The sequence below is a fragment of the Vreelandella stevensii S18214 genome, assembly GCF_000275725.1.
In the GTDB taxonomy this organism is placed as follows: domain Bacteria; phylum Pseudomonadota; class Gammaproteobacteria; order Pseudomonadales; family Halomonadaceae; genus Vreelandella; species Vreelandella stevensii.
Genome location: NZ_AJTS01000036.1, coordinates 170,953 through 216,308, shown reverse-complemented (window position 1 = coordinate 216,308; position 45,356 = coordinate 170,953). Strand labels below are relative to the sequence as shown.

40 protein-coding genes and 1 tRNA gene are annotated in these 45,356 nt (G+C 61.0%); 10 read left to right on the top strand and 31 right to left on the bottom strand.

The features are described 5' to 3' along the window. Positions 1-41: 41 nt before the first annotated feature. On the bottom strand, positions 42-1,130 hold the full coding sequence (gene bioB / locus HSS18214_RS0108905) for a biotin synthase BioB (protein ID WP_016914946.1): 1,089 nt from the start codon (positions 1,128-1,130) through the stop codon (positions 42-44). Between the two features lie 168 nt (positions 1,131-1,298). Here bioB and HSS18214_RS0108900 point away from each other — a divergent pair, with 168 nt between their 5' ends. After that, a complete protein-coding gene (locus HSS18214_RS0108900; protein WP_016914945.1) occupies positions 1,299-2,075 on the top strand; it encodes a tRNA-uridine aminocarboxypropyltransferase in 777 nt (258 codons plus the stop codon). On the opposite strand, the gene HSS18214_RS0108895 is transcribed toward HSS18214_RS0108900, so the two are convergent. The 8 genes from HSS18214_RS0108895 to def form a co-directional block, all read right to left on the bottom strand. Next, complete coding sequence (locus HSS18214_RS0108895; RefSeq protein ID WP_016914944.1) at positions 2,076-2,987, bottom strand: DMT family transporter; 912 nt, start codon at positions 2,985-2,987, stop codon at positions 2,076-2,078. Beyond that, a complete protein-coding gene (locus tag HSS18214_RS0108890) occupies positions 2,984-4,228 on the bottom strand; it encodes a TraB/GumN family protein (protein WP_016914943.1) in 1,245 nt (414 codons plus the stop codon). The genes HSS18214_RS0108895 and HSS18214_RS0108890 overlap by 4 nt, the downstream gene beginning before the upstream one ends. A gap of 74 nt (positions 4,229-4,302) precedes the next feature. Beyond that, positions 4,303-5,751, bottom strand: a complete 1,449-nt coding sequence (locus tag HSS18214_RS0108885) for a TrkH family potassium uptake protein (protein ID WP_016914942.1) — start codon at positions 5,749-5,751, stop codon at positions 4,303-4,305. A gap of 30 nt (positions 5,752-5,781) precedes the next feature. After that, positions 5,782-7,155: a Trk system potassium transporter TrkA gene (gene trkA / locus HSS18214_RS0108880; RefSeq protein WP_016914941.1), complete on the bottom strand. Its 1,374-nt coding sequence runs from the start codon at positions 7,153-7,155 to the stop codon at positions 5,782-5,784. 111 nt (positions 7,156-7,266) lie between these two features. Further along, positions 7,267-7,473: a dodecin gene (locus HSS18214_RS0108875; RefSeq protein WP_016914940.1), complete on the bottom strand. Its 207-nt coding sequence runs from the start codon at positions 7,471-7,473 to the stop codon at positions 7,267-7,269. A gap of 59 nt (positions 7,474-7,532) precedes the next feature. Further along, positions 7,533-8,864, bottom strand: a complete 1,332-nt coding sequence (rsmB, locus tag HSS18214_RS0108870; protein WP_016914939.1) for a 16S rRNA (cytosine(967)-C(5))-methyltransferase RsmB — start codon at positions 8,862-8,864, stop codon at positions 7,533-7,535. After that, entirely contained in the window at positions 8,861-9,841 is a 981-nt protein-coding gene (gene fmt / locus HSS18214_RS0108865; RefSeq protein ID WP_016914938.1) for a methionyl-tRNA formyltransferase, read from the bottom strand. Before fmt ends, rsmB begins: the two co-directional genes overlap by 4 nt. Before the next feature lie 136 nt (positions 9,842-9,977). Beyond that, positions 9,978-10,490: a peptide deformylase gene (def, locus tag HSS18214_RS0108860; protein ID WP_016914937.1), complete on the bottom strand. Its 513-nt coding sequence runs from the start codon at positions 10,488-10,490 to the stop codon at positions 9,978-9,980. Between the two features lie 168 nt (positions 10,491-10,658). Here def and HSS18214_RS0108855 point away from each other — a divergent pair, with 168 nt between their 5' ends. The 5 genes from HSS18214_RS0108855 to aroE all read left to right on the top strand — a co-directional run bounded on the left by HSS18214_RS0108855 (position 10,659) and on the right by aroE (position 15,474). Next, positions 10,659-11,702: a LysM peptidoglycan-binding domain-containing protein gene (locus HSS18214_RS0108855; protein WP_016914936.1), complete on the top strand. Its 1,044-nt coding sequence runs from the start codon at positions 10,659-10,661 to the stop codon at positions 11,700-11,702. A 112-nt stretch (positions 11,703-11,814) separates the two neighbouring features. Further along, positions 11,815-12,981: a DNA-processing protein DprA gene (gene dprA / locus HSS18214_RS0108850; protein WP_016914935.1), complete on the top strand. Its 1,167-nt coding sequence runs from the start codon at positions 11,815-11,817 to the stop codon at positions 12,979-12,981. Between the two features lie 47 nt (positions 12,982-13,028). After that, positions 13,029-13,586 carry an L-threonylcarbamoyladenylate synthase type 1 TsaC gene (gene tsaC / locus HSS18214_RS0108845; RefSeq protein ID WP_016914934.1) on the top strand — a complete coding sequence of 186 codons (558 nt, stop codon included), beginning with the start codon at positions 13,029-13,031 and terminating at the stop codon, positions 13,584-13,586. Positions 13,587-13,678: 92 nt separating this feature from the next. Next, positions 13,679-14,656 (top strand): oxygen-dependent coproporphyrinogen oxidase, encoded by a 978-nt coding sequence (gene hemF, locus HSS18214_RS0108840; RefSeq protein WP_016914933.1) that lies wholly within the window; start codon positions 13,679-13,681, stop codon positions 14,654-14,656. Further along, a complete protein-coding gene (gene aroE, locus HSS18214_RS0108835; protein WP_016914932.1) occupies positions 14,653-15,474 on the top strand; it encodes a shikimate dehydrogenase in 822 nt (273 codons plus the stop codon). Before hemF ends, aroE begins: the two co-directional genes overlap by 4 nt. Here the strand turns inward: aroE and HSS18214_RS0108830 are convergent. Further along, positions 15,471-15,728: a hypothetical protein gene (locus HSS18214_RS0108830; RefSeq protein WP_016914931.1), complete on the bottom strand. Its 258-nt coding sequence runs from the start codon at positions 15,726-15,728 to the stop codon at positions 15,471-15,473. The genes aroE and HSS18214_RS0108830 overlap by 4 nt on opposite strands. Before the next feature lie 26 nt (positions 15,729-15,754). Then, positions 15,755-16,558 carry a M48 family metallopeptidase gene (locus HSS18214_RS0108825; RefSeq protein ID WP_016914930.1) on the bottom strand — a complete coding sequence of 268 codons (804 nt, stop codon included), beginning with the start codon at positions 16,556-16,558 and terminating at the stop codon, positions 15,755-15,757. 97 nt (positions 16,559-16,655) lie between these two features. Between HSS18214_RS0108825 and HSS18214_RS0108820 the strand changes: the two genes are divergently transcribed. Next, a complete protein-coding gene (locus HSS18214_RS0108820) occupies positions 16,656-17,543 on the top strand; it encodes an ATP-binding protein (RefSeq protein ID WP_016914929.1) in 888 nt (295 codons plus the stop codon). On the opposite strand, the gene HSS18214_RS0108815 is transcribed toward HSS18214_RS0108820, so the two are convergent. From HSS18214_RS0108815 to trmJ, 15 genes are all read right to left on the bottom strand, one after another. Beyond that, positions 17,534-18,148, bottom strand: a complete 615-nt coding sequence (locus tag HSS18214_RS0108815) for a hypothetical protein (protein WP_016914928.1) — start codon at positions 18,146-18,148, stop codon at positions 17,534-17,536. The two genes, HSS18214_RS0108820 and HSS18214_RS0108815, sit on opposite strands and share 10 nt — an antisense overlap. Positions 18,149-18,338: 190 nt before the next feature. Next, the gene (gene der / locus HSS18214_RS0108810) at positions 18,339-19,742 is read right to left on the bottom strand and encodes a ribosome biogenesis GTPase Der (RefSeq protein ID WP_016914927.1); all 1,404 of its coding nucleotides are present in this window, start codon (positions 19,740-19,742) and stop codon (positions 18,339-18,341) included. Next, entirely contained in the window at positions 19,739-20,920 is a 1,182-nt protein-coding gene (gene bamB / locus HSS18214_RS0108805) for an outer membrane protein assembly factor BamB (RefSeq protein ID WP_016914926.1), read from the bottom strand. The genes der and bamB overlap by 4 nt, the downstream gene beginning before the upstream one ends. Continuing rightward, positions 20,920-21,579, bottom strand: a complete 660-nt coding sequence (locus HSS18214_RS0108800) for a YfgM family protein (protein ID WP_016914925.1) — start codon at positions 21,577-21,579, stop codon at positions 20,920-20,922. Before HSS18214_RS0108800 ends, bamB begins: the two co-directional genes overlap by 1 nt. Before the next feature lie 84 nt (positions 21,580-21,663). After that, on the bottom strand, positions 21,664-22,980 hold the full coding sequence (gene hisS / locus HSS18214_RS0108795) for a histidine--tRNA ligase (RefSeq protein ID WP_016914924.1): 1,317 nt from the start codon (positions 22,978-22,980) through the stop codon (positions 21,664-21,666). Between the two features lie 68 nt (positions 22,981-23,048). Beyond that, the gene (ispG, locus tag HSS18214_RS0108790; RefSeq protein WP_016914923.1) at positions 23,049-24,164 is read right to left on the bottom strand and encodes a flavodoxin-dependent (E)-4-hydroxy-3-methylbut-2-enyl-diphosphate synthase; all 1,116 of its coding nucleotides are present in this window, start codon (positions 24,162-24,164) and stop codon (positions 23,049-23,051) included. A gap of 8 nt (positions 24,165-24,172) precedes the next feature. Further along, positions 24,173-25,090, bottom strand: coding sequence for a RodZ domain-containing protein (locus HSS18214_RS0108785; RefSeq protein ID WP_016914922.1), 918 nt, complete (start codon positions 25,088-25,090; stop codon positions 24,173-24,175). Positions 25,091-25,130: 40 nt separating this feature from the next. Then, a complete protein-coding gene (pilW, locus tag HSS18214_RS0108780) occupies positions 25,131-25,862 on the bottom strand; it encodes a type IV pilus biogenesis/stability protein PilW (protein ID WP_016914921.1) in 732 nt (243 codons plus the stop codon). Between the two features lie 101 nt (positions 25,863-25,963). Further along, entirely contained in the window at positions 25,964-27,142 is a 1,179-nt protein-coding gene (gene rlmN, locus HSS18214_RS0108775; protein ID WP_026001827.1) for a dual-specificity RNA methyltransferase RlmN, read from the bottom strand. Between the two features lie 81 nt (positions 27,143-27,223). After that, positions 27,224-27,649 carry a nucleoside-diphosphate kinase gene (gene ndk / locus HSS18214_RS0108770; RefSeq protein ID WP_016914919.1) on the bottom strand — a complete coding sequence of 142 codons (426 nt, stop codon included), beginning with the start codon at positions 27,647-27,649 and terminating at the stop codon, positions 27,224-27,226. Between the two features lie 168 nt (positions 27,650-27,817). Continuing rightward, a complete protein-coding gene (locus HSS18214_RS0108765; protein WP_016914918.1) occupies positions 27,818-28,144 on the bottom strand; it encodes a HesB/IscA family protein in 327 nt (108 codons plus the stop codon). A 28-nt stretch (positions 28,145-28,172) separates the two neighbouring features. Beyond that, the gene (locus HSS18214_RS0108760) at positions 28,173-29,363 is read right to left on the bottom strand and encodes an aminotransferase class V-fold PLP-dependent enzyme (RefSeq protein ID WP_016914917.1); all 1,191 of its coding nucleotides are present in this window, start codon (positions 29,361-29,363) and stop codon (positions 28,173-28,175) included. Then, on the bottom strand, positions 29,360-29,863 hold the full coding sequence (gene iscR, locus HSS18214_RS18010; protein ID WP_016914916.1) for a Fe-S cluster assembly transcriptional regulator IscR: 504 nt from the start codon (positions 29,861-29,863) through the stop codon (positions 29,360-29,362). Before iscR ends, HSS18214_RS0108760 begins: the two co-directional genes overlap by 4 nt. A gap of 76 nt (positions 29,864-29,939) precedes the next feature. Then, positions 29,940-30,800, bottom strand: a complete 861-nt coding sequence (gene cysE, locus HSS18214_RS0108750; protein WP_016914915.1) for a serine O-acetyltransferase — start codon at positions 30,798-30,800, stop codon at positions 29,940-29,942. A gap of 118 nt (positions 30,801-30,918) precedes the next feature. Beyond that, entirely contained in the window at positions 30,919-31,674 is a 756-nt protein-coding gene (gene trmJ, locus HSS18214_RS0108745; protein ID WP_016914914.1) for a tRNA (cytosine(32)/uridine(32)-2'-O)-methyltransferase TrmJ, read from the bottom strand. A 140-nt stretch (positions 31,675-31,814) separates the two neighbouring features. Between trmJ and HSS18214_RS0108740 the strand changes: the two genes are divergently transcribed. Continuing rightward, positions 31,815-32,609, top strand: a complete 795-nt coding sequence (locus tag HSS18214_RS0108740) for an inositol monophosphatase family protein (RefSeq protein WP_026001826.1) — start codon at positions 31,815-31,817, stop codon at positions 32,607-32,609. A gap of 83 nt (positions 32,610-32,692) precedes the next feature. On the opposite strand, the gene secF is transcribed toward HSS18214_RS0108740, so the two are convergent. From secF to queA, 5 genes are all read right to left on the bottom strand, one after another. Next, on the bottom strand, positions 32,693-33,619 hold the full coding sequence (gene secF, locus HSS18214_RS0108735) for a protein translocase subunit SecF (protein WP_016914912.1): 927 nt from the start codon (positions 33,617-33,619) through the stop codon (positions 32,693-32,695). A gap of 48 nt (positions 33,620-33,667) precedes the next feature. Continuing rightward, the gene (gene secD, locus HSS18214_RS0108730) at positions 33,668-35,521 is read right to left on the bottom strand and encodes a protein translocase subunit SecD (RefSeq protein WP_016914911.1); all 1,854 of its coding nucleotides are present in this window, start codon (positions 35,519-35,521) and stop codon (positions 33,668-33,670) included. A gap of 134 nt (positions 35,522-35,655) precedes the next feature. Next, positions 35,656-35,982: a preprotein translocase subunit YajC gene (gene yajC / locus HSS18214_RS0108725; protein WP_016914910.1), complete on the bottom strand. Its 327-nt coding sequence runs from the start codon at positions 35,980-35,982 to the stop codon at positions 35,656-35,658. Between the two features lie 74 nt (positions 35,983-36,056). Beyond that, positions 36,057-37,184 (bottom strand): tRNA guanosine(34) transglycosylase Tgt, encoded by a 1,128-nt coding sequence (gene tgt / locus HSS18214_RS0108720; RefSeq protein WP_016914909.1) that lies wholly within the window; start codon positions 37,182-37,184, stop codon positions 36,057-36,059. Between the two features lie 53 nt (positions 37,185-37,237). Then, positions 37,238-38,269, bottom strand: a complete 1,032-nt coding sequence (gene queA, locus HSS18214_RS0108715; protein ID WP_016914908.1) for a tRNA preQ1(34) S-adenosylmethionine ribosyltransferase-isomerase QueA — start codon at positions 38,267-38,269, stop codon at positions 37,238-37,240. A gap of 112 nt (positions 38,270-38,381) precedes the next feature. Between queA and HSS18214_RS0108710 the strand changes: the two genes are divergently transcribed. Beyond that, positions 38,382-38,468, top strand: a tRNA-Leu gene (locus HSS18214_RS0108710). Positions 38,469-38,749: 281 nt separating this feature from the next. Beyond that, entirely contained in the window at positions 38,750-45,211 is a 6,462-nt protein-coding gene (locus HSS18214_RS0108705; RefSeq protein WP_016914907.1) for a hypothetical protein, read from the top strand. Positions 45,212-45,356: the final 145 nt, after the last annotated feature.

Sequence of the window (45,356 nt, the reverse complement as noted above, 5' to 3'; positions counted from 1 at the left end):
CCCGCTGGTCGCGGGCGCTTGCCAAACGCTGCTGCCACGCCTCAGACACTGGCATCCACCGCCAGTGCCGCAGCGCGTTCGGCCTGGGCATTGCGCTGAGCCTGCTGGGCCAGCCGCTCGCTATGCTGCGTGTCGTCTTCGCAGGTGTCGCGGCGCTCGGGGTGCAGGCCCAGCTTGGCAAACAGCGCGCGGTCGCGCTCTGCTTGGGGGTTGCCGGTGGTCAACAGCTTGTCGCCGTAGAAGATCGAGTTGGCACCGGCCAGAAAGGCAAGCGCCTGGGTGGATTCGCTCATCTGCTCGCGGCCTGCCGAGAGGCGCACATGGCTCTGGGGCATCATGATGCGCGCCACGGCAATGGCGCGGATGAACGTCAGCGGGTCCAGGTCCTCCGCGTTTTCCAGCGGGGTGCCCGGCACCTTTACCAGCATGTTGATCGGCACCGACTCAGGATGCGGGGAGAGCCTGGCCAGCTGTTGCAGCAGCGCGCTGCGATCCTGGGCGCCTTCGCCCATGCCGAGAATACCGCCAGAACACACCTTCATACCGGCATCGCGCACGGTGGCCAGGGTTTCCAGGCGGTCGCTGTAGGTGCGCGTGGTGATGATCTCGCCGTAGTAGTCGGGGGAGGTGTCGAGGTTGTGGTTGTAGTAGTCCAGCCCCGCAGCGGCCAGCCGGGTGGCCTGTTCACCATCGACCATGCCCAGCGTCATGCAGGTTTCGAGCCCCAGCGCTTTCACTTGGCGCACCATCTCTTCCACCGCCAGCAGATCCTTGTCCCGGGGGCTGCGCCAGGCCGCTCCCATGCAGAAGCGGCTGGCGCCCGCCTCTTTGGCGGCCTTGGCTTGGGCCACCACTTTCTCTATTTCCAGCAGCTTCTCTTTTTCCAACTGAGTGTTGTAGTGACCCGACTGGGGGCAGTACTTGCAGTCTTCCGGGCAGGCCCCGGTCTTGATCGACAGCAGGGTAGACACCTGCACCGCGTTGGCATCGAAGTGTGCCCGATGCACCTGCTGGGCCTGAAACAGCAGGTCGTTGAAGGGCAACGCAAATAGCGCGTCGATTTCCTCGAGGGTCCAGTCATGGCGCGGAGCGGCGTCAGCCGAGTGAGAAGCCGTCGTGTGAGTGGTCACGGGTAAACCTTTTTTAATTTGAAAGTTGACAGGACTCTAGCGGTGAGATGTCAAGGGTGTCAACTTTTAATGATTGGTTGGTTTACTGGAGGGCGGGGGAAGGGAACATTCGTCACGGTGCACGGCCTGCTTTATACTCTGCGCCCTTTGATCACCACTGGAGCGCAGATGCCTGACGCGACCTCGCTGCCCCCTGAGCATGACGCCTTGACCGACCGCGACCCGGCCACGGGGCACCCGCGGCCGCCGCGGCGCGAATTCAAAGCGCGCGGCAGCTTCGTCAAGCGCTGCGAAGGATGCAATCTGCCCGAGTTGAACTGCCTGTGCCCTTATCAGATCAAGGCAGAGAGTGACGCTCAGGTGTGGCTGCTGACCCACTCCATCGAGCACTTCAAGCCGACCAATACCGGCCGCCTGATTGGCGATGTGCTGACCAACACTCGGGTATTTACCTGGTATCGCACGGCGCCGGACGAGAAGCTGGCCGCACTGCTGCAAGACCCGCGCTATGCGCCGTTCGTGATTTTTCCTGACGACCAGCCGGATTACGCGGAGCGGGTGGTGGGGCTGGAGGCCGTCCAAGCGGTCAAGCAGCAGTCGCGTATTCCAGTCTTCATCATTCTGGACGGCACCTGGCGACAGGCCCGGCGCATGTTCCGCAAGAGCCCTTACCTGGACACGCTGCCGGTATTGCCGCTGCGCACCGAGCGCGAAACCCGCTACCGGCTGCGCAAGCCCGCCTCGAAAGCCCACCTGTGCACCGCCGAGGTGGCCATCGAGCTGCTGCGTCAGAGCGGTGATGAAAATGCCGCCAGCGTGCTGGACGACTACTTCGATGTGTTCAACGACAGCTACGCCGAGAGCCGTTACTACCGCAAGATCGAGGAGCCGACGGCGGCCATGACTCGGCTGTTGGCCCGAAAGGCGCGGGATACTCCGCGCTGATCAGGGCCTGGCGCCGGGTAGCCAGCGCAACAGCACCTTGCGCACCCAGTACCAGCGGTTGATCAGCAGGGCCGTGAAAATCAGCGCGCAGCCGGTGAGCTGAAGTGCCGACATGGTTTCGTTGAACCACCAGGCGGCCAGCAGCGCCGTCCAGACCGCCTCCAGCATCAGAATGACCGCTGCATGACTCGGTGTGGTCATGCCCTGCGCCTTGATCTGAAGAAAGAACCGCAGTGAGCTGGCCAGCAGCACGCTGGCCAGGAACCAGCCCAGAATTGGGGCATCGAGGGAGAGGGTCTGCTCTTCCACGACCCATGAAACAGCGGTCAACACGATGCCCACGGAAAGCAGCTGCAGCGTCGTCAACGACAGTGCAGGCACATTGCGCACCACCCGCGTATTGACGTTGATCAGCAGCGCGAAGCACAAGGCCGCGCAAAGCATCAGCAGCTGGCTGGCCTCTACCCGAAAACCGGCATTCAGCGATAACAGCGCAAAGCCTGTCAGCGCGACGGGCAGGGCTACCCAGGTGCTGGTGGCGGGACGGTCGCCAAACAGCAGGCGAGCCACCACCGGCACCAGCAGAATGCCCAAGCTGTTGATGAAGGCGCTTTCGCCCAGATGCTGGGAGTGATGCAACCCCAGCACCCAGAAGGCGATGGCCGCACTGAACAGTACGCCTACCAGCAGGCCGCGGCGAATACGCCGGGCCGGCAGATGGCGCAGCGTCGGCCAGGCGAAGCCCAGCAGAATGACCCCCGCGAGCAGAAAGCGGGTGCCGATGAACAGCAGCGGAGGCATGCCTGCCAGCGCTTCCTTGGAAAATATCCACCCGCCTGCTGCCAAGGTGGTCACCAGCAGCAGCAGGGCATCGGCCTGCCAGGGGGCTTGCCGAATGGTGCTATGGCTCACGCGGCGCCGCCAAACAGCGCTCCGGCAATTCTGAAGCCCGCCACCCAGGTGCCAATGGCCGAGCCTGCCGTGGCGAGAATGAACACCAGCAGCGTGCGTGACACGCGGTTTTTCCACCAGCCTTTCAGTTGCGTCACGTCATGGCGCAGGGTGGAGAAATCGCGCACCTTGGGTTTGCGCATGTACAGCTCGACCCCGGCGGCCACGAAACCGGCGCCAATGGTGGGGTTGAGCGACGTTAGCGGCGCAGCAAAGAAGGTCGCGATCACGGTGAGCGGATGCGCCAGGGCAATCAGGGTCGCCCCCCCGGATAGCAGGCCATTGATCAAGAACCACTCCATCACCAGCTGCCAGCCCAGCTCGGTATTACGCGAAAAACCGACCACAAAGCCGGTGAGCACCAGTGCGGTGACCAGCCAGGGCATGGCTTTCCATAGCTTGGAGGGCGGCGGAGTAGCTTCCAGCGATTCCCGCTCCTGGGTCGGGTTTTCCGGTAGCGGTGTTTCCAGGTGCTCGCCGGTGCCTTTCAGGTGGCCTGCGCCGAGCACGACCAGCACGTTCGAGTAGCGCCCGGGAGGTGCCTCTTCGGCCAGGCGTAGCGCCATATAGCGGTCGCGTTCGCGGATCAGCGGGGTGTAGAGCGTTTCTGATTCCGCTGCGAATTCGCTGAAGGTGGCTTCCAGCATATCGCCCTCCTTGAGCTTTTCGATCTCCTCCTTGGAGACATCCTGACGGGAGAGCACGCTGCCAATCAGCCCGGAAAACAGCGAGAAGCGCTGCCACCAGGGCACGTTGCTGTAGATGCGCTTGAGCGTGATGCCCACATCGCGGTCCACCAGCAGCAGCGGCAGTTGGCGAGCACGGCACTCATCCACCGCCGCGCGCATTTCGGCCCCCGGCTGGATGCCTGACTGCTCGGCGATACGCTGCTGGAAGGCCCCCAGCGCCAGGCTGGCGGCGACCATGCCGGCCTTACCCTGCTTGAACACTTGAAACAGGTCCTGCTCGCCCATGGCATCGGGGTTGTCCATGCTGTGATGGCGGGCGTCACACAGCTCGATGGCCACCGCATCGAAATGGCCGGTAGCAATCAATTGGCGCACGTCGTCGGCGCTTTCGGCCGAGACATGGGCCGTGCCCAGCAGGGTGTAGCAGGTGTCGGCCACGGTCACGGTTTTCAGCGGGCCGCTAGTGGAGGGCAGGGGCGGCGTCGGTGGCCGCGTAGTGTCATCGTGGGTCATTCAACAGTCTCGATATATAAGTATAAAAAGGTGAAAACGTACACAAGCCGTCAGTACCGGGGCTCAGTGGTGTATCAACGCCGCCAGAAGGCCGGAGTAAAGAGCACCAGGACGGTGAAAATTTCCAGGCGCCCCATCAACATGGCCAGTACCAGAATCCATTTGGCCAGGCTGGGTAAGTCGCCATAGTGGCTGCTGGCTTCGCCCAGCGCGGGGCCCAGGTTGTTGAGCGCCGAGCCCACCGTCGACCAGGCGGTCACTTGATCCACGCCGGTGGCCATCACGCCCACCAGCATCAGGAAGAACAGCATGACATAGGCCGAAAAAAAGCCCCATACCGCCTGCGCGATGCTGTCGGGAACGCTGACCTTGCCGACCTTCACCGCAATGACCGCGTTGGGGTGAATCAGGCGCATGACTTCGCGCATGCCCTGCTTGAGAATCAGGATGATGCGGATCACTTTCATGCCGCCAGCGGTGGAGCCCGAGCAGCCCCCTACGAAGGCGGCAATGAACAGCAGAAACGGAATTGCCCCGGGCCAGCCGGAGAAGTCGGCCACGGCGAACCCCGCCGTGGTAGCCACGGAGACGACCTCGAACAATGCATGCCGCAGGCCGGTGATGTCGTGGTAGGTGTTGGTCAGCCACAGGGTAATGACGGTAATCACGGTCAGCCCCGCCAGGAACAGCAGCAGAAACCGGGCTTCCGGGTCCTGAAAATAGTGGGTCAGGCGCTTCTCGCGCCAGGCCACGAAGTGGAGGCTGAAGCTCACCGCCGAAATCAGCATGAAACTGATGCAGATCAGCTCGATGGCGGCGCTATCGAAATAGCCGATGCTCAGGTCATGGGTCGAAAATCCGCCGATGGCCACGGTGGAAAAGCTGTGGCCCAGCGCATCGAACCAATCCATGCCCGCGATCATGTAAGCCACGAAGCAGGCAAAGGTCAAGGTGGCGTAGATATACCACAGCGCCTTGGCGGTTTCGGTGATGCGCGGCGTCAGCTTGGAGTCTTTCAGCGGCCCCGGAATTTCCGTGCGGTACAGGGCCATGCCCCCGACCCCCAGGGTCGGCAGGATGGCCACCGCCAGTACCACGATGCCCATGCCGCCCAGCCACTGCAGCTGCTGGCGGTAGTAGCGGATCGACTCGGGCAGGAAATCGATGCCGGTAATGACCGTGGCCCCGGTGGTGGTCAGGCCCGAAAAGGATTCGAAGACGGCATCGGTAATACTCAGGGAGCCCTCGCCGAACAGCATCAGCGGCAGCGAGCCAAACAGTGCCAGCACGGTCCAGAACATGGCCGCGATGATGAAACCGTCCCGAATGCGCAGCTCCTTGCGCGCCCGGCGATTCGGCAGGTAGATCAGCAGGCCGGTGATGACGGAAATCGCGATGCCGCTCATGAACGCGTGCCAAACGCCGTCGCGAAACCACAGCGACATCAGCATGGGAGGCAGCATGGTGAGGCTGAACAGCATCAACAGCAGCCCCAGGATACGTAGAATAATCCGCAGGCTCATGGCAGGGAGGGTCTCATTGCTGGCTGGTTCCTAGAAAAACGTCAATCCCACCTGGAAAAGCCGCTCGACGTCGCGGATACGCCGTTTGTCGATCACGAACAGAATCAGGTGATCACCGCTCTCCACACGCACGTCGCCGTGGGCAATCATCACCTCTTTGCCGCGCACCACGGCACCGATGGTGGTGCCTTCGGGAAGCTCGATCTCATCGATGGTGCGGCCCACCACCTTGGAAGACTGCTTGTCGCCGTGGGCAATGGCCTCGATGGCTTCCGCCGCGCCCCGGCGCAGGGAGTGCACGTTGACGATATCGCCCCGGCGCACGTGGGTCAGCAGGCTGCCGATGGTGGCCTGCTGCGGTGAAATGGCGATATCGATATCGCCACCCTGGACCAGGTCCACGTAGGCGGCGTTGTTGATCAGCGTGAGCACCTTCTTGGCCCCCAGCCGCTTGGCCAGCAGCGACGACATGATGTTCACCTCGTCGTCGTTGGTCAGGGCGCAGAAGATGTCGCAATCCTCGATGTTCTCTTCTTCCAGCAGGCGCTTGCTGGTGGCGCTGCCGTGCAGCACCACGGTGCGGTCCAGCCGCTCCGAGAGCGTGGTGCAGCGCTCCAGGCTGTGCTCGATGATCTTGACCTGATGGCTATGCTCCAGATGCTCCGCCAGGCGTTCGCCGATGTTGCCACCCCCGGCAATCACCACCCGGCGGAAGTCGCGCTCCACCTTGCGCAGCTCGCTCATCACCGCGCGGATATCCCGCCGTGCCGCCAGGAAGAACACTTCGTCGTCGGCTTCGATGACCGTGTCGCCCTGGGGGATGATCGGTCGATTGCGCCGGTAGATGGCGGCGACGCGAGTTTCCACGTTGGGCATGTGCTTGCCCAGGAAAGCGAGATTCTGGCCCACCAGCGGGCCGCCATAGAAGGCTTTCACCGCCACCAGCTGCACCAGCCCTCCGGCAAACTCCAGCACCTGCAGGGCGCCGGGATGCTCGATCAAACGGCGCACGTGGTCGGTCACCACCTGTTCCGGGCTGATCAAGACGTCGATGGGAATGGCTTCGTGGGCAAACAGGCCCTTGCGGGTGAGGTAAGCCGTGGAGCGTACCCGCGCGATCTTGGTGGGGGTGCGAAACAGCGTGTGGGCCACCTGACAGGCGATCATGTTGATCTCGTCGGTGTTGGTCACCGCGATCAGCATGTCGGCGTCTTCGCAGCCTGCCTGGCGCAGCACGATGGGATAGGAGCCCGCACCGGTGACCGTGCGGATATCCAGCTTGGTGTGCAGCTCGCGTAGCCTGGCGCCGTCGGTGTCGACGACGGTGATGTCGTTTTCCTCGCGGGCAAGATGCTCCGCCAGGGTGCCGCCGACCTGGCCGGCGCCGAGAATGATGATTTTCATCGCTAAGCATCGGTTCCGTTATGAGCGCCAGCGTTTTATCAGCACGCGGTGTGCGCTGCAACAAAGACGGCGGCCAGTGTAAACCAGCCGCCGTCGAAAAGCAGGTGACGATTACTCCAGCGTGAAGCCGACCTTGATCGTGACCTGCCAGTGGGCAACACGCCCATCTTCGATGTGACCGCGCGTATCGGTCACTTCCAGCCAACGCATGTTGTGCACGCTTTCGGACGCTTTGGCCAACGCGTTCTGCACGGCTTCCTCAATACCTTTTTCGGAAGAGCCGGTAAGTTCGATGTGCTTGTAGGTGTGATGACTCATGTGTTCTCCATCCTTGTCATGAATTCACTGCCTAATGCCCCTGAGGCCAGGCGCTTGCCTTAGGCAGTCTGCTTCTCCAGTCTGGCATAAAAAAAGCCATCGTGACTGTTTTGTGCGGGAAACAGTTGCCTGCCCGGCCCACTGGGCTCGCCCCAGGCCACATCGTTCGGCGTGGTGGCCCGGGCGTCGGGGGTGCGGGCCAGAAAGGCCTCGATCTGGCCGCTGTTCTCTTCCGGCAGCACCGAGCAGGTGGCATAGAGCAGCGTGCCGCCGGGGCGGAGCAGCGGCCACAGGTTGTCGAGCAGGCGCTGCTGCAGGCTGGCCAACTGACGAATGTCCTCCTTGCGGCGCAGGGCCTTGATGTCCGGATGGCGGCGAATCACGCCCGTGCCGGAGCAGGGGGCATCCAGCAAAATGGCATCGAACGGCGTCCCGCTCCACCAGTCGCGGGTGGTCGCATCGGCATGCTTCAGCTCTGCAGCGAGCCCCAGCCGAGCAAGGGTGTCATCGACACGCGCCAGGCGCTGATTGTCGCTGTCCAGCGCCGTCAGGGCGATATCGAACTGCTCCAGCAAATGAGCCGTCTTGCCGCCCGGGGCGCAGCAGGCATCCAGCACATGGGCGCCGGGCCTGGGTGCCAGGGCCGGGCCCAGCAGAGCGGCCGACAGCTGGGCGGCTTCGTCCTGCACGCTGACGTGCCCCTGGGCAAAGCCGGGCAGTACGGTCACGTCGCAGGGGGTGTGCAGCGTAATGCCGTCCGGGGCGTGCAGGCACAGCTCGCCGCCCAACCCCTGCTCGGTGAGTCGCGTGAGGTAGGCTTCACGGTCGTTGTGACGCTGGTTGACGCGCAGCGTCATCGGGCCGGGCTCGTTGTTGGCTTGGGCGATGGCCCGCCACTGATCGGGCCAGGCGCTGCGCAGCTTGCCCAGCAGCCATTGGGGGTGCTCCAGGGCGACGCTTTCATCACGGTCCACCTCGGCCTGCAGCGCGTCGGCTTCGCGCTGCAGGCGTCGCAGGCAGCCATTGAGCACTCGTGTCGCCCACTCCTTGTCCAGCAGGCGGGCGGCGCCGGCGGTTTCGCCCACGGCGGCGTGGGCCGGGGTGCGCATGTAGAGCAGCTGATAAATACCGATCAGGAGCAGGGCCTGAACGTCGGCGTCGCGCTTCTTGAACGGCTGCTTCAGCAGGCGTTGGGCCAGCGCCTGAAGGCGCGGCAAGCGGCGGCAGGTGCCATAGCACAGCTCCTTGAGCAGCGCGCGGTCCCTGGCCACTACGCTGTGCTCGTCCAGCCCCGCCAGGGAGCCCTTGTCGGTGAGGATCGGCACCAGGCTTCTGGCCGCCGCCGCACGCACGTCCAGTCCGCTCCCCGTGGGTGTGCGCGGTAGGTTCATTGGGCGGCTCCTTCCAGCGACTGGCCGAGGCGGTTGCCCACGGTCAGCGGCGTTTGGCGAGCGTTCAACAAGTCACGGACGGCCATGGCCTTGCCGCCGGGCAGTTGCGCGCGGCTGACGCACAAGACCTCCTGGCCCTGGGCACCGCAGGCAATGCGCAGGTGCTCTTCACCGTGCGCCAGCAGCGTGCCTGGTGGGCAGGCGGGCTGCTCGCCGGGCTCGACGCTGGCCATCAGCAGGCGCAGGCGGTCGCTGCCCAGCGCGCACCAGGCCACGGGCCAGGGGTTGAAGGCGCGAATCTTGCGCGCCAGCTGCTCGGCAGGCTGAGAGAAGTCCAGTTCGGCTTCGGCCTTGCTGAGCTTGGCGGCGTAGGTGACGCCTTCGTCGGGCTGGGCGGTGGCTTGAAGGCTGCCGTTGTCGAGGTTGTCCAGCACGTGGATCAGCGCATTGGCCCCTTGAATGGCCAGGCGGTCGTGCAGGTCGCCGCCCGTGGTGCGGGGCGTGATCGGGGTGCGCACTTCGTGCAGCATGGCGCCGGTATCCAGGCCCGCATCCATCTGCATGATGGTGACGCCCGAGGCGCTATCGCCCGCTTCGATGGCGCGCTGGATGGGCGCCGCGCCGCGCCAGCGGGGAAGCAGCGAGGCGTGTACGTTGATGCAGCCTAGGCGCGGCGTATCCAGCACTGCCTGGGGGAGCAGCAGCCCGTAGGCCACCACGACCATCACATCGGCGTTCAGGGCCGCCAGCTCGGCCTGGGCTTCGGCGTCTTTCAGGCTGACGGGTTGATACACCGGCAGTGCCTGGGCTTGAGCCAGCTGTTTGACCGGGCTGGGAGTGAGTTTACGTCCCCGACCGGCAGGGCGGTCGGGCTGGGTGTAGACCGCCACCACTTCGTGTTCGCTGTCGAGAAGGGCAGCAAGGCTGGAGGCGGCGAAGTCTGGCGTGCCAGCAAAAACAACGCGTAACGGTGACATGGTGGAGAGCCCTTGAGTGAAAAGAGAAAGTGCTGCCGATGAAACGCAGGAGGGCCGAGAGGCAGCGTTGTCGTCACAGGTAAGCTTGTGGGGCAACGTTGTCAGCTCGGCCCAGGGCCAGATGACGCAACCGGGGTCAGGCGTCGTTCATCTGCTTGTAGCGTTTCTGCATTTTTTTCATGACTCGGTCGCGCTTGAGCGGGGACAGATAATCCACGAACAGCACGCCTTCCAGGTGATCGTACTCATGCTGAATGCAGTGGGCCAGCAAGCCGTCGGCTTCCAGCTCGTAGGGCTCGCCGTGGCGGTCCAGCGCCGTCAGCTTGACCTTCAGGTAGCGCGGTACTTCGGCGTAATACTCGGGAATCGACAGGCAGCCTTCCGACAGCGGCTCGCGCTCTTCGCCGATAGGCTCATAGCGGGGGTTGATCATCACCAGCGGCTGGGAGTTGTCGTCGCTGACGTCCATGACCACCACCCGGCGGTGCACGTCGATTTGCGTGGCGGCCAGGCCGATGCCTCGGGCGTCGTACATGGTCTCCAGCATGTCATCCACGAGCTGGCGGACCTCGTCGTCCACGGTTTCCACCGCGACCGCCTTGGTGCGCAGGCGCTCGTCAGGAAATACGAGAATAGGAAGTTTGGCCATGGCGTTACCGTCACCGTTTATGCAGAGTCTTGAAGATGAGCAGGCGCCGCGCTGGGTTGGCGGGCCTAAGTGCTTTATATTGACCACTATATCACGCCATAAGCGTTCCTGGGCACGCGCTCGCAGCCGCTTCAAACAATCATCAGGGGATAACGAGGGGAGAACGGGATGGTGGCTAGAAAGCCGTTGTATCACAGCGTGTTTGGGGTGCTGCTGGCGGTGCTGGCGCTAAGCCCTACGGCGCACGCTTGGGAGCGGCTGCGCAGCGATGCGCCCGAGCGCTACGAAGTGGTTGCCGGGGACACGCTATGGGATATCTCCGCACGCTACCTGCGCTCCCCCTGGCAGTGGCCCGCGCTGTGGCAAGCCAACCCGCAGATTCGCAACCCGCACCTCATCTACCCGGGCGACATACTGATACTGGGCGATTGCCAGGGCCAGCCGTGCCTGACGCTGGAGCGTGGTCAGAGTGTGGTGCGGCTATCGCCGCAAATGCGCAGCGTTCCCGAGCGAGAAGCGATCACGTCCATTCCCATGGACGTGGTGCGCTCTTTTTTGCGCGATCACCGGGTGGTCGAGCCGGGTGAGGACATTCAGGAGTTGGCCTATGTGGTGGGTGGCGACAACCAGCGGCTGATCAGCGGTGCCGGGGATACGCTCTATGTGCGTGGCGAGCTGCCTGCCCGCCAGCGGCTGGGCATCTATCGCCCCGGCGAGCCTTATCTGGCGGCGGACGGCACCCTGCTGGGCGACGAGTTGATCAGTATCGGCGAAGCGCAGCGCATCAGCAGTGAAGGCGATATTTCACGTGTCGAAGTGCTGAGTGCCAACCAGGAAGTGCGCAACAACGACATCCTGCTGCCGCTGGAAGATATTCCGATCAGCGAGGCCTTTACTCCCAGGGCGCCGCTGAGCCAGATGGCTGGGCGGATCGTGGCCGTGCCAGGCGGCGTTCGCTTCATTGGCCGACTGCAGGTCGTGGCGCTGGATCTAGGCACCCAGGATGGCTTGCAGCCCGGCCATGTCCTGCGTGTCGATCAGCAGGGCGAAGTGGTCAACGACCCGCGCACCCAGGAGCTGATTCAGTTGCCCGCCACCGAGGCGGGCCTCGTGATGATCTTCAAACCCTACAGTCACATGAGCTATGCGCTGGTCATGCAGGCTTCCAATGTGTTGGCCGTGGGTGACGTGGTGAGATCTCCTCAGCGCTAGTTTTCGTACTCAGCCTGGTTTTCGTACATAACCTGGTTTTTGTACATGGCTTGGTTTTTGTACATAGCCCGGTAAGCCGCAGGGGTACTCGAACGATGAAAAGGAGGTGGCGATGGACGCCAGGGAGTGGCTGGTAATCAATGCATTGCCCGGCATGGGCGCAACCCGTATTGCACAGCTGGTGGCCCGCTCGCCCCAGTGGCCCCAGGGCTGGCTGGCGGCGCTGCCCAGTGCGGCGGCCAATGCCCTCAGATTATGGCTGGCGCAGCCTCAGCGCAGCCCGCTTCAGCAGGTGGTGGAAGAGACCGAGGCGTGGCTGGGCAAGGCGCCCCATCGTCATCTGCTGCACCGCGACCACCCGGCCTGGCCTTCCTTGCTGAACCAATTGCCGGACCCGCCCGTGGTGCTGTGGGCACAAGGGGATTTGCAGGCGCTGGAGGGCCCGGGCCTGGCCATGGTGGGTACCCGGAAACCGACCGCCGAAGGCAGTGGCCATGCCCAGGCGTTTGCCCGTGAGCTGGCCAGCCGTGGCTGGTGCATCGTCAGCGGTATGGCGCTGGGCGTCGATGGCGTTGCCCAGCGCGCCGCGCTGGCCGCCGGAGGGCATTCGGTCGCCGTGCTGGGGTGTGGGGTGGACGTCATTTATCCGGCGCGCCACCGCGAGCTGCACGAGCAGCTGAGCACCCAGCCCGGCGGGCTGCTGCTTTCCGAACACCCGCCGGGCACCGTGGCGCGTCCGGCCTTTTTTCCACGCCGCAACCGCATCGTCACGGGGCTTTCGTTGGGAACCCTGGTGGTCGAAGCCACCGAGAAAAGCGGCTCGCTGGTGAGTGCCCGGCTGGCGCTGGAGCAGGGGCGAGAGCTGTTTGCCCTGCCGGGGTCGCTGCATAACGTTCAAGCCCGTGGTTGCCTGCAGCTGTTGCGCAATGGCGCGACGCTGGTGCGCCACGTGGAGGACATTCTGGCCGAGCTTCAGCATTGGGCACCGCATTATTGGCCGATGCTCACGCCCTCGGAGGCAGCCCCTGCCGAGAAGGCCACGCCTGCGGCCCCCACGCCGATGTCGCCAACGTCCTCTGCCCAGACAGACTCTGCCCAGACAGAGCCGCCAGACCGCCTGCTGCACGCGCTGGGGCCTTCCCCCACGCCCATCGACTGGCTGGTGCAGAGCACGGGGTTGTCGGTCAGTGAGTGCCAGCAGCGGCTGTTGATGCTGGAGCTGGAGGGGCAAGTGGCCCAGCGTGCGGGTGGCTGGGTTCGGCTGACGGCAGCATGCTAAGATGGCGCTTTCTCGATCTGATGGTTCGATAGCCAGTAGGAGCGTCCATGAATACGGCGGTTGACGTGAAGGCAGCGGTGCAGGCGCTACGGGAAGGGGGAGTGATTGCCTGCCCTACCGAAGCCGTTTGGGGGTTGAGCTGTGACCCGGACAATGACGAGGCGCTGGCGCACCTGATGCGCATGAAAGAGCGTGACCCGGCCAAGGGCGTCATTCTGGTGGCGGCCAGTATTCAACAGTTCCAGCCCTGGCTGAGCCAGCTACCCTTGGCGCTGCATGCGCCGCTGGCCTCCAGCTGGCCTGGTCCCAATACGTGGCTGGTGCCCGATAATGGCCGTAGCCATGGCCTCGTGCGCGGCGCTCACCAAAGTGTGGCCCTGCGCGTCACCGACCACCCGCTGATGAAAGCGCTCTGTGAAGCCTTTGGCGGGCCGCTGGTGTCCACCTCGGCCAATCGAGCCGGCGACCCACCCGCCATGAGCGCCGACGAGGTCGCCACCATTTTTGGCGAGGAAGTCGCGGCCATCGTGGCCGGAGAGCTGGGAGGCAATGCCAAGCCCAGCACCATCAGAGACCTGCTGACCGGCCAGGTGATGCGTGCCTGAGTCACTAGCGCGCCACTAGTGCCTCGGCATCAGCGTCTCGACATCAACGGTTGATGACTTACCACTCACGATTCATCTCACCAGGAGCTCCCGTGGCCCACGAACACCTCGACGACGTCAAACACTACCTTCTGGATCTGCAGGATAGGCTGTGCGCCGGTTTGAGCGCCGCCGATGGTCAGGCCACGTTCAGGGAGGATAGCTGGCAGCGTGAAGAGGGCGGCGGCGGTCGCTCACGGGTCATGACCGATGGGCGGGTGTTCGAAAAGGGCGGCGTCAATTTCTCGCATGTCTTTGGTGCTCAGTTGCCCCCGTCGGCCACCGCCGCCCGCCCGGAGCTGGCGGGGCGCAGTTTCCATGCGGTGGGGGTTTCCTGGGTCATGCATCCTGAAAACCCGCATATCCCCACCAGCCACGGCAATGTGCGCTTCTTCATTGCCGAGAAGGAGGGCGAACCGCCGGTCTGGTGGTTTGGCGGCGGTTTCGACCTCACGCCCTACTACCCTGTATTCGAGGATGTGGTGCACTGGCATCGCGTGGCGCGTGACGCCTGCGCCCCATTTGGGGAAGGGGTGTACGAGCGTTACAAGGCGTGGTGCGATGACTATTTCTACCTCAAGCATCGGGAGGAGACCCGAGGCGTGGGCGGGCTGTTTTTCGACGACCTCAACGAAGGCAGCTTCGAGGAGTGCTTTGCCTTTCAGCGCGCCGTGGGGGACAGCTTCCTGGCGGCGTACCTGCCCATCGTCGAGCGTCGTCAGGCCGATGCCTGGGGTGAGCAGGAGCGCGATTTTCAGCTCTATCGTCGGGGCCGCTACGTGGAGTTCAACCTGGTATGGGACCGAGGCACCCTGTTTGGCCTGCAAAGCGGTGGGCGCACGGAGTCGATTCTGATGTCCATGCCGCCCCTGGCGCGCTGGGAGTATGACTTCACGCCCGCCCAGGGCAGCCGCGAAGCGCAACTGCACGATTACCTGGTGCCGCGTGACTGGCTGGGTGAAGCGGGCCAGTCCCCGCAGCCTTACGCCCAGCCTCAATCGCAACGCCAGCCCCGTGGAGAGACCTCATGAGCGACCATTACTGTGTGTTCGGCAACCCCATCGAGCACTCCAAATCTCCGATGATTCACGCTGAGTTTGCCCGCCAGACCGAGCAGGCCATGGAGTACGTCGCGCAGCTGGCCCCCACCGACGGCTTCGCCCGTGCCTGGCAGGCCTTCGTGGCGGCGGGCGGGCGCGGTGCCAATGTGACCGTGCCTTTCAAAGGCGATGCCTTTGCGCTGTGCGACACGCTCAGCCACCGGGCCAAGCGCGCGCAGGCCGTCAATACGCTGATCGTCGGCGGCAATGGCCGCACCTATGGCGATACCACGGATGGGGTCGGGCTGGTACGTGACCTTGCCTATCAGGGAGTGACGCTGAAGGGTAAGCGCCTGCTGGTGCTGGGCGCTGGCGGTGCCGTGCGGGGCGTGCTGGAGCCGCTGCTGGCGGAAGGGCCCGCCTGCCTGCAGGTGGCCAACCGGACGGCTGAGAAAGCCACCCAGCTGGCCGCTGCCTTCGCCGACCTGGGGCCGATCAGCGGCAGCGGTTACGCGGCCATCGAGGGGCCGTTCGATCTGGTCATCAACGGTACCAGTGCCAGCCTCTCTGGCGCGCTGCCGCCGCTGCCAGAGGCGCTGTTCAGCGAGGGCGGCTGGGCCTACGACATGATGTACGGGGCCGAGCCCACGGTCTTTCTGCGCTGGGCCGAGGCGCGGGGTGCCAGGCCGCTGGACGGCCTGGGGATGCTGGTCGAGCAGGCCGCCGAGTCGTTCTTTCTGTGGCGCAACGTGCGCCCCGAGACGTCTCAGGTGCGCACGCGGCTTCGACACTCATTGACGGGCGGCTAGCGGGGTTTGGTGTAGAACCCCACCATACACATCACCAGCCCCACCACGGAGAGCAGCATGCCGCCGTTCACCAGCAAGGGAGAGCGCTCCAGCCAGGAGACGAACGGCTGGGGCGTCTCGCGGCAGGCGCTTTCCAGGTAGTTCCAGTAGCCCCCTTCGAGATGGCAGGCGCGCACGTCGCCCAGCTCCCAGAAATAGACGCTCAGCAGCACCAGAATCGGCAGTACCAGCAGCAGTAAACCCAGTCGGATCATCTAAACCTCAATGTCAGGAGCGTATATCAGGGGCGTGGGCAGTTGGGCGTGCGACCGCTTTGGCGAGCTTCTTCGAAGCTGGCCATGGCGGGCTCCATGTTGGCCTGCAGGCCCTGGATGCGCTGCCCCTGGCTTGGGTGCGTCGACATCCAGGCGGGGGGCGCGCCCCCGCTGGACGCGGCCTGCATGTTTTCCCACAGAGTGACGCTTTCGCGGGGATCGAAGCCTGCCTGTGCCATCAGCTGCAGGCCGATGACATCGGCTTCGCTTTCATGGCGGCGAGAGAAGGGCAGCGAAATGCCGTACTCGGCGCCCATGCCCAGCACGCCCATCAACTGCTGGCCCGCCGGGGTTTGCATGCCGGAGGCGCTGGAAATGACCGACAGGCCAAGCGAAGTGGCGCTTTGGGTCGAGGCGCGCTCGTTGGCATGGCGTGCCAGCACGTGGCCGATCTCGTGGCCGATAACCGATGCCAGCTGATCCTGGTTGGTGGCCACGTTCAGCATGCCGGTATTGACGCCCATGTAGCCCCCTGGGAGGGCGAAGGCGTTGGGCTGCTCGGACTCGAACACGCGAATTTGCCAATCCAGATTGCGCTGTTCGCCGGGCAGAATGTCGACGATGGCGTTGGTGATGCACTGGACGTAGCGGTGGCTCGCCTGGTTGGCCGTGGGTACGTCGCGCTGGTACTGCGCGAACGCCTGCTGCCCCATCTGATTGAGCTGGTCGTCCGAGAGCAGCAGTAGCTGCGAACGGCCGGTGGGGGACGTGGAGCAGGCAGCCAGAGAGGCGCACAAAGCGGTGACGGCAAAGGGACGAAGCCAGCGCATAGACGGTTTCCTAATAGACGAGAAGGGATCCTTGCACACAAGATAACCACTGACAGCGGTAAATCAACTCCTATCATAACCTACTCTGAGGGCCACCATGGATGCGCAATTAAGCCAGCGCCTGACGCAGCTACTCGATCACATCGACCACTGGTTGCCGCCAGTGCCCACCCCGGTGGATTGGCAGACCCATGTGGCGGCCATTTGGCAGCGCCACCCGCTGGGCGGCCAGCTGGTGCCGGTGCCGCCGCGAGATGGCATGACGCTGGACGACCTGCTGGGTATCGAACGGCAGAAGCTGGCATTGGTCGATAACACCCGCGCCTTTCTGCAGGGGCTGCCCGCCAACCATGCCTTGCTGTGGGGCTCCCGCGGCAGCGGCAAGTCGTCGGTGGTGCGTGCGCTGCTCAACTCTCTGGCCAGTGAAGGGTTACGCCTGATCCAGGTCGACCGCCATGACCTGGCGAGCCTGCCACGGCTGGTCGAGCAGTTGCGCCATCAGCCCCACCGCTTCGTGGTGTACTGCGATGACCTGTCGTTCGAGGGCAACGATGATGCCTACAAGGCGCTGAAAAGCGTGCTGGACGGTGCCTTGACCGGCCCTCCCGAGAACGTGCTGCTGTATGCCACCTCCAACCGTCGGCACTTGCTGCCGGAGTCGATGGAAGACAATCAGGGAAGCCGCTTGGTAGGTGAAGAGCTGCACCATGGCGATGCCGTGGAGGAGAAGATCTCGTTGTCAGACCGTTTCGGGCTGTGGCTGGGCTTTTATCCGTTCAGCCAGGCAACCTACCTGGAGGTGTGTGAGCACTGGGTCAATCGCACGGGCAGCGGTAACGACTGGGACGATGGCGCGCGGGCGGAAGCCGTACGTTTTGCCACCCTGCGCGGTGGGCGCAGTGGCCGAACGGCGTGGCAGTTTGCGGCCCAGTACGTGGGCCGCAAGCGGCTGCAAGAGGAGCGTCAGCGCGTCGATCAGCGCTGAGGAATCAGCTGCCCATCGGCGCCGACGTTCAAGCGGATGGTCGGCGTCAGCAGGCCGGAGGGCAGCGTCATGCCCAGGCCGCGCAGATCCCCGGGGGTGATGGCCAGCTCGCTACCGGGGGGCAGTTCCCCCTGGCTTGCCAACTGGCTGACCAGCTCGATCATGGGCGTCATGCGCTGGGTGTCGGTGGCCAGAATATCGAACGCCACCGGCAGGCGCAGGTTGGCGTCGTCGCCTGGGGTGAGGGTCACGTCCTGTTGATACTGCCCCTGCACGGGGTCGACGCCCGGCATGTCCAGCGTCCAGCGAAACCCGGACATTTCCACGGCGGGCATGCCTGCCGGTAGCCCCAGGCCCATGGCCAGGGTGGCCTGCACTGGCAGGCTGCCAGCGCCCAGGCTCGAAGCCAGTAAGCGAGTCAGGTCGCTGGTATCCAGGCCGGCATTCACGCTGTATGGCCCGATGCGTACCTCTTCGACTCCCAGAGAAGTAACGGCCAGCCGGAAGGCAAACAGGCCGGTTTGTGGCAGCGCAAGGCAGCCGGTCAGTAGAGCAGCGAGCAGCAGCAGAATCAGGCTGCGGCCACGGCGAAGGGCATGGTGCATGTGTTTCCCCCAGAGAAAGGGCAAAAGGTCAGTGTAGCGGATGCTCGAAAGCGCCGCTATTTGAGGGCCACCGCCCATGGCTGTCAAGCGGATTTGTTGGCACCGAGCGTTGTGCTGGTCGTAAAACCCGAAAAGCCATCGCCCGCCATATAGGCGGGCGATGCAGGCGGGGCCAGTTTTCGAGCAGCACCTAGCGGCGGCTCTTGCGGGCTTCCCTGGTGCGGTTCAGCTCGCGTTTCTTGGCTTTTTCCTTGTCGCTGGCACCTGCCATCTTGTCGAAAGGGTTGCTGCCTGAGCGGAACTCGAAGCGCATGGGCGTGCCGCGTACCTTCAGTACCTTGCGGAAGGTGTTGATCAGGTAGCGGCGGTAGGCCTCGGGCAGCGATTCGGTCTGGTTACCGTGGACCACGATGATGGGTGGGTTGCTGCCGCCCTGGTGGGCCATGCGCAGCTTGATCCGCCGACCATTGACCATGGGGGGCGGGTGCTGACTGACCGCATCTTGCAATAGCGTGGTCAGGCGGTTGGTGGACCAGTGGGCATTGGCTGCCTTGAAGGCCCGCTCGATGGAGGGGTAGAGGTCGCCAACGGCGGTGCCGTGCAGCGCCGAGATGAAATGCAGCTCGGCGTAGTCGGCGAAGCCCAGGCGGCGCTTGATGTCCGCTCGCATCTTCTCCTTGGCTTCGCTTTCCAGCCCGTCCCACTTGTTCACTGCCAGCACCAGGGCGCGGCCCGTGGTCAGGACGTAGTCCAGCAGGTGCAGATCCTGTTCGACTAGACCGCTGCGGGCATCCAGCACCATCACCGCCACATGGCTCTCCTTGATGGCGTCCAGCGTCTTGATGATGGAGAACTTCTCGGCAATTTCACGCACGTTCTTGCGTCGACGTATCCCGGCCGTGTCGATCAACACATAGGGGTGGCCGTTACGCTCGAAGGGGATCTCGATGGCATCGCGAGTGGTGCCTGCCTCATCGAACACTACAACGCGGTCTTCACCCAGCAGCCGGTTGACCAGCGTGGACTTGCCCACGTTCGGGCGGCCAATCACACCGATACGAATGCCTTTCGTGCCGGTGTCGGCAGGAATGGTCGGGTCGCGCTCGGGGTAGGGTTCCAGCACGGTATCGATGAGCAGCGACACGTTGCGCCCGTGGGCGGCGGCGATGGGCCACGGGTCGCCCAGGCCCAGCTTCCAGAAGTCGGCCATGGCAGAGTGCTCTTCGAGCCCATCGGTCTTGTTGACCACCAGCCAGGTTTTCTTCTGATTGACACGCAGGTGATTGGCGATGGCCTCGTCGGCCACGTTGAGCCCCGCTCGGGCATCCACCAGAAACAGCACGATGTCTGCTTCGTCGATGGCGGCCAGTGACTGCTCTGCCATGGCGGCGTCGATGCCTTCCTCGTCGCCGCTGATGCCGCCCGTGTCGATCACGGTATAGGCCTTGCTACCCAGCATCCCGTTGCCGTATTTACGGTCGCGGGTCAGGCCGGGAAAATCCGCCACCAGCGCGTCGCGCGAGCGGGTAAGGCGGTTGAACAGGGTCGATTTACCCACATTGGGGCGACCCACTAAAGCAATGACGGGTGTCATGGAGAAACTTCCAGGGTTTCCAGGCGACCATTGTTGGCCTGGACATGAATGGTGCTGCCTTCAGTGACCGGGCGCACGCTGATACCGGAGCTGTGGATGCGAGTCCGGCCTACCAGGTTGCCTTCACGGGCATCCAGCAGGTGCAGATAACCTTCGAAGTCACCCACCACAAGACGGCCATCCGCAAAAGCGGGTGCCGTCAGCCAGCGATCTTCCAGATCCGTATTACGCCATACTTCCTGACCGCTATTGGCATCCAGAGCAATGACGTGGCTATTGTCGCTCACCACCAGCAGCAGGTTGCCGACCAGAATAGGGGTGTGGCGGCTGGAAATGTTGGCTTCCCACAGCGTGCCGCCTTGAGTGGCTTCCAGCGCCACCACCCGGCCGTTGTAGCTAGTGACGAACAGGCGGCCATCCGGGCTCAGTACCGGCTGGCCAGAGAGGTCCACCAGACGTTCGACATCGCTACGACCACGTGGCGTGGCGATTTGCATTTCCCAGAGCGGCTGGCCGCTGCGGTTATCCAGGGTGGCCAGGCGACCATTGGCCAGACCGACGAAGGTAACCGGATCGATGACCATGGGCGTGCCCGTGCCGCGCAGGGTCAGCGCAGGCTGAGAGCTGGTGTAGACCCAGCGCTCTTCGCCGCTGGCGCGATCGAGGGCCGTTATCTGGCCGTCGATGCTCTGTACCAGCAGCAGTTGCTGGTTGGCCTGGGGGGCGGCCAGCACTTCGCTGGACACGCGCGAACGCCAGCTCACGCTGCCGTCACGCTGGCTCAGGGCAATCACTTCGCCGTTGCGAGTGCCCAGGTAAACCTGACCGGCCACGGCGTAGAGCGCACTGGAGATGGGGGTGTCCAGTTCTATTTGCCACTCACGCTCTCCGCTGTCGGCATCGAAGGCCGCGACCAGGCCATTGGCATCGGCGGCAAACACGGTATCGCCTTCACGCGCCGGGGCAATCGGGTAGCGGGCACGACCAAAACCGTCGCCGACATTGCGCCGCCACTGGCTATCCAGCGACGAGGTTTCATCGAAGCTACGCAGCTCCTTGGGCGTGTAGGCAGGCTCTCCCTTGCTGGCGCAGCCGGCCAACAGCGCCAGTGCAACGGCGCCCAACGTGGCACGCATCAGCGAGGTGGAAAAAAGCGGTTTTAACAGGCTGTGGGTCATCACTGATTCGCCTCCTCGGCGCCGATATCGTCGAGCTTGAACTGCACGCCATAAAGCGGCTGGTTCTGCGTTTGGGCAATTTCCAGCGCGGCTTGCCACGCCTCGCGCGCTTGCTCGGGCTGGTTCAGAGCCAGATAGGCATCGCCGCGTACGTTGGCCTGTTGGGCGGCCAGGGTGTCGGTGATCGGTTGGTCCAGCAGTGCCAGGGCCGCTTCCGGGTTGCCTTCAGCGATTTCGATACGTGCCAGACGCAGCCAGGCCAGGCTCTGGACGTAGCGGCGTGATGAGCTGTCGGCGACCCTTTCGAGGGCTGCTTTGGCCGCGGTCAGATCGCCTTCCTGCACGGCCAGGCGGGCCTCCAGCAGCTGGGCAAGTTCGGCATACAGGGTGCGGCCATGCTGGTCGGTCAGCTCGCCGATCAGCTCTCTCGCCGCCGCGCGCTGCTCCTCTTCCAGCGAGTTGGCGGCCGTGATGGTCACCAGCTGCTGATAGCGGGCAGAGGCCGCTTCCGACTGGCCTTCCTGGTAGTTCTGCCAGGCATTCCAGCCGAACACACCGGCGGCAGCCAGCACCGCTCCAGCAATCAGCGAGGTGCCGTTCTCTTTCCACCAGCGCTTGACGACGTCCAGCTGTTCTTCTTCGCTTCTCAGATCCGCCACGGGCGGCCTCCTATTCAATCACCCAGCCGCCGTAGCGGCTGACAGGTATTCATCTACCCACCCGAGACGCTGGGTGGGCAGCATTTAGTGGGTCGCGTTGCCTGGCGTAGCGGCCAGCAGGTCGCTCAGCGTGCTGGCCAAACCCTCCTGGGCTACCTGCTGCTGCTCACGGTCGTCGCGCAGGAACTTCACAGTCGCCGTTTGCTGCGCCAGCTCGTCTTCACCCAGCAGGATGGCGATGGGCGCGGCGCTTTTGTCGGCCTTTTTCATGCGGCTCTTGAAGCTGCCGCCACCGCAGTGCAGCTGCAGGCGCAGGTCGGGCAGCGCGCTGCGCAGCTGCTCTGCCAGGGTGAGAGCTGCCACGGTGGCGCTGTCATCCATCGGCACCAGGTAGACGTCGCAGCCGCCCAGCGCTTCTTCCGGCACCAGGTCGAGGGTTTCCAGCAGCAGAATCAGCCGCTCGATCCCCATGGCAAAGCCCACGGCAGGTGTGGGCTTGCCGCCCAGCTGTTCGACCAGCCCATCGTAGCGGCCACCGGCACAGACGGTGCCCTGGCTGCCCAGCGCCGTGGTGGTCCACTCGAACACCGTACGGCAGTAGTAGTCCAGGCCCCGCACCAGGCGCGGGTTGACCACGTAGGGAATGTTGGCCGCGTCGAGCATGGCCTTGAGCTGCTCGAAGTGCTCCCGGGAGGCGTCGTCCAGGTGATCCATCAGCTGTGGCGCGGCGTTCAGCATCTCGGCCATGTCGGGATTCTTGGAATCCAGAATGCGCAGCGGATTGCTGGTCAGGCGACGCTTGGAGTCTTCATCCAGTAGCGCATGGTGCTGCTCGAAGTACGCCACCAACTTGTCGCGGTAGGCTGCGCGGGCGTCGCTGGAGCCCAGAGAGTTCAGTTCCAGAGTGACATGTTCGAGAAGGCCCAGCTCTTGCCATAGGCGGGCAGAGAGCAGAATTACTTCGGCATCGATGTCCGGGCCGTCGAAGCCATAGGTTTCCACGCCCACCTGATGGAACTGACGGTAGCGCCCTTTCTGGGGCCGCTCATGGCGGAACATCGGGCCCTGGTACCAAAGCCGCTGGGTCTGGTTGTGCAGCAGGCCATGCTCCATGGCGGCGCGTACACAGCTGGCGGTGCCTTCCGGACGCAGGGTCAGGCTGTCGCCGTTGCGGTCGTCGAAGGTGTACATCTCTTTTTCGACGATATCGGTGACTTCCCCGATGGAACGGGCAAACAGGGCGGTCTGCTCCACAATGGGCGTACGGATTTCATCAAAGCCGTAGCGCTGCATCAAGTGGCGTACCTTGGCCTCAAAAAATTGCCAGCGAGGGCTGTCGCTGGGCAATAGGTCGTTCATTCCACGGATGGCTTGAATCTTTTTAGCGGCGGACTTGCTCAATGAAAACTCCTTGTCTGGGCGGCAGCGCGAGGCGCAAGGCGTGCCGCCTGTTGCAGGCAACGCAGGTGTCAAACGCTGCGTGCAATCATGTTCTCTTGCTGCTGCTCTTTCTGGCGTACCTTGTCGCGGATCAGCTTTTCCAGGTCATCCACCAGATGGTCGTTACGCAGCTTGCTGGCAGGTTTGCCGTCGATGTAGACCAGGTTGGCGGGCGAACCACCGGTCAGCCCGATATCGGTCTCCTTGGCTTCGCCGGGACCGTTGACCACGCAGCCAATCACCGAGACATCCAGCGGGGTCATGATGTCTTCCAGGCGCTCTTCCAACTGGTTCATGGTGCTGATGACATCGAAATTCTGCCGTGAGCAGCTGGGGCAGGCGATGAAGTTGATGCCCTTGGCACGCAGCTTCAGGCTCTTGAGCATGTCGAAGCCGACCTTGATCTCTTCCACCGGGTCGGCGGCCAGCGAGACGCGAATGGTATCGCCGATACCATCCATCAACAGCATGCCGAGACCAATCGATGACTTGACCGTGCCCGAGCGCAGGCCACCCGCTTCGGTAATGCCCAGGTGCAGCGGCTGCTCGATACGGGTGGCCAGGTCGCGGTAGGCAGCCACGGCCATGAACACGTCCGAGGCTTTGACGCTGACCTTGAACTCCTGGAAGTCGAGCCGATCCAGGTAGTCGATATGGCGCATGGCCGACTCGACCAGCGCAGCGGGCGTAGGCTCGCCGTACTTCTTTTGCAGGTCCTTTTCCAGCGAGCCGGCATTGACGCCAATGCGAATCGGAATGCCGTGTTCGCGGGCCGCGCTGACCACCGCACGGACGCGGTCTTCGCGGCCAATATTGCCGGGGTTGATGCGCAGGCAGTCCACGCCCAGCTCGGCGACTCGCAGGGCAATCTTGTAGTCGAAGTGGATGTCGGCCACCAGCGGTACGTCGACCCGCTGCTTGATCTTGCCGAAGGCTTCGGCGGCGTCCATGTCGGGAACCGACACGCGGACGATGTCGGCACCGGCTTTTTCCAACTGCTGGATCTGGCCCACCGTGGCATCCACATCCAGGGTGTTGGTGTTGGTCATGCTCTGAACGGCAATCGGGGCGTCGCCGCCCACGGCAACGCTACCAACCTGTATCTGGCGCGAGGGGCGACGTTTGATCGGAGAAGGGGCGTGCATAGGACGGGTCACTCTCCCAGGGTAAAGCGGGCAACATTGTTGGCACCCGCACGTTGCGCCAGGTTGACGGTATCGCCTTGATAACGCAGCTCGACACCGGTGGCATTACCGATCGTCAAACGAAAAGGCGGGGTACCCTCGACGCTGGCCGTGGTGCCAGGCGCTTGCAGGCCAACGAAAACGCGCTGGTTGTTGGCATCGAAAATTTCGGTCCAGGACTGCTCGTTGAACGTCAACTCCAGCAGGTTGGGGTTGGCGACGGGCTCCGGCGCGGTGTCTTCTGCCGCTGCTTCCGGCGCTTGTACCTCGGCGACATCGGTCGCGGGCTTGGCTGGGGCATCGGTGGCGTCGGTGTCGGCGACTTCGTCATCCATGCTGACCTGGGGTTCGTCGATCATGGGCGGAATCACCACCGGCGTAGGTTCGACCACCGGTTCGGCGGGTGGGGGCGTTGTAGTGTCGGCGGCATCCTCTTCCAGCGTGGAAGACGTACCCATGCTCGGGGGTTCGCTGCCACCACGGCTCTGCCACCAGGCGACGGTAACGCCAATCAGGCCCACGATCACCAACAGGGTGACCAGCTTGAATAGCCAGGCGCCCACCTTTGACGGTGGGCGGGTGACGGCAACGGGCGTGACCTTGCGTTCGGACTCACTGCCCCCGTGGCGCGCTTGATACGCCTCCAGTACCAGCCGTTCATCAAGCCCCAGATATTTTGCATAGGAGCGTAGGTAGCCGCGGCGGTAGGCCGTGACGGGAATTTCTTCGTAGTTGTCTTTTTCCAGGCCTTCGACCACAGCGGTGCGCAGGTTGAGTACACGGGCAGCATCACTGATGGGCACCCCCAGCGCTTCGCGTTGGCGTGAGAGCAGTTCGCCAGCGGTGCTGGTGGGGGTAACGCTATCGTGTAACGGTGTCTCGCTCATGGCTGAGCATCCTTCAAAAATTAGGTGGTCAGGGCAGTGATCAAGGGGCCAGCAGGCGTTGGTATTCGTCTGCCGTGGCTGTGTCGCCACGGGCGAGGGCGATATCCACCGCCATTTCCAACGCTGCCGGGTCGGGGCCTGCCAGCTGCAGGTAGCTTTGCAGTGGCTCCCAGGCCTGATCGTAGCGGCCCTGCGAAACTTCCAGTTCGGCTAACATTAAATACCCGCGTGTATTGCGCGGGTCGATACTCTGGGCGCGCTGCAAACGGTCGCGCGCCTTGTCAAATTCGTCAGTCGCCAGGTAGCACTGTCCCAGGTTGGTGAATAGCTGGGCACGACTGGCGTATTGTGCATCTTCGGAGGCGATTTCCAACTGCTCGCAGGCCTCCGGGTAACGCCCCTGTTGATACAGGAATGCGGCGTAGTTGTTACGTCCTCGCGTGAACGAGGGCGAGACGTTCAGGGCCTGCTGGAAATAGCGGTTGGCCAGCTCACGCTCCCCCTGCTGCTGATAGACCAGCGCAATCGCCTGAAGTGCCTCTGGGTGGCGGGCATCCAGTTCCAGCGCACGATCCAGCGCGTTCAGGGCGCGGGGCAGATTGTCACGCTCCAGGTAGGCCACTCCCAGCTGGGCATAGGCATCGGCGGCGTCGGGATTGCTTTCATTGAACGTGGGCGTCGAGGTTGCACAGCCTGCCAGCAGCAGGCTGCCAGCAAGGACGGACAGCATGGGCACTCTGAAAAAGGAGAAGCACCTGCGATGACCGATCATGTATGTCCTCTTGAACAGTGCGGCCTTGCTCACACTAATGACGTTAGTAAAAAAACGTGTCCATCAAAGCGCTGTGTTGTGTGGAAGTCAAGACAGCGGCCTTAGTCTGCATCCAGTTGAACCGATTGAATATAGCGCGCACTGCGCTTGGTGCGGTCCTTTACGCGTCCGACCAGCTGCCCGCAGGCGGCATCGATGTCATCCCCACGGGTGGTACGGACAGTGGCGTTGTACTCCAGGTCATAAAGCCATTGCTGAAAACGCATGACCTGGTTGCGCGAGGGCTTTTCATAACCCGAATTGGGAAACGGGTTAAAGGGAATCAGGTTGATCTTGCAGGGCAGCTCCTTGAGGAGCGCGGCCAGCTGTTCGGCGTGTTCCTGCTGATCATTCACGTCCTTGATCAAGGTGTACTCGATGGTCACCTGACGATTGTCCGGGCATTTGGACAAATAGCGATGACAGGCATCCAGCAAGGCACGAATGTTGTACTTGCGGTTGATCGGGACGAGTTCGTTACGCAGCTCATCGGTGGAGGCGTGCAGCGAAATCGCCAGGCTGACGTCGATCTCATCGCCGAGTTTATCCATCATCGGCACGACGCCCGAGGTGGACAGGGTGACGCGGCGCTTGGAGAGGCCATAGCCGTTGTCGTCGAGCATCAGCTTCATGGCGGGCACGACGTTGTCGAAATTCAACAGCGGTTCGCCCATGCCCATCATGACCACGTTGGTCACCGGACGGTTGGCGGTGTCCCGCCGAGGGCCGACGCTGCGTTGCGCTACCCACACCTGGCCAATGATCTCTGCAGCCGTCAGGTTACGCTGGAAGCCCTGTTTGCCCGTGGAGCAGAAGCTGCAATCCAGCGAACAGCCGACCTGTGACGATACGCACAGGGTGCGTCGTTTACCGTTCTCTGCCGGGATCAGCACCGTCTCGACATAGCTGCCATCTTCCACTTCGAGCACCCACTTGCGCGTGCCGTCGCTGGAGGTGCCTTCATACACGACGCCTGGGCCGCGAATCTCGGCCACCTGAGCGAGCTTGTCGCGCAGCGGTTTGGACAGGTTGGTCATCACGGCAAAGTCATCGACGCCCTCCTGGTGGATCCACTTCATGACCTGGGTGGCACGGAATTTCTTCTCACCAATGGAGGAAAAGAAGACTTCCATTTGCTCACGGGAAAGCCCCAGCAGGTTCTGGCGTGCGGGCTCCGCCTGCGAGGCAAGGTCAGGCGTGGCGAGGGAAGACGGTGATGATGGGGCGGCAGTGGTAGTCATGGCGGTCAGCGTTCAGAAAGAGGCGGGGGCCAGGCCCCCGCAAAAATGGCCGGCAACGAATGTTGAAACGGCAGCGCTGGTTTAGCGCGGGCAGATTTCGTCGTTACCGAAGAAGTAGCTAATTTCGCGTGCAGCGCTTTCGGCTGAGTCGGAACCATGGACAGCGTTGGCGTCGATTGTTTCCGCGAAGTCGGCGCGGATGGTGCCCGGAGCGGCTTCTTTCGGGTTGGTAGCCCCCATCAGTTCACGGTTCTTGGCAATGGCGCCTTCCCCTTCCAGCACCTGTACGACGACCGGACCAGAGGTCATGAAGCCGACCAGATCCTTGAAGAAAGGGCGCTCTTTGTGCTCGGCGTAGAAACCACCGGCTTTCTCTTCGGAAAGGTGCAGCATCTTGGCCGCGACCACTTTCAGGCCAGCCTTTTCGAAGCGTGCGATGATGTCACCGATGGCATTCTTGGCCACGGCATCGGGCTTGATGATGGAAAGAGTACGTTCAATCGCCATGCAGAAATCTCCTGGAAAGGGATAAAGCAGAAATTGCCGCCCCGGCAAGCCTGGGCGGCACAGAGAAGTATGTCCGGCTGCGTCCATAGGCTATGCCGCAGGCCGAGTGGCCGCGATTATAGCGTCTCACGCAGGGGATGAATACCGATGAGTGACGTCAAAGAGTGCTTAAACGGTAAAGCTTTCACCGCAGCCGCACTGATCCTTGACGTTGGGGTTGTTGAAGCGGAAGAAGCGATTGAGCCCTTCGCTGACGTAATCCACTTCGCTGCCGTCCAGCATCTCGACAGCATCGGTGGCCACATAGACGCTGGCCCCGTGGGACTCGAAGTGCACGTCATCCGGCTGAGCCTCGTCGGCAAAGTCGAGCACGTAGCTGTAGCCCGAACAGCCGCTGGGTTTGACGGATACCCGAAGGCCAAGCCCCTTGCCGCGCTCTTCGAGGACGCGGTGGATCTGCTCGGCGGCGGCGGGGGAAATGTTAAGCGTTGCCATGGAGCACTCTCCTTGAAAAGTCGGTCGGTCAGCGGCCAGGCGTAGTGGTCTGGCGCGCCGAAGCACGCAGGCCGCTGACGGCGTGGTGCAATAATGTCAGTGCGTGGTCGATATCGGCTGGCTGGGTAAACCGTCCAAAGCTCAAGCGCAGCGAAGAGAGCGCCAGCCGACGGGGCGTTCCGATGCCCAGCAGGACGTAAGAGGGGTCGACGCTGGCCGAGTTGCAGGCAGAGCCCGTGGACACGGCGACGTCGCGCAGAGCCATCAACAGCGCTTCGCCATCGACGCCCTCGAAAGCGAGATTGAGAATATTGGGCACCCCGTGCTGCTGGGGCGAGTTGGGGATGACGCCGTCCAGCGTGCTCAGGCCATTCAGCAACTGCTCGCGAAGGGCGGCAACATGGGCCTGATCCTGGGCCTGCTGCTGTTGCATGACGGTAAAGGCTTCTCCCATACCCGCAATCTGATGGGTGGGCAGGGTGCCGGAACGCATACCACGCTCGTGCCCGCCGCCGTGAATCAGCGCTTCGACACGTATGTCCGGGTGGCGTTTCACGTACAGAGCGCCGACCCCCTTGGGGCCATAGGCTTTATGGGCAGACAGCGACATCAAGTCGATATGCTGTTCGACCACGTCCAGCGGGATGCGTCCTACCGCCTGAGCGGCATCGGTATGGAAGGCTGCGCCAAAGTCGTGGGCCACGGCGGCCAGCGCCGCGATGTCGTTGATGCTGCCCAGCTCGTTGTTCACTGCCATCAGCGAGACCAGGGCGGTGTCATCCCGCATGACCTCGCGCAGCTGTTCGGGGGTGATGCGCCCGTCCCGCTGGGGCTTGAGCCAGGTGACCTCGAAGCCTTCGCTTTCCAGCGCCCTGGCGGTATCCACCACCGCCTTGTGTTCGATGGACGAAGTGACCAGGTGCATGCCGCGCTGGCGATTGGCGCGCATGAAGCCGATCAGCGCCAGGTTGTTGGCTTCGGTAGCACCGCTGGTCCACACGATCTCGCGGGGGTCGGCATGAATCAGGTCGGCCACCTGGCACCGTGCCTGCTCCACCACCTGCTCTGCCTGCCAGCCCAGCATGTGGCTACGCGATGCCGGGTTGGCAAACAGTTGGTCGACGGTCAGGTAGCGGGTCATCACCTCGGCCACGCGCTCATCTACCGGCGTAGTGGCGGCATAATCGAGGTAAATGGGCAGTGAGGGGGTGGCGGTCATGGGCTTGATTTCCAACGGGCAGTGAGTGGCGTCAGGGGGGACGAAGCAAGGATCCCGGCGTCGGCGCGCTGCTTCTGTCGAGCGGCAATGCGAATGACGTCCGGGCGCTGCATCAGCTGCGCCAGCGTCACGTCATCCAGAAAGTGGCGTATCTGACCCGAAAGTTCGCACCACAAGTGGTGGGTCAGGCAAGTGTCGCCCTGCTGGCAGTCGGAAAGCCCCTGGCAGCGGGTGGCATCGACGGTTTCATTGACCGCATCGATGACCTGGGACACGCTGATCTCGGTGGCAGGTCTGGCAAGAAGATAACCGCCGCCCGGACCACGCACGCTGGAGACCAGCCCGCTGCGCCGCAGCCGCGCAAACAGCTGTTCCAGATACGAGAGCGAGATCTCCTGGCGCTGGGATATATCGCCCAGGCTGGTGGGGCCTTGTGGCGTATTGATCGCCAGATCCAGCATGGCGGTAACGGCGTATCGGCCTTTGGTCGTCAAGCGCATAACAGGTACCTCGTCGCTGAGCCTCAGCGCACTGGCGGCAAGTGTAGCGCCATTATGGAAATCCTGAGTGCTTTGGTCAACTATTGGGACGGCTGTTGGTGTCGTCAGCGGTATCCACTGCTTCACTGCGCGTCTTACCCAGTCCGGGGCAGCCGGTATCGGCCTCATCCAGGATGTCGGCGAAGTCCTCATCTTTCAGTTCGGGCAGTTGGCCGTCACGGTAGCTGGCATCCAGCTTGCGCAGGGTAGAGCACATGCGTTCGATACGCTCGTCCACGGCGTGCATATGGTCCAGCATGGCCTGCATGGAGCGTGCCACTGGGTCGGGCATGTCCTGGCTGACGCCGGCATCGAAGCCGAATTTCTGGCAGATGGCTTCGCGTCGGGCCGGGTCGATATCCAGCGCTTCCTCGATATCGGGCTCGGCGCGCTTGACGATCTTGCCAGGAATACCGACCACCGTTGCACCGGCAGGCACCTCTTTGGTGACCACGGCGTTGGAGCCAATCTTGGCGCCGGCCCCAACCGTGAACGGCCCCAGGATCTTGGCGCCAGCCCCGACGATCACGCCATCTTCCAGGGTGGGGTGACGCTTGCCTTTATTCCAGCTGGTGCCGCCTAGCGTGACCCCCTGGTAGAGCGTCACGTTGTCGCCGACCTGGGCGGTTTCGCCGATCACCACGCCCATGCCGTGATCGATAAAGAAGCGCCGACCAATGGTGGCGCCGGGGTGAATCTCGATACCGGTCATCCAGCGGGAGAAGGTAGATACCGTGCGCGCCAGCCACTTGAAGTTCTTCTTCCATAGCCAGTGGCCACAACGGTGCAGCAGCAGGGCATGCAGGCCCGGGTAGTTGGTCAAGACTTCGAGAAAGTTGCGTGCCGCTGGGTCGCGGTCGAATACGCTGTTGATGTCTTCGCGCAGGCGTTGAAACATGGGAGTGTCCTTGGGCGTAAAAGCGGCAGCGTGGCAGGCTGTGTTTGGGTCGGCCCCCAAATGTGGGGGCGCCACTGGATAACTTCAAGTTTAGGCCATGGGGCGACGATAACGCCTCTCAGCGCGGCGTTGTGTTCGGCTGGGCGGCCTTTTCCGTGGCCGACAGGATGCCGCGCAGAATGTTCATCTCCATTTTTTCGGGGCGAGCACGCAGGTACAGGCGGCGCAGGCGCGCCATCAACTGGCGCGGCTGTGCGGGGTCGTGAAACTCGATGGCGATCAGCGTGCGCTCCAGATGCTCGAAGTACCGCTCCAGCTCTTCGTGGGACGCCAGCGCGACTGCTTCGTCATCCTCTTGAGCGGGAGGCGCGTCGGCTTGCGTCAGCCAGGCCATGCGGCACTCGTAGGCGAGTACCTGTACCGCCGCCGCCAGGTTCAGCGAGCTGAAATCCGCATTGGTGGGAATGTGTACGTGGGCATGGCAGCGCTGCAGCTCGGCATTGGTCAAGCCGCTGTCCTCGCGCCCAAACACCAGCGCGATGCGCGCGTTGGCAGGGCGGCACTCGGCTGGCAGGCGCTCGGCCAGCGCTCGGGGGGAGATCATCGGCCAGGGCAGCGTACGTGAGCGAGCGCTGGCACCCACGGCCAGGGTGCAGTCGGCCACGGCATCTTCCAGCGTGGCATGAATGGCTGCCTGATGGAGCAGATGGTCGGCCCCTGACGCCCGAGAGATGCTCTCCTGGGTGAGCACGTCGCAGCGGGGGGCGACGAGCGCCAGATCCGCCAGGCCCATGTTGTGCATGGCGCGCGCCACGCCGCCAATATTGCCAGGATGGCTGGTGCCAATAAGAACGATTCGAATGCGGTCAAGCATGATAAGCCCGGTTCACGACGTAAAAGGCGCAGTTTAGCACGAGTCGATGGCATGCCCGAGGGGCCTCTGATAGAATTGCCCGCCATTAAGGTGTCCTGCGCCTGCCCCGTTCTTTAACATCACTGTGACAAGGCCCGATCATGAATCCAATGGTCCAATTTACGCTGCGCGCTGCGCGTAGCGCGGTTGAACATTTTTTGCGTGTTCGTGAGCGTATCGAAAACGCCCACGAAGAATTCAATCTTGACCGCCTGCTGGAAGACACGGCCCGCAAGGCCGAAGCCACCATCGTTCAGCAACTGCAGCGCGGCTATCCGCAGCATGGCTTCTCCGGCCGCTACACCCCCCATCAGGCGGGTAAAGGCGAAGGCGAAGAGATCGTTTGGAAGATCGAACCCCTTCACGGCTACTCCAATCTGGCCGTGGCAGGCAAGGGCTTTGCACTCTCAGTGGTGTGTCTCATCAAGGGTCGCCCCGAACACGCGGTGGTGGTCTCTCCCTTTGGCGATGACGAATACATCGCCAGTCGTGGCCGTGGTGCCCAGCACAACGACAAACGTATGCGCGTGAGCAAGCCCACGGCCATTCCTGGTACCCGCATGGCCATGAGCCTGCCGGAAGCCTGGCTGCGCCCCAGCCATCTGCCTGCCTACCTGACTGTGGCGCAGCAACTGGCCCCCCAGGTGGAAACCCTGGTCGCCACCGGCTCTGGCCTGCTGGACATTTGCGAACTGGCCGCTGGCCGCGTCGACAGCGTGTTCGTCCTGGGCCTGGAAGAGCAGGACATGCAGGTCGGTACGCTGCTGCTGAAAGAAGCTGGCGCGCTGATGGGCACGCCCAACGGCCAGCCCACCGTCACCGCAGAAGGCCAACTGATGGCCGCTGGCCCGCGCCTCTATAAAGCACTGATCAAACAGCTGGCGCCGCATTTCTGAGCGTAATGTCAGTTCCCTGGTGATATGAAAAAGGCCTTGTCGCGTAAGCGGCAAGGCCTTTTGCTGAAGAGAGCATTCGTGCCTTACGGCAGCTCTTCTTCCTCTTCATCGCTCTCTTTCCTGGTCGGGATCAGGTCTTCCCGAGAAAGCTTGAGCGGAATCAGCAGGGCGCCAGAGATGTAGATGGAGGAGAACGTACCCACACCCACGCCTATCAGCAATGCGATGGCGAAATTGTTGATCATGTCGCCGCCCAACATCAGCAGGGCCAGCAGTACCAGGATGGTGGTGCCGGACGTTGCCAGCGTACGGGATAGGGTGGCATTGATCGCTTCGTTGATGATTTGTGGCATGTCATCGATACGCGACGTACGAATGGCTTCCCGGATACGGTCGTATACCACGATGGTATCGTTGAGGGAGTAGCCGATAACCGCGAGCAGGGCCGCCAGTACCGTCAGGTTGAAGTCGAGCTGGAACAGCGCGAAGATGCCCACCACGATGATCACGTCGTGCATCAATGCCAGCAGGGCGCCGATGGCGAACTTGTACTGAAAGCGCAAGGCCACGTAAACCATCACGACGCCGAGGGCTACCAGCATGCCCATGCCGCTCTGGTCGCGCAGTTGCTCGCCTACCTGAGCACCCACGAACTCTGCGCGGACCAGGTTGACGTCAGCGCCTTCGGCGCGCAGCAGTCCGACGATCTCGCTGCCGATGTCGGGGTCAAAGGCCTGCTGCAGGCGAATCAGGATTTCGGTGGAAGCACCGAAGGTTTGCACGGACACATCCTGAAAACCGCTGTTTTCCAGCAGTTGGCGAATGGCATCCAGCGACGGTGCGGCACCGTAACGTACTTCGACCAGGGTGCCGCCCGTGAAGTCCAGCCCCAGGTTGAGCTGCTGAACAACGATAGCACCGATAGAGACGATCAGCATCACCGCCGAGACGATGAACGCAAGGTTGCGTCGTCCCATGAAGTCGATGCGTAGCTGCGATAGGGGTTTCATTACCACCTCTTCAATTCTGTGCGGAGCGCGTATGTCTGCTTCACGAGATCAGATCCAGAGCTTCTTGACGGGCTTGCTGCCATAGGTGAGGTTGACCATGGCGCGCGTGACCAGCAGGGCCGTGAACATCGAGGTCAGGATACCGATGGAGAGCGTGACCGCGAAGCCTTTGACCGGGCCAGTACCAATCGAGAACAGGATGATGGCCACCAGCAGGGTGGTGATATTGGCATCCACGATCGAGGTGAAGGCACGCTCGTAACCCGCATGAATGGCTTGTTGAATCGACAGGCCGTTGCGCAGCTCCTCGCGTATGCGTTCGAAGATCAACACGTTGGCATCCACCGCCATACCCAGAGTCAGCACGATACCAGCAATACCCGGCAAGGTGAGGGTGGCCCCCAGCATCGACATCACGGCAATCAGCAGGGTCAGGTTGAGCGCCAGCGCCACGTTGGCGAAGATGCCGAACACCTTGTAGCGGATCAGCATGAACATCACCACCAGCAGCAGGCCAATCTGAACCGAGAGCAGGCCGCGCTCGATGTTCTCCTGACCCAGGCTTGGGCCGATGGTACGTTCCTGCACGAAGTAGATGGGCGCAGCCAGAGAGCCTGAGCGCAGCAGCAGGGCCAGTTCGGCAGCTTCGGTGGGCGAGTCGAGCCCGGTAATGCGGAAGCTGTTGCCCAGTGCGCTCTGGATGGTCGCCAGGCTGATCAAGCCGCGCTCCGTGTAGGGCTCGCGAATGATGGTCTGCTCGCCAGTCTCCGGGTCGGTCTCGACGCGGTCTTCGCTCTTGTGCTCGATGAACAGCACCGCCATGTTGCGCCCGATGTTGGTGCGCGTGGCGCGGTTCATCAATGTACCGCCGGTGCCATCCAGGTTGATGTTGACCTGTGGGCGGCCATTTTCATCGAAGCTGTGGCTGGCGCTGGAAACGCTGTCACCGGTAATGATCACGTCCCGCATCAGGTCCGCAGAACGGCCGCTGTCGTTACGGAAGTCGAAGCGCTCGGTTTCCATGTCGGGCGTGTCGTTACGCGCTTCCAGACGGAACTCCAGGTTGGCCGTGGCGCCGACGATGCGCTTGGCCGCCACCGTGTCCTGAATGCCGGGCAGCTCGACCACGATCTGGCTGGGGCCCTGGCGCTGTACCATTGGCTCGGCTACGCCCAGCTCGTCGACACGGTTACGCAGGGTGGTCAGGTTCTGGTTGACCGCATAGTCCTGAATCTCGCTGACCGTTGCGTCGCTGAGTGACATGACCAGACGGGAGGCTCGGCCATCGCCCTGGTTGCTGTAATCGAAGTTGGGGAAGTCGCGGCTGATCAATCGGCGAGCTGCGTCGCGATCTTCGCTGCTGGCAAAATCGATGGACAGCGAGCGCTCGGCGATCTCCGTATTGCGGTAGCGGATACGCTCGCCACGCAGCAGTTCACGAATGGCGCTGGCATTGACTTCCAGGCGCTGGGTCAGGGCCGCTTCCATATCGACTTCCAGCAGGAAGTGAACGCCGCCGCGCAGGTCCAGACCCAGCGTCATGGGTGTGGCGGAGAAGGCCTGCAGCCAACCGGGCGTGGCTTCCGCCAGGTTCAAGGCAACGGTGGCACCGCTACCCAGCACGTCGGCCGCGATATCACGCGCATTCAGCTGGTCATCGTTGCTCTGCAAACGAATCAACCACTGCCCGTCGACCTCTTCCACGGCCTTGATGGCAATGTCGTTGTCGGTCAGCGCTTGTTCGACGCGATTGATTTGCCGCTCATCGAGCATGTTGCCTTGGGCATCGCTCACCTGAATGGCGGGATCGGCGGGAAATAGATTGGGAAGCGAATAGATAAGGCCAACCACCAGGACGACCAGTATCAGCAGATACTTCCACAGGGGGTAACGGTTGAGCATGCAAGCCCTGCCTTCAATTACAAACGGAATCGCTGTGCACAGACAAGCTGTGCACAGCAACGTTCACCATCGACGCTACCATGTCACCCCTGCCGGGGTGGCTGGCACGGAGTCGGCAGGGGGAAGTGCGAGCGTTAGATGGACTTAATGGTGCCCTTGGGCAGTACGGCAGCCACGGCATTCTTCTGCACGTTGACTTCGGTACCTTCCGATACTTCCAGGGTCAGGAACTCATCGCTGACTTTGGTCACGCGGCCTACCAGGCCACCACCGATGACCACTTCATCACCCTTGGCCAGGCTGGAGACCAGCTGACGGTGCTGCTTGGCACGTTTTGCCTGGGGGCGCCACAGCAGGAAGTAGAAAATCAGCACAAAGCCGACGAGCATGACGATTTGCGCAATACCACCGCCAGCGGCGGCTTCCTGGGCATGGGCTGGTGAGATGAAGAAATCCAGCATTGCAGAGAACTCCTGAGTTAGAACAATGGGTGAACCGGTTGACGCCACTCAGCATGGCCGGTGGCGGTTAGTTATCAGGTTTCAGGTCCCGCAAGGGGAGGCACCGGCAAGCCGCGCCGTGCATAGAAGCCTTCCACAAAGGTCGTCAATGTACCCGCTTCGATTGCCGCGCGCAAATCAGCCATGACGCGCTGGTAGTAGCGCAAGTTATGGATGGTGTTGAGCATCGAACCGAGCATTTCGTTGCAGCGGTCCAGGTGGTGCAGGTAGCCACGGGAAAAATTCTGGCAGGTGTAGCAGTCGCACTCTTCATCCAGTGGACGCGTGTCGAAGCGGTGCTTGGCATTGCGGATCTTGACGATGCCGTCCGAGGTGAACAGGTGCCCGTTACGCGCATTGCGGGTCGGCATGACGCAGTCGAACATGTCCACGCCGCGGCGTACGCCCTCGACCAGATCCTCGGGCTTGCCGACCCCCATCAGATAACGCGGGGTGTCGTCGGGCATCCAGGTGGGCAGGTAGTCGAGGACCTTAATCATCTCTTCCTTGGGCTCACCCACTGACAGGCCGCCGATGGCCAGGCCGTCGAAGCCAATGTCCAGCAGCCCCTTGAGTGAGCGTTCGCGCAATTCAGGGTACATGCCGCCCTGAATGATGCCGAACAGCGCCGAAGGCGAATCACCGTGTGCCGTGCGTGAGCGCTTGGCCCAGCGCAGCGACAGCTCCATCGACTTCTCGGCCTCTTCGAAGGTGGCCGGGTAGGGGGTGCACTCATCGAAGATCATCACTACGTCAGAGCCCAGCGAGCGCTGCACGGCCATGGACTCTTCCGGCCCCATGAACACTTTGCTGCCGTCCACCGGCGAGCGGAAGTGCACGCCTTGCTCGGTGATCTTGCGCATCTCGCCCAGCGAGAAGACCTGAAAGCCGCCTGAGTCGGTGAGGATCGGCTTGTCCCACTGGGCGAAGTCGTGCAAGTCGCCGTGGGCTTCGATGACATCGGTGCCCGGGCGCAGCCAGAGGTGGAAGGTGTTGCCCAGGATGATTTCCGCGCCAATCTCTTTCACCGACTCGGGCGTCATGCCCTTGACGGTGCCGTAGGTACCCACCGGCATGAAGGCTGGCGTCTCTACCGTGCCCCGTGGGAAGTGAAGGCGGCCCCGGCGCGCACGGCCGTCTTCCGCAAGGCGCTCAAAGCGCATAAAGCATTCGTTTCGCATCACAATCGCTCGTTGATCTATCGGGTGGCACAGCGCTAGCGGGTGAGCAGCATGGCATCGCCATAGCTGAAAAAGGCGTAGCGCTCTTCTACCGCCGTGCGGTAGGCGTGCATGATGTGGTCATAGCCTGCAAAGGAAGACACCAGCATCAGCAGTGTCGACTCGGGCAGGTGAAAGTTGGTGATCAGTGCATTGACACAGCGCCACTGGTAGCCAGGGTAGATAAAGATATCGGTATCGCCGCTGAACGGGGCGATCTCGCCGTTGCTACTTTTCATGCAGGCACTCTCCAGGCAGCGCACGCTGGTGGTGCCTACCGCTACCACGCGCTTGCCGGCCGCCTGGGTATCACTCACCTGCTGGCAGGTGGCTTCGGTGACCTCGATCCACTCGCTGTGCATGTGGTGTTCGAGGATGTTGTCGACGCGCACGGGCTGAAAGGTGCCTGCGCCCACATGCAGGGTCACGAAGGCACTTTGTATGCCTTTTTCGGCCAGTGCATCCAGCAGCGGCTGATCGAAGTGCAGCCCCGCCGTAGGAGCGGCCACGGCACCGTCGCGGCGCGCATACACGGTCTGATAGCGTTCACGGTCGCTCAGCTCGTCTTCCCGAGTGATGTAGGGCGGCAGCGGCATATGGCCGTGCTGCTCCAGCAGAGCAATCATCGGCGTATCGCCCAGAAAGCGCAGCTCGAACAGCGCATCGCGGCGGCCTTCCACCACGGCATGAATGTCGCCTTCGAAGATCAGCTCGGTGCCCGGCTTGGGCGACTTGCTGGAACGCAGATGGGCAAGCCCACGGTGGCTGTCCAGCGGGCGCTCCAGCAGCATCTCGACTTTTCCGCCACTAGCCTTGTGGCCGTGCAGGCGTGCCGGTATCACTCGGGTGTCGTTGAATACCAGCAGGTCGCCTGGCTCCAGCAGTTCCAGCAGATCGGGAAAGCGACGATGCGCCAGCGCACCGCTCTGGCCATCCACACATAGCAAGCGGCAATCGCTGCGCTGCTCGGACGGATAGCGGGCAATCAGCTCATCGGGTAGCTCGAAATGGAAATCTGCTCGCTGCATGGGGAGTGCTCTTTCGGTGGTCAAACAAGCCGCCTAGGATAGCGCTTTAGGCGCATAAAGTCAGTCGATGTGATTGACCTTGCGGGTTAACTCCGTATAATGCGCCTCCTATGCCGGTATGGCGGAATTGGTAGACGCAGCGGATTCAAAATCCGCCGCCTTTACGGGTGTGCCAGTTCGAGTCTGGCTACCGGCACCAAACATGAAGGGCCTGACGTTTTACGTCAGGCCCTTTTTTGTGATGTCCAAAGTGTCCTTTCGTGTCGCGGTATTCTGCCCGAGAGCGCCCATGTGTTTTCTAATGCTCTTAAACAGGGCATTACCCCCTCTTTTTTCAGGTTTCTTTCCTACTTCTTTATGAAATACTTGACCCCATTTGAATGGCGCCTTTCCGTGAGGCTGCCGGGGCGACGGTCGCCTAACTAATTAGAAAACGCATTCGCCATGAGCGCTTGCGAACCTTCAGTGGAGATGTGCTCAATGGCGATGTCATCAGCCGATATTCTCAAGTCGACACAGCCCGGCGTTGTGAACGGTCATTTGCTCAATGGTGTCAGGGTCAGCAGCGTAGAGGCTCAGGGCGCTTGGCAAGCACTTTCCGACACCCGCAGTGACGTATCGCGCATTGAAGTACCGGCAGATCCCCATGAGCGCGTGGCCTTCGTGCGCCGCTGGATGGAAAAGAACCAGAAGACTCTCAAGCAAGGTGGCATGGCCGCCACGCTCGTCTTGCCCTTGCTCGCCCAGCAGGCCTTGGCCGATAAAATGGTGCCAGTGAATGACCTGCAAGGCGTGTCAGAAGTCATTCGCCAGCCCAACGGTAGCCTGACGCTGATGATGAACAGCGGCCAGCGTATCGACTTGATGGCGGCGGACGTGGCGCTGGCCAACGGGCGCGTCGTGGTCGATGTGGACGCTCTCATGCAGCAGCTCGGTAATGACAGCGGTCTTCTGGTGCCGCTTAGTCAGCTACCGGATGTGCAAACCTGGGAGCTGTTGCCTGACGGGAACGTCCTGGTGACGATGGCCGATGGGGCGCAGGTCGTGGTGCCACGCTGGGCGGTGGTCGAGCAGGGTGACCTGTTGTTGATCAGCCCCAGCGATGCCTTGCAGCAAGGCATCGCCGCTGGAGAAGACTTCGGTAATTTACTGTTCGTGCCCAGCGCCTCGTTTACGTCGGCACCATCGGGCGCCGCTGCCGCGGCGGGGACCACTGGCTCGAACAGTGCGCCGGTTAGCTCGTTTGCCGATATCCCGCCATGGCTTTATATCGGTGGTGGTGCCATTGCGGTAGGTGCGGCGGCTACAGGCGGTGGTGGCGGCGGTGGCAGCTCGCCAGCACCTGAGCCAGCACCAGAACCAGAACCAACGCCAGAGCCGCCTGTAACGGTGAGCGGTTATGTCATTGATGGCTATATTTCAGGCGCTACCGTTACACGAGCGCTTGACGCTAATAGTGTGACGACCAATCGAGAAGGCTTTTTTGAGGGCTTGCAGGGCAGCGGTATCTTGACCGCGACTGGCGGGGTCGATATCTCGACCGGTCTGCCTTTTGTCGGTGAGCTGCGGGCGCCTGAGGGGGCGACCGTCATTACACCGCTCACCACTATGATGGTACAACTGGCTCAGCAGTTTAACTTGAATGATGCGGACGCCCAAACGGCTATTAAAACGGCGTTAGGACTCGACCAGCGTATTGACCTGGTAAACACTGACCCACTGGCTGAGTCGTCGCCGAACGCAGACTTGCTTATTGCCGGTGTCAAGGTTTCGAGTTTGTTGGCCATGGCTGCGACGGCAGGTATCAGTAATGAGGATGCTCTGTCTCTGCTGGCTGAGGCGTTTAATGAGGCTGATGATGTCGATGCGCCACTCAGTAATCAGGAAATGGCCGATTTACTGGGTTTGCCGACAATTGCAGGCCAAGTGACGCAGGCGCTGGATGCCATTGATGCGGCGGGTGAAAATCTGAATGTAGAGGCCTATCGTGAAGGTGTGCGTAACCCGCTGCGCGATGCACAGCGTGATGCGCAAAATCCTGATAGCAGCCTATCCGACACTATTGAAACCCGTGCCGACCTACCCTATTTGACGTTACAGCAAGCCGTTACGCTGTCACAAAATAACGAATTACCCTCTCAGTATTTGCTTAATCCGGACCAGCCCTTTGCGTCCGGTAATCTCGGGCTAACGGTGGCAGCTGACCGCTTAGTGCTTGTGCAGCAAATTCTGGAAGGTGACTACGATGCTGATAGTGCCCCCATCGCGCTTGAAGATATATATACGTGGGCTATTCGCGCACGTGTAGAAGATGTATTGGTGACAGGTGGTCTTGAGCGCCCAGCGGTATTGGGTGCCACACGTGTCATGGTAACCAACGACACCATTAGGCCTGACCAGTTTGCAGATTTAAACACGCTGGATAACTTTGTGTTGGGCAACACGATAGTACCTTATCGTTTGGAGCAGGCGCTTAATACATCTGAAATGCCTGCGAATTATACTCTTGACCCAGATACTCTACTGCTCAAAAACGACTTGACGCTTCGCGAAGCAGCGGAGTTGATTGATGCAACACGTTTGCTGATAGACCGTGCAGTTAATGCCGAAGAAGATGGTTTGACGCGAGAGATGCTGCTTGACTGGACTGTTTTGGATAGCTTCCAAAACGTTATTAGCGCGTCCAGTGCTGATCCTCAGTTGAATGAGGCGGGGCGTGTGAGTGTGACCGAATCCATAATTACACCGGCTCAATTTTCACAGCTGAGCAGGCTTGATAATTTTGACCTGGGTGTCACAGACGTTATTTATACCTTGGAGAATGCGTTGGCGGTAGAAACATTGCCCGCTAATTATGTTCTCGATTTAGATGCTCCATTGGATGCTGGTGTGGTCACTGTTTCTCAGGCGATTGCATCATTTGCGGATGTCTCTCGGGTTTTGCAAGGAGCTAATAATCAACCCCCTGTGTCATTGTTCCAGTGGTCGGTTAGTGACACAGCAAGTGCTATTATTGATAGTATTGAAGAGAGCGCCGTTACTGGGGCCAACCCTGTCGTGATTAGTGATCGTGCCATCACTGTAGAAGAGTTTGAGCTTCTTAATGGTCTGGATAATTTCCAGTTGGGAGAAACCGTCGTAAGTTATACGCTTTCTCAAGCGGTTAACGCAGCGGTGATTGCGGAAAATTACGATATTTCAGATAGCTCTGTGTTAAATGCAGGTAGTTTGAGTGTCGTAGAGGCAGAGCAGTTGCTGAGCTCGGTAGAGTTGATTTTGTCAGGTGCTATGAACGCACAGTCCTTAGACGCGGACCAGCTCTTTAATTGGACTGTTGTAGATAGTGCGGATAATATTTTAAGTGCGGATAATGTGCCGCACCTGCTGAGAGCAACGTCAGTTAGCGTCAGTGATGACTTAATCACACTGTCAGAGTATGAAAGCCTCCTTGGTTTAGACAGTAACTACATAAGGACGGGCGAAGTCGTCGAATACACGCTGGAAGAAGCTATCCGAGCGGATGATAGAGGAACCTTGCTGAATGGCTATGCGATTAGTGTAGACAGCCTGCTTGACGCAGGGGAGTTGAGTGTTGCGGAAGCACAAGAGGCCTACCTACAGATCACTGAACTGGTAGACAGTGCTGAAAATCGTGACAGCTTAGGCGAGCGTCTACCTTTCCATTGGGTAGTCGTTGATGATGCCACCGTGATTATTGAAGACTTGTTCGAGAATCACGTTGCGTTAGCTGATCAGGTGTTTGTTTCAAATGCTGAAATTAGCCAGCCAGAATATGAGCGTCTTATCGAGTTAGAAAATTTCGACTTAGGCTCCACGGTCGTGCGATACACGCTTGAAGGTGCCGTCAATACAGATGTCGCGTTACCCGATAGCTATTTATTAGAGACAGATACCTATGCACCAGGTGAGCTGAGTGTTGCTCAGTCTCGCTCGACTCTTGAGCGTGTGGAGTTGGTTGTAGGTAGTGCTGATAATGCTGATGGTTTAAATGTCGACGAGCTTTTTAATTGGATCGTTCAAGATAGTGCAAGTGCCGTTCTAGCAGTCGAGCAAGGTGCTGCTTTCATGGTTGGTGCTGACGAGATTCGTCTTACTGACCAGCAGATTACAGTTGATCAATTCGAATCTTTATTGGCGATCGGAAATGATAATCGGGGTTATCAGCGCGGCAATGAACAGGTTGAATACACCCTCGGCCAGGCATTTGAGCGAGGCCCCGATGATGTGGTAGATAATTATCTTATCAATACACAGCCGCAGCTTGTTCTGGAGTCCCTGGCAGCGGAAGATGCCATCGAGAATCTGTCTATCGTTCGCGAGTTGTTAGGTGGGGCAGAGAACTCGCCTGACCTGAGTAGCGTTTACTCCTGGAGCATTCTGGATAGCTACAACAATATTCAGTCACGCTTGGGTGCTTCTGCTCCTGACGGCCTCCAACTTGCTGAAAGTGTTGAGGTGACAGACGAAACGCTGACAGCAGCTCAATATGAGCAACTGATGGGTAGATTAGATAATTTCAGTTTAGGGGAAGAGGTAACCGTAGTTTACGCTGATATCAATGATGCACTTCGAGCTCAGTCGGCGGATATATTAGCGCCTGATGGTCGCTTCGTGCTGAATGATACTGCAACACCTTTTGTAGCGACACTCGTCGTTGAAGAGGCTGCAAACGAGCTAAAAAATGTGCGTGCAGTATTAGAAGCGGGTCGAAATGTAGAGAGTGATAACGAGACCGCTCAACGTCTGTTTGACTGGACGGTGAACGATACGGCAAGCAATATTATTCAAGCTATTGCACAAGATCATATTGTCTTGGCCGATCGTGTTCAAATTACGGATGTGCAGTTGACTTATGAACAATACCAGTCACTCATTGGTCTTGGCAACTACGATTACAATAGTGATCCGGTGGAGATTTTGTATACGCTTGAAGAAGCGTTAGAAATCATTGAGTCAGAAGGGGTGGAGGCGCTTGTCAAGGGAGAAGAGGGCAATAGTGCAGGCTACCGTCTTGCTGATACAGAACTGTCGATTGGTGTTTTGACGGCGGAAGAAGTAAGACCCATTGTAGAGAGCGCCGTACTCGCCCTTTCAGGTGCGAACGCCCCTGTTCCCGCGGTGAATGAGCTGCTGAAATGGAGCGTTATCGACTCAGCTTCTGCCTTGTTGGCTACCCAATCGAATAATCAGTTTCCTTTGTATTTGACAGGCGCAGAACAGGTGTCGGTCAATAATGATATTCTCGCCATTGCAGACCTTCAGCGGTTACAACGGCTGAGTAATTTTGAGCTGGAAGATACGCCTGTCAGATTTATCTTTACCCGCAACTTGACGCTTGGTGATATCGAAAACATTGCTGATAGCTATGAAATTGTGGCAAGCAGGGTTGAAATACCCAACTTCTTACTTACTAGCGTGCCTAATGCTGAGACACGTTATCAGGCTACACAAGCCATTGTAGATGGAGCGCTTAATCGTCAAGCGGTGAGTGTTGAAGCACTGCAGACGTGGAGCATCACGAGCGCTCAGCCAGACGAGCTTCTTGCTGCGGGCGCCGCTCCGTGGATCAGCGGAGCGGACACGATTACATTGGATCTGGGTAGTAGTGCATCTCTGACTCCTGAGCAGTACGAGGCCTTTGTTACCTTAGGCAACGTAGATCTCGATAATGTTAATGTCAGCTATTCGCTAGAGGAAGCGATTGCTGAAGTCAATGCAGGGGGGGAGCTGCCCGGCAGTAATGAGGGGCGGCCGGGTAGCTATGAAATTAATGCTGGACAGCCATTCGATGCCGCATCGTTAGTGGTCAGTGAAGTAGAGTCTCTGTTAGTGACGGTAGAGGAGATTCTCTCAGGGGCAAGCAATGCTGAAAGTCTCGACCGTGAAACGCTGTTAAATTGGGTAATCGAAGATAGTGTTGATCAAGTGCTCAACTCAATAGGTAGTGAGGCTTTGTCTGCCGCTAGCAGTGTTCGGGTGAACGTGGACGAAATTAGCTTCCAGGACTTTGAAGTGCTCAGCGAGCTACCCAACTTTGACCAAGAAGGGCTGACCGTCACGTACCCACTAAGTGCTTTGATACAGCGCTCTCTGGATGGCTTAAGTCTTCCCGAGAATTATGCCTTGCAAACGGATCAAGCATCGTTCTTTGATGCAGGGGCGTTGGATGCTCGGGCAGCCGAGCGGTTGTTCGAGACATCGACATTACTCTTGGAGGGAGCGGTCAATAGCGATACTCCTCTATCGTCATTAGCCACTTGGGTAGTCCAGGATACCTATGCGAATATTTATACACTCAATGTAGCGGGTAATAATGGTGTTCCTGCTGAATTCTTGATCGATGATGCAGCAAGTATTGTCATTATTGATGACCCGCTCGAAAGTGATGATGAGCAAGACCTGAATATCACTTTTACGGTCAACGGCTATACCCACCAGCCAGGCGCCGCACCGGGTGGGAGCGTCACGCAGCTATCCAAAACGTTTAATGTTGACGGCCAAGCGGCTGACGGTATTGAGCTGATCACGGATTTCCGAGTAGGAAGTGAACCAGGCTTCGATCAGCTGTTCATCGACCTGACGGCCAATGAGTTCGATGCGCTGCGCGGTGATGAGCCTGGCTTTGAGCGCTATGACGATTTGACTGCGTTAGGTGAGGATATTGCGTTTGCCGTATTTACCACTGAAGAGTTCATGAATGGCACGGCAGGTTGGCTGGATCAACTTGGCCTGAACAGTGACGAAGTGGTATACCTGTTGGCAGGTAATGGAGACACCCCCGACATTGAAGATGATGCTCAGCTATTCCGTGTTGAACTCACAGGCAGTGACTTCGATACCCAGTTGATCGCCAACTTCGAAAATCTGGACCTTAACGGGTTCCTCGAAGATAACTGGAATACCAACTACAACATCACTTGATGCATGTGAAAGCTCCTGCAGTGGCAAGCCAGGCTCTGCAGAGGCGGGCTTGTGTTGGTGCGCAGCGTAAATCATGCCACTATCAACGCGTGGCCAGGCAGTTGACTGGTCACGCATGTCATCACTTCATCAACCCAATGTCGCG

Bases quoted from the DNA above. Each gene is read 5' to 3' on its own strand.
- HSS18214_RS0108760 (WP_016914917.1), bottom strand. From the start codon at position 29,363: ATGACCGCCACCCCCTCACTGCCCATTTACCTCGATTATGCCGCCACT.
- aroE (WP_016914932.1), top strand. From the start codon at position 14,653: ATGAGCGACCATTACTGTGTGTTCGGCAACCCCATCGAGCACTCCAAA.
- HSS18214_RS0108875 (WP_016914940.1), bottom strand. From the start codon at position 7,473: ATGAGTCATCACACCTACAAGCACATCGAACTTACCGGCTCTTCCGAA.
- HSS18214_RS0108825 (WP_016914930.1), bottom strand. From the start codon at position 16,558: ATGCGCTGGCTTCGTCCCTTTGCCGTCACCGCTTTGTGCGCCTCTCTG.
- HSS18214_RS0108890 (WP_016914943.1), bottom strand. From the start codon at position 4,228: ATGACCCACGATGACACTACGCGGCCACCGACGCCGCCCCTGCCCTCC.
- secF (WP_016914912.1), bottom strand. From the start codon at position 33,619: ATGAAACCCCTATCGCAGCTACGCATCGACTTCATGGGACGACGCAAC.
- HSS18214_RS0108705 (WP_016914907.1), top strand. From the start codon at position 38,750: ATGGCGATGTCATCAGCCGATATTCTCAAGTCGACACAGCCCGGCGTT.
- HSS18214_RS0108855 (WP_016914936.1), top strand. From the start codon at position 10,659: ATGGTGGCTAGAAAGCCGTTGTATCACAGCGTGTTTGGGGTGCTGCTG.
- rlmN (WP_026001827.1), bottom strand. From the start codon at position 27,142: ATGACTACCACTGCCGCCCCATCATCACCGTCTTCCCTCGCCACGCCT.
- tgt (WP_016914909.1), bottom strand. From the start codon at position 37,184: ATGCGCTTTGAGCGCCTTGCGGAAGACGGCCGTGCGCGCCGGGGCCGC.
- trmJ (WP_016914914.1), bottom strand. From the start codon at position 31,674: ATGCTTGACCGCATTCGAATCGTTCTTATTGGCACCAGCCATCCTGGC.
- der (WP_016914927.1), bottom strand. From the start codon at position 19,742: ATGACACCCGTCATTGCTTTAGTGGGTCGCCCCAATGTGGGTAAATCG.
- def (WP_016914937.1), bottom strand. From the start codon at position 10,490: ATGGCCAAACTTCCTATTCTCGTATTTCCTGACGAGCGCCTGCGCACC.
- pilW (WP_016914921.1), bottom strand. From the start codon at position 25,862: ATGATCGGTCATCGCAGGTGCTTCTCCTTTTTCAGAGTGCCCATGCTG.
- HSS18214_RS0108785 (WP_016914922.1), bottom strand. From the start codon at position 25,090: ATGAGCGAGACACCGTTACACGATAGCGTTACCCCCACCAGCACCGCT.
- dprA (WP_016914935.1), top strand. From the start codon at position 11,815: ATGGACGCCAGGGAGTGGCTGGTAATCAATGCATTGCCCGGCATGGGC.
- ispG (WP_016914923.1), bottom strand. From the start codon at position 24,164: ATGCACGCCCCTTCTCCGATCAAACGTCGCCCCTCGCGCCAGATACAG.
- HSS18214_RS0108885 (WP_016914942.1), bottom strand. From the start codon at position 5,751: ATGAGCCTGCGGATTATTCTACGTATCCTGGGGCTGCTGTTGATGCTG.
- HSS18214_RS0108765 (WP_016914918.1), bottom strand. From the start codon at position 28,144: ATGGCAACGCTTAACATTTCCCCCGCCGCCGCCGAGCAGATCCACCGC.
- queA (WP_016914908.1), bottom strand. From the start codon at position 38,269: ATGCAGCGAGCAGATTTCCATTTCGAGCTACCCGATGAGCTGATTGCC.
- trkA (WP_016914941.1), bottom strand. From the start codon at position 7,155: ATGAAAATCATCATTCTCGGCGCCGGCCAGGTCGGCGGCACCCTGGCG.
- rsmB (WP_016914939.1), bottom strand. From the start codon at position 8,864: ATGAACCTACCGCGCACACCCACGGGGAGCGGACTGGACGTGCGTGCG.
- bamB (WP_016914926.1), bottom strand. From the start codon at position 20,920: ATGACCCACAGCCTGTTAAAACCGCTTTTTTCCACCTCGCTGATGCGT.
- secD (WP_016914911.1), bottom strand. From the start codon at position 35,521: ATGCTCAACCGTTACCCCCTGTGGAAGTATCTGCTGATACTGGTCGTC.
- HSS18214_RS0108740 (WP_026001826.1), top strand. From the start codon at position 31,815: ATGAATCCAATGGTCCAATTTACGCTGCGCGCTGCGCGTAGCGCGGTT.
- ndk (WP_016914919.1), bottom strand. From the start codon at position 27,649: ATGGCGATTGAACGTACTCTTTCCATCATCAAGCCCGATGCCGTGGCC.
- fmt (WP_016914938.1), bottom strand. From the start codon at position 9,841: ATGTCACCGTTACGCGTTGTTTTTGCTGGCACGCCAGACTTCGCCGCC.
- cysE (WP_016914915.1), bottom strand. From the start codon at position 30,800: ATGTTTCAACGCCTGCGCGAAGACATCAACAGCGTATTCGACCGCGAC.
- yajC (WP_016914910.1), bottom strand. From the start codon at position 35,982: ATGCTGGATTTCTTCATCTCACCAGCCCATGCCCAGGAAGCCGCCGCT.
- HSS18214_RS0108830 (WP_016914931.1), bottom strand. From the start codon at position 15,728: ATGATCCGACTGGGTTTACTGCTGCTGGTACTGCCGATTCTGGTGCTG.
- tsaC (WP_016914934.1), top strand. From the start codon at position 13,029: ATGAATACGGCGGTTGACGTGAAGGCAGCGGTGCAGGCGCTACGGGAA.
- iscR (WP_016914916.1), bottom strand. From the start codon at position 29,863: ATGCGCTTGACGACCAAAGGCCGATACGCCGTTACCGCCATGCTGGAT.
- HSS18214_RS0108820 (WP_016914929.1), top strand. From the start codon at position 16,656: ATGGATGCGCAATTAAGCCAGCGCCTGACGCAGCTACTCGATCACATC.
- HSS18214_RS0108815 (WP_016914928.1), bottom strand. From the start codon at position 18,148: ATGCACCATGCCCTTCGCCGTGGCCGCAGCCTGATTCTGCTGCTGCTC.
- HSS18214_RS0108900 (WP_016914945.1), top strand. From the start codon at position 1,299: ATGCCTGACGCGACCTCGCTGCCCCCTGAGCATGACGCCTTGACCGAC.